Genomic DNA, 57,671 nt, shown 5'->3' on the forward strand with positions numbered 1-57,671 from the left:
CGGCGTACGACTCTGCGGCGCGTGTGGATCTGGGGTGTGGCCGTTCGGTGCGTGCGAGCCCGGGGCGTGGTGTGGCTGCTCCGGGGTGTGGGATTCCGGTTGATCCGTGTGACGGGGCGGCTCGGACCGCGAACTCGGCGTACCGGACTCCGGTGCGCGCCCCTCGGGGCGTGAGGTTGTTGGTGACGCCGGGTCGGGGGTGCGGGTTGGCGCGTCTGGTGGGTTGAGGCGGTCCGCGATGGACGGGGATGCGTTGGGTACGTCGGGTGCGCCCGAGACGGGACGTACGTCGCGCTGGAAGCGCAGCTGGGACGCCGGCGGGGTGTTCGGCGAGCGCGGGATGCCGTCCCAGCGTCCGCCTGGTTCACGGGTGGCGAACATGATGGAGTCGATGTCCACCGGCCTGCCGTTGGCGTCGTGGTACGGGTTCACCGGGTGCGGGGAGGTGTGGCCGGGCGGGAACGAGTCCACCAGCTTGCCGCCCGGAGGCTGCGCGTCCAGGAACTTGACCCTGCCGCCCTCGTCGACGAAGGCGTTGAAGACGTGCCCGCCGGTACCGCCCTTCCAGGTCACGAAGATGTTCGCGTGCGTGCCCGGCGGCTTGCCGGTCAGCGCGTCGTACACCCGGCGGTACGCCGCATTCGTGAAGTCCGCCGGGTTGTGCGGGCCCTGCGGCGCCGCCATCTTGTGCTCCGGCCGGAAGTCGTCCAGATCCATCCACTCGAGGGTCCCCTCGGGATCCTCGCCGCTCTTGAACGCGTTCCCGGACGCCAGCCGCGGCTCACCGCCGTTCAGGATGTCGGCGACGTTCCGCGAGATGTCCGGGCAGTTCATCCGGTAGTGCGGGCTCAGGTCGTGGTCCGGATTGACCCGGCCCACCCAGTCCGGCACGTTGCTCACCGGCGGGTCGCCGACCGAATCGGTCAGCTCGCCCCAGCGCGGGTCCTCCCGCCGCGCCGGGATGTGCTGGTGCGGGTCGACCATCGAGCGCGGCTTCCCCGGCTCCGGACGCAGATAGTCCGGCTTCAACCGGTCGATCTCGACCTGCCGGCGCAGCGGGTCGTCCCACTTCGGATCATTCGCCGCGTCATGCGGCCGATTCGGCGCACCCGGCGCGTTGGAGTGCGGCGCGTTCGGTGTGCCCGGGGCGTTGCTGTGCGGGGCGTTCGGTGTCCCCGGGGCGTTGGAGTGCGGGGCGTTCGGCGTGCCGTGCGATCCGCCCACGTGCCCTGGTACGCCGGGGTGCACCGGCATGACCGGCTGGACCACGGGGTCGGCGTTCCTCGCCGCCGGCGCCACGTCCGGCGCCCGCCCCGGCTCAGGCGTGCGCGTGCCCGGCGTCTCCGGCGTATGCGTGCCGGGCGTCTCCGGGGTGTGCGTGCCCGGGGTCTCCGGCGTGCGCGTACCGGGCGTCTCCGGCGTGCGGGTGCCCGGGGTCTCCGGGGTGTGCGTGCCCGGCGTTGTCGACTCAGGTGTGCGACCCGGGGTGGTCGAGTCCGGCGTATGCGGCGTCCCGCTCTCCGGCGTGCGCGGAGTGTGCGTGCCGGGGGTCTCCGGGGTGTGCGTGCCCGGCGTTGTCGACTCAGGTGTGCGACCCGGGGTGGTCGAGTCCGGCGTATGCGGCGTCCCGCTCTCCGGCGTGCGCGGAGTGTGCGTGCCGGGGGTCTCCGGGGTGTGCGTGCTGGGTGAGTCCGGTGTGTGGCTGGTCCCAGGGGTGTGGGTGCTCGGCGTAGACGGCTCGGGCGTACGGCCCGGCGTGGTCGACTCCGGCGTGCGGGTCGGGCCTGGCCTCCCTGACTCCGGGGTGTGCGTTCCGGGTGAGTCCGGCGTGTGGCTGGTCCCAGGCGTGTGCGAGCTCGGCGTGGACGGCTCGGGCGTGCGTGTCGTTCCCGGGGCCGTGGTGGAGTCCGGCGTACGCGTGGTGCTCGGCGACGTGGAATCCGGCGTCCGCGTGCCGCTGGGCGTGGTCGAATCGGGTGCGCGGGTCGAACCAGGTGCCGAGGACTCCGGCCCGCGGGACGTGCCTGGCGTCGTCTGCCCGTCGGGAGTGCGCGTCGTGCCTGGCGTCGTCGACTCAGGCGCACGCGAAGTGCCCGGCGTGGTCGACTCAGGCGCGCGCGACGTGCCAGGTGTGGTCGACTCAGGCGTACGGGACGTGGACGGTGCGCTCGACTCCGGCGCACGCGACGTGCCCGGCGTGGTCGACTCCGGCGCACGCGACGTGGACGGAGTGCTCGACTCCGGCGCACGGGACGTGCTCGGCGTACCGGACTCTGGTGCGCGGGAGGTGCCTGGTGTGGGCTGGGTGTCGGGGGCGTGAGTGGTTGGCGCCGACAGTTGGGTTGTCGGGGCCGGGGTGTTGCCGCCGGGTGCGGTGGTTCCGGGGCCGGTGTGCGCGGCGGGCGACGTCGTACTCGGGTCGGCGTGCGACAGCGGAGCCGACGGGGCATCGCTGACCGGGCTCTGCGGCGTACCGCCTGTGTCGTGAACCGCAGGCGTGTCCACCGATGGACTGTCGACCGTCGGCGCATTCGCGTGGGCCGCCGGCGTGCTGACGTCCGGGGTGTCCGACGGCGTGCTGATGTCCGGGGTGTCCGACGGCGTGCTGATGTCTGGGGTGTCCGACGAACTGACGTCCGGAGTGTGCGTCGACGGTACGTCGATCTTCGGGACGCCCTGCAGCTTGAAGGTGTCGCCGACGATCGGGATCTTCGACAGGCCGCCGACCACGTCGCCGACCTTCGGGATCTTCGTCACCGCGCCGAGGATGCCGTCGTGCATGGCGATCCTGGTCCCCTGCGCGAACTCGGCCACCTTGGCGACCTTCGCCACCGCCATGCTCGCCGCGCCGAACTTGCCGGCCATCGCCGCGGTCTTGATCGCACCGGCACTACCACCGCTGGCCACGGTCGCGACCACGTTGGTGAGCGCCATGCCGAACGCCTTGCCCGGGTTCTTCGCCCACTCGTCCCAAGCGACGAAGCCCTTCACCATGCCCAGGCCCATCTGGGCGCCCTGCTCGCTGTACGACTTGACCGCGTCAGGCCGGGTGTCCAGGCCGGTGAGCTGATCGAAACCCCACCAGGCGAGCTCGATGGGCGCGGTCGCCAGATGGGCGACCATCAGGCCCAGGCCCTTCCAGGCGTTGCCCGCGTCCTCCCAGGTGGGCATGTCCCACCCGAGCTTGTCCTTCGCCCAGTCCCGGACGCCGGGGATGCTGGCGATCGCGGGCAGCACCGGGATCAGGGTCAGCAGACCCTCGAGCGTCTCACCGACCACCGTGGCGACGCCGACGACGAAGTTCACCGGGAACTCGAGGCAGTCCTGCCACAGCGGCTTGTCCCGCTCCTCCGACGTTCCCCACGCCTCCGGCGGCGGATCGCCGTCCTGCTCCTTCTGCTCCGGCGGCTTCTCGCCCTCGCGCACACCGGTCTTCGGGTCCCAGGGCTTACCGCCGTGCAGCTTGACGATCTCGTTGGCCGCGGAGAAGCAGAGGTTCGGAATCTCCTCCCGGACGATCCGGCGGACGTCCTCGACCATCCGGTTGTTGTCGTCGATCATGTCCTGATCGTTTTTCCACTCCGGGTTGCGGTTCTTCCGCCGGTGCCACTCGTAGGCCTCCTCCCGGATGTCCTTCAGCGTGCCGAGCTTGCCCCGGACGTCGCCGGTCAGGTTGGTCAGATGCCGTGACATGGCCGGCAGACTCGGACCGAACTCGGTCAGGTTCGTCTGGATCTTCTTCGTCGAGTTGACCAGGACCTCACGCTCAGGCGCGTGGTACACCCCGTTCAGGCGCTGGAACGTGTTGTGGACGTTGTTGCCCAGGTCGGTGAACTGCTGCCCGAGGCCGCTCAGTCCTGGCACGTTCTGCTCGAGCGCCGTGACCACGGTCGAGATCTTCTCGATCGGGATGCCGTTCGGTTCGATCATGTCGGTTCAATTCCTCGGTCGCGCTGGGTCAACAGGATGCTGGTTCCGCCGGGGGCCTACCGGGTACGGCGACGTACGCTCAGGCCTGTGGCCGAGCCGCGGCCATCGCCTCTTCGAGCGACTGCTCGCTCGGGGCGAACGAGCTGACACCGTGCTCGGCCACCAGGAACACCTGGTTGGCGTAGCCCGGCGGCACGAAGACCAGGAACTCCTCGGCGGGTCGCGCCTGCCAGTCGGCCAGATCCTCCGGTGTCGCGCCCAGATCCGGCGACGGCGCCTGCGCGGTCAGCCACTCGGCCAGCCGGACCCGGCCCGCCTCGATCACCTCGGCCGGCACCTCGGCCGGTTGCTGCTCACTCATTCCGCCCTGTTCCCTCCGGTCGGCCGGGTCGAGCCGGGCGGCTTCGGGATCTCGCCCCGCCCCGCGGCCTGCTGCGCGTTCAGGACCATGTCGTGCTGGCCGTTCATGTAGGCCTTGACCGCGTTCGACGCGCCGGTCAGTGAGGAGCCGACCTGCTTGGCTGCGGCCTCGATCGTCGGCTGCCAGTGCTGGGCGTACTCCCCGATCGCCACCGCGACGACGGCGAAGGCGTCGTACTTCAACGGGGTGATCAGGTTGTTCAGCTTGTCGCCGTAGTCCTTCGACAGCTTGTTGAACGGCTCGGCCGCCGTCTGTGTGTCCGTAAGGACCTTGCTGGTGCCGGCGACATCGATGTCCCAGTCCACTCTTGCTCCTCCGAGGGGTCGGGGGCCAACTTGGGCTCACAAACCGGCCCGGACGCAGCCAGTCGCTGGCCTGCGTCCGGGACCGTGCGGATCCGACGGTGCGTCAGCCGATACCGTCGACCGCGGCGGACGCCTTCTTCAGCGTCGCGGCGGCGGTGGCGTCGTTCGCCGACATGGTGTCCTGCAGCGACTTGATGATCGCCAGCGTCGACGCGGCCGCCTTGTCGAAGCGCGCCTCGACACCGCGGTACTTCTCGGTCACGTCGGTGGCCGAGGCGTCCCCGAGCGCGGCGGCGACGTTCTTCTTGTGCGCCGCGATCAGACCCTCGATCTGACCGGAGAGGTTCTTGATGGTCGTCTGCACCTCGCCCGAGGCGGCAGTGTCGTAGCTGTTGCGGTTCGCCATCGTCAGTTCCTCTCTCAGCGCTTGCCGAACTTGGCGGCGTTGAAGTCCGCGCCGCCCTGGTTCTTCTTCGCGGTGTCGGCCATCTCCGTGTCACCGCCGCGGAAGGCGGCGTCCATCCCGGACTGGCCCTGGTTGATCGCCGCGAGGCCGGCGTTCAGGTCGCCCGCAATGCTGTCGACGTTGGCCTTGAAGGCCATGAACGCCTGCTTGCCGGAGCCGTTCATCTTGCCTTCCAGCGGTTGCGCCGCGGCGACCAGTTGCTTCACCAAGCCGCCCAGGTCCTGCGTTCCGGTCGTGGTCTTCTTGGCCAGTTGGCCCAGGGTGTCCTGGCCCATGTCCCAGCGTCCGCTCACAGTCTCTCCTTCGCAGTGTCGTTGCGCCGCACCGTCAGGCTAGTGGTCGGACCGGGTCACTCGGCGAACCTCGTCGGCAGACCCGTCACTTTCGGCTCAGGTCGAGCAGAGCGATCGCGCAACGCCCGGAACTCGTTGCCTTAGCCAACTTGTTTCCGGGTACGCCGACGCCCCCCAGCCCGGTAGGAGCTGGGGGGTCAGCCGGCCGCAGGGACTAGCTCGCGACGCGCTTCCTCGCCGCGGTCTTCTTCACAGCCGTCGTCTTCTTCGCCGCGCTGGACTTCGCCGCCGCCGTCTTCTTGGCTGCTGTCTTCTTCGCGGCGACTGCCTTCTTGGCCGGCACCTTCTTCACGGCGGCCGCCTGCTTCGCACTCGGCTTGGCCGCGCGACCGGCCAGGATCTCCCGCAGGAACTCCCCCGTGTACGACGCCGGGTTCTCCGAGACTTCCTCCGGCGTACCTTCCGCGACCAGTGTCCCGCCGCGACGGCCGCCGTCGGGCCCGAGGTCGATGATCCAGTCGGCGGTCTTGATCACGTCGAGGTTGTGCTCGATGACCAGGACCGAGTTGCCCTTGTCCACCAGGCCGCCGAGGACGCCCAGCAGCTTGCGGATGTCCTCGAAGTGCAGACCTGTCGTCGGCTCGTCCAGCACGTACACGGTCCGGCCGGTGGAACGCCGCTGCAGCTCGGACGCCAGCTTGACCCGCTGCGCCTCACCACCGGACAGCGTCGGCGCCGGCTGCCCGAGCCGGACGTACCCGAGGCCGACCTCGACCAGAGTCTTCAGGTGCCGCGAGATCGCCGGGATCGCGGCGAAGAACTCCGACGCCTCCTCGATCGGCATGTCCAGTACGTCGGCGACCGTCTTGCTCTTGTAGTGCACCTCGAGCGTCTCGCGGTTGTACCGCGCGCCGTGGCACACCTCGCACGGCACGTAGACGTCCGGGAGGAAGTTCATCTCGATCTTCAGCGTCCCGTCACCCGAGCATGCCTCGCACCGGCCGCCCTTGACGTTGAACGAGAACCGGCCCTGCTGGTACCCGCGGACCTTCGCCTCCGGGGTGTCCGCGAACAGCTTGCGGATGTGGTCCCACACCCCGGTGTACGTCGCCGGGTTGGATCGCGGCGTACGGCCGATCGGCGACTGGTCCACGTGGATGACCTTGTCGACCAGCTCCATGCCGGAGATCTTCGTATGCCGGCCCGGCACCGCGCGGGCGCCGTAGATGTGCCGCGCCAGCGACGTGTAGAGGATGTCGTTGACCAGCGTCGACTTGCCCGAGCCGGACACCCCGGTGACCGCGACGAAGACCCCGAGCGGGATCGTGACGTCGATGTCCTTGAGGTTGTTCTGCCGGGCGCCGTACACGGTCAGCTCGCGGCCCTCGGTCAGCGGCCGGCGGACCGCGGGCATCGGGATCTCCCGGCGGCCGGAGATGTACGCGCCGGTGATCGAGTCCGGGTGGTTGCGCAGGTCGTCGACCGTGCCGGAGACGACGACCTGGCCGCCGTGCTCGCCGGCGCCGGGGCCGATGTCGACCACCCAGTCGGCGTGGTCGATGGTGTCCTCGTCGTGCTCGACGACGATCAACGTGTTGCCCAGGTCCTTCAGGCGCACAAGAGTGTCGATCAGTCGCCGGTTGTCCCGCTGGTGCAGACCGATCGACGGCTCGTCCAGCACGTACAGCACGCCGACCAGGCCGGAGCCGATCTGCGTCGCGAGCCGGATCCGCTGCGCCTCGCCGCCGGACAGCGAGCCGGCCGGGCGGTTCAGCGCCAGATAGTCCAGACCGACGTCGAGCAGGAACCGCAGCCGCTCGCCGATCTCCTTGACCACCCGCTCCGCGATCTGCTTCTCCCGCGGGCTCAGCTCCATGTCCACGAGGAACGCGTGCACCTCGTCGATCGACATCGCGCTGACCTCGGCGATGTTCTTGCCGCCCATCGTCACGGCGAGCGAGATCGGCTTCAGCCGTGCGCCGTTGCAGGCCAGGCACGGCACCTCGCGCATGTACTCCTCGAAGCGCTCCCGACCGGTGTCGCTGGACGCCTCGGCGTGCCGGCGCTCGACGTACGGGATCACGCCCTCGAAGGTCGTGTAGTACGACCGCTCGCGACCGTACCGGTTCTTGTAGGAGACGTGGACCTGCTTGTCGTGCCCGGTCAGCAGCGACTTCTTCGCCTTCGCCGGCAGCTCGCCGAACGGCGTGGTGGTCTTGATCTTGAGGTCCTTGGCCAGCGCCGCGAGCAGTCGCTCGAAGTACTGCGAGACGTTCGCGCCGGACCACGGCTGGATCGCGCCCTCGTCGAGTGACTTCGACGGGTCCGGGACCAGCAGCTCCGGGTCGACCTCCATCCGGGTGCCCAGACCGGTGCACACCGGGCAGGCGCCGTACGGCGAGTTGAACGAGAACGACCGCGGCTCGAGCTCGTCGATCGCCAGGGGGTGATCGTTCGGACAGGCGAGCTTCTCGGAGAAGCGGCGCTCGCGATGCGGGTCGTCCTCCGGCAGGTCGACGAAGTCCAGCACCAGCAGACCGCTGGCCAGGCCGAGCGCGGTCTCGACCGAGTCGGTCAGCCGCTGCTTCGCCGAGCTCTTCACCGCGAGCCGGTCGACGACCACGTCGATGTCGTGCTTCTTCTGCTTGTCGAGCTTCGGCGGGTCGGTGAGCTGGATCGTCTCGCCGTCCACCCGGGCCCGGGACAACCCCTGACCGCTCAGCTGGCGGAACAGGTCGAGGTACTCCCCCTTGCGGCCGCGGACGACCGGCGCGAGCACCTGGAACCGGGTGCCCTCCTCGAGCTCCAGCACGCGGTCGACGATCTGCTGCGGCGTCTGCCGCGCGATCGGCTCGCCACACTCCGGACAGTGCGGCCGGCCGGCGCGGGCGAACAGCAGACGGAGGTAGTCGTAGACCTCGGTGATCGTGCCGACGGTCGAACGCGGGTTGCGCGACGTGGACTTCTGGTCGATCGAGACGGCCGGCGACAGCCCCTCGATGAAGTCGACGTCGGGCTTGTCCATCTGGCCGAGGAACTGCCGCGCGTACGCCGACAGCGACTCGACGTACCGCCGCTGGCCCTCGGCGAAGATCGTGTCGAAGGCGAGACTGGACTTACCGGACCCCGAGAGTCCGGTGAAGACGATCATGGAGTCCCGAGGCAGGTCGACCGAGACGTCCTTCAGGTTGTGCTCGCGTGCTCCGCGCACGATCAGACGGTCAGACACAAGCTCACTCTCAGCCGTTCTCGAGGGTTACCGGGGACATGCCCCGTCATGCTAACGAGGCCCACCGACAAAAACTTCCGGCGCTGTGGCGGAGGCGCCGCACCGGCCGGGATACCGGTGCTCTCCCCCGGCCGCTTCGAAAGTATATTCGATCGCGACGGGTGGTTCGCGCAACCCGGGCCGGACATGACCGGAACGGCTCCGGGGTGCGAGGATCGGCGGTATCACCGACATCCAGGGAGAGGGCGCATGCCGGAGTACCACGGAAACGTCAAGGTCGGCGGACCAGCGCAGACGCACGAGCTGGCCCAGTTGATGATCACCAAGGTCGCGGTCGGGCCGATGGACAACAACGCCTACCTGCTGCGTTGCCGGCAGACCGACGAACAGGTGCTGATCGACGCCGCCAACGAGGCCGGCACGCTGCTGAAGCTGATCGGCGACGGCGGCCTGGCCCGCATCGTCACGACCCACCGCCACCAGGACCACTGGCAGGCCCTCGCCGAGGTCGTCGCCCGGACCAGCGCCACCACGGTCGCCGGCCGGTACGACGCCGAGGGCATCGAGGTCCCCACCGACCAGCTCGTCGACGAGGGCGACCACATCTCCGTCGGCAACTGCAGCCTGCGCGTCATCCACCTGGTCGGCCACACGCCGGGCTCGATCGCCCTCGTGTACGACGACCCGGACGGCCCACCCCACCTGTTCACCGGCGACTGCTTGTTCCCCGGCGGCGTCGGCAACACGCAGGGCGACGCGGAGCGCTTCACTTCGCTCATCAACGACGTCGAGACCAAACTCTTCGGCACCCTGCCCGACGAGACGTGGTTCTACCCGGGGCACGGCAACGACTCGACCCTGGGCGCGGAGCGGCCTTCGCTCCCCGACTGGCGGGCGCGTGGTTGGTAGTCCGCAGGCACCGCCTTCGCTGAGTCGTAGGGCAGCTCGGGAACGCGGTTGGCAGGAATAGGACTTCTGCAGGTAGTGGACCGGTTACGGCCGGTAGGCTGACGCATCCCGTCGGACAGGGATGATGTGACGCCGCACTGGGGAGAGCATGCCAACACCTGTGTTCGAGAACTGCGACGCGTTCTACCAACTCCTGACTCGACTGGTCAGCCGCCCCGCCCACGGCGAGCTGCCCGAGGACATCAAGGGCCGGGACGGGATTCCCGTCGTCCGCCTGGTGGGCGATGACCAGGTGGACCTGGCCGAGGGCATCCGGACGTCCTTGTCGGAGGCCGCGCCGATCAGCGTCCCCCACGAGTTCATCGACGTGCCCCGATTGTCGGCGAAGGTCCGCAGCGACCGGCCGGACCTGAGCCAGGACGGAGAGGGCTGGCTGCGAGCAGAGCTCTACCGACGGATCCTGGTCGAGCTGGCAGAAGAGTTCTCCTCGGCCAGCAACGCCCGCGACTCGCGTGTCCGGTTCCGTCGGTTCGGTCTGGTCAACTGGCTGCTCGAGTCGACCCACACCAAACAGGGACTGGACGATCCCCACGACCGGCGGCTCCTGCAAAGGTTGCGGGCGCGCGAGTTGCGGCGGGGACGATTGTGGGCCGCGCTCCGCAGTCCTGGCGGAGAGGTGGCGCTCCACGAGCGAGTGCCGTGGTGGGGCTGGATCCTGGCGCTGTACGTCGTACCCGCCGTATGGTTCCGGGCCTGGCGAGTGCTGGGCACGGAGTACCGCTGGCTGCTGCGTCAGCCCTATATGGCGCCGGGTGATCCGGGAACGTTCGTCGGGTTCGCCCTGCGTCTCGCGCAGCCCCGCCGGGAGCGGGAGAACCCGGACCAGATCGGCAAACTCATGATCAATGCCTTTCTGGAGGATCTCAGGGTCGCCTACCGACGCCGGATCTGGAGACGGCGGGCCTGGCGACGTACGGCGTACTGCGTGGCCTTCCTGAAGGGCGCCGACGACGACAACTGCGGCAACGCGTTCATCAGCTCGCTGATCGACGTCCGCAACGAAACCGGGCTCTTCGACCCGCTGCTGGTCATTGCCGGGACGCCACGCGCTTCCGAGTCCGGCCGTCGTCTCCGGTTCGACCCGCTTCAGGCGTACAAGTCCTGGGCGTTCAAGTTCGGCACGGCCAAGCGCAGCCGCCAGGCCAAGGACTGGTACCTCACCCTGCATGTTCCCGCTCCGCTGACGCCGACCGACGAGCGCTACGACGACCTCCTCGAGCGAGTGGGACCGGCCCAGGTGGTGAAGCTGCCCCGGACGCCAGGGTGGGGTCGCCGCCGCGTCACTGTCACCGCCGGCGCCATGGCCGCGGTCCTGGTGCTCGCGGGCTGTGTTTACGCGCTCAACGACCTGAAGGACTGGCAGCGGGAGCACTGCGACCTCAGCAGTTCGAACCCCGACGCCGGCACCCTCCGGCGGCAGGCGACTGGCGAGTGTGTCGGCATCGCCCCCAACGGGTACGCGTTCGGCGTACCGGACGAGGATGTGCGGGAGACGCTGGCCACCATCGCCCGGCAGAACGACGAAGCCGACCGTCTCCACGACGCGTCACCGAGTCGTCGGGTCGTGACACTGGTCCACATCTCGGCGCTGCTCGGCGGTGCCGGCCGGCAGTACGCGCGGGAGGCCCTTCAGGGGGCGGCGAGCGCGCAGCGGAGGCAACTCGACAAGCAGGGCGAGACGGATCCGGTACTGCGCATCTTGCCGGCCAGCGCAGGATCCAACATGCAGTTCGGGCCCACCATCGTCGGACTGCTGAAGGACATGATGCGCGACGACCCGACGATCGTCGGCGTCACCGGGCTCGACCAGAGTCGTCAGGCGACCATCACCACGATCCACGAACTGACCAAGATCGGGCTGCCGATGGTCGCGACCACCTTGTCGGCGGACGTGCTCGACCAGCAGTCGCCGCTGTACTACCAGGTCGGTCCGCAGAATCGGCGCGAGGCGGCGATCGCAGCGGCATACGCGAACCACCTCGCCTCGCAGGGCAAGGTACGGCGTACTGTCCGCGTGGTCTACTCGTCCGACCCGACAGACGAGTACAGCAAGAACCTGCGCGACGACGCGGATCGATCGTTCGCGGCAGCGGGGTTCACGGTCCAGGACCTGTCGTTCGTCCCGTCACCTGCGCCGGCCGGGCTGTCCGGGGACGGCGCGCGCAGTGTCGGGGAGGGCGCGTGCGGCTATCGAGGTCTGGTCTTCTTCGCCGGCCGGTCGGAGGACTTCGCCAAGGTGCTGGAAGGCGCCAACGACGTGTGTGGCTCGACTCCGCCGACGTTCCTGGGCGGAGACGACGTGGCGCGGTTCGCGGCCGACCCGCAGCAGCGCGCGACGTACCCGAGAGTGCCTTTCGACTTTCTCGACTTCACTCCTGGTACCGCGACTTGCGAGAGCGCGAGCGATCTCTACAGCACCATGAAGGACCTGTTCCCCCGCGAGTGCGAGAAGGTGCAGAACTCCTCGCTGGACGGACATGCCTCGCTGGCCTTTGATGCGGTCAACCTGTTCCTCAAGGCCGTCGGGCGACTGCAGGACACGGCGCCCGGCCTGCCGCTGACCCCAGCGGCCGTGTGGCACGGTCTCAGCAGCATCCACGGGAAGGCCGCACTGGACGGAGAGAGTGGGCAGATCGACTTCGGCGGACTCGTCGACCAGCACATCCCCGTCGACAAGCTGGTCTCGGTCCAGCACGTCGACGGCAGGAAGGCACCCCGCCAGATCGGCTTCTGCGGGAAGCGCGGCGGGCTGCGGCCGAGCGCATGGTGCCCGCCCGCGCGGGCAACCGACTAGCACCCGTCATCTTGTCAGGCCGCTAATGGAAGCGATCCAGGCGGCAACCTGACAGGGCCGACTCGACGGTTCCGTCGACGAGCTCCCGCGCGACCAGACGGCCCACGGCCGCGGCGTAGGTGACCGCCGAGTGCATCACTGCCAAGTAGAGGCCGGGGACCTCGGCGACCGGGCCGACGATCGGGTCACCGTCGGCCGGCATCGGGCGCAGTCCGACTCGGGTGCTGAGCAGCTCTACGCTGTCGGCGCCACGGAATGTGGACCGGACTGCGGCGAGGGTCCGTTCGGGCGAGTCCGCGGCGGCAATCAGCCGGTCCGCACCGACCTGCCGAAGATCGAAGTCCTCAGTGTTGACCACGCCGCGGACCAGACCGGCCGGTGCGCTGAGCCGGAACAGCGTCGCCGGCGACGGGTCGACCGGGACCTGCACACCGAGCGGCGCGGCCAGCGCGGCCGTGGCCACCCCGGCCGCCAGCACCACCGTCGTACCAGAGAGGGGGCCTGCCGCCGTCTCAACCCCGGCGATCTGGCCGGCTGCATCCCGGCGGACCGCGGTAACCGGCGTGTCCAGCTGTACTCGAGCTCCATGTGCGCGAGCGCCCGCGACCAGCCGCGCCGTCACGCCCACCGAGTCGACAGCGCCGTCGCTCGGCGCCCAGAGCGCCCATTCCGGAGGCTGCCGAACGGCCGGCTCGAGCGTCGCCACGGTGGTCGCGTCGACGATCGCCTGCCCAGGTCCGGCGTCCGGTGCACTGCCCTCGCTGGTCCAGGTCAGCGAGCCTGACCAGGACACCGGGAGTCCCGGCAACTCGGCCTCGAGTCGGTGGTACTCCGCCGTTGCGGTGGCTCGCAGACCGGCGGCTGGACCTTCCTGCACGCCAGTGGTTCCGCTCGGCCCGGCGAGAGTCAGCCAGGCGAACGAGTTCGCCGTCACGCCGGCGCCCGGCCGCCCGCCGTCGACCAACGTCACGGCAGCGCCCGCCCGGGCGGCGTGATAGGCCACTGACGCGCCGACAATGCCCGCGCCGACGACGACCAAGTCCCTACCCACCGGTGCGCTCAACATCTTCGCGACCATAGCGACCCCGGCGTCCACCCCGCACGGCCTTTTAGGTCGCTCGTCCATCGGCAACTTCTAGGCTGGCGCAATGAGTGGGTTCGCGGACTACGAGCCGGAGACTGACCGCCGGGCGCTGGGTGCCGAGGTGCGGACGCGGCCGGCGGAGGAGGCCGATCTCGATGCGTGCGCGCGGCTGATCGTGGCCCGCACGGGCGGATCGGTCGACGGTCGCCGACGACGGTTACTCGGCGATCTGCAGGATCCACGTCGGTACTCCGTGGTCGCGTGCGTCGGTGACGACGTGGTCGGCTACGGCGGTGTGATCTGGCATGAGGCCACCGCCGCCGATCCACCGACGACGGCACCGACCGGGTACTACCTGGTCGGCCTGATCGTGTCACCGGCCTGGCGTCGGCACGGTATCGGCGAGCTCCTGACCATCGAGCGCATGCGCTGGACGGCGGAGCGCGCCGACACCATCCACTACTTCGCCAACCTCGCAAACGGCCCCACCCTCGACCTCCACGACCGCCTCGGCTTCACGGAACTCACCCGGGACTTCACCTTCCCCGGCAACCCCCTCAAACCCGGCACCGGCGTACTACTCCGAGCCCCGCTCAACAAGGACCACTGAGCCGTCACTCAGTCGTGAACAATCGTCCCAGCCGAGCCGTTTCCCGAACGCGGATCCACGACTCGGCGCTGGAGACGGCCCTATCTGTCGGTTAGTTCGGTGGGGTGGGCTACGACGTCTACCAGGGCGTTGTTGCGGATGGCTGTGATCTCGGTACGTCGTCCGATGGCGTCGGCGAAGAGTTGGCGTTGGAGGGATTGGGCGTCGCGGAGGGGTGCGCCGTCGACGGCCAGGACGAGGTCGCCTTGGCGGAGGCCGGCCTGTGCGGCGGGGCTGCCGGTGATGACCTCGACGACGCGCAGCGCACTGCGTTGGTCGAAGCGTTCGGCCAACTGGGGCCACAGGGGTGCGGGCGTCGTCACCAGCCCCAGGTACGCACGGCGTACTCGCCCGTCATGCAACAGCGAGTAGATGATCCGGCGAGTCGTCGGGTTGACGGGGACCGCGAGACCGAGACCGATGCCGGCGACGGCGGTGTTGATGCCGATGACCCGTCCGTTGCCGTCGGCAAGGGCTCCGCCGGAGTTGCCGGGGTTCAGCGCGGCGTCGGTCTGGATGACGTCCTCGATGATCCGTTGAGCGGACCCGCTGCGTACCGGCAGTGATCGGCCGAGTGCGCTGACCACGCCGGCGGTGACGCTGCCGGCCAGGCCCAGTGGGTTGCCGACGGCAACTACCAGGTTGCCGACCTTCAGGCCGTCCGCGTCGCCGTACTCCGGCGGGTCCGGGATGTCGCGGTCGGCGCGCAGTACGGCGAGGTCCGACAACCGGTCCACGCCGATCACCCCGGCTTCGGCCGAGGTCCCGTCCGCGAACTCCGCGGTCGCGTGCTCGCCCTCCCCGACCACGTGGGCGTTCGTGAGCAGGTGCCCGTCCTCGGTCAGTACGACTGCCGATCCGGACGAGTCGCCCCGCCGGCTCCGGATCCGCAGGCTCGCGACCCGCGGGATCAAGTGTTCCGCCACTCCCGAGACCACTCGGGAGTAGGCGTCCAGTACGTCGTCCTCCGCCATCTCCGCCTCCTGATTACAGCATTACACCGCAATCAACCCCGTGCACCAGACGTGAGCCGCAGCACAGATCTGACCGATCGGTTGAAAACTGGCCGATCGGTCAGGAGGATGACTTTCATGGCAGCCACCCCGGTCCGGGAGCGCACCCGGCACGAGATCGTCCGGCAGGCGATGCGCCTGTTCCAGGACAGGGGCTACAACGCCACATCCCTGCAGGACATCGCCTCCGCCGCCGGCTGTTCCAAGGCGACGGTGCTGTACCACTTCAACGGCAAGCCCGCCGTCCTGGCCGCCGTGCTCGAGCCGGCCGCCGCGGACCTGGCCGGGCTGATGGACTCCGCCGCCGGGCTGTCGCAGGCCGAGGCCCAGGAGTTCGCGATCCAGCAGTTCACCGACCTCGCGGTCCGGTACCGCGGCGTGATCGACGTACTGCAGGACATCCTGCCGGTGATCGACGAGGTGCCCGAGATCGCCCAGCTGGTTGCTGACGGCATCAGACTGACCGACCTGCTGGCCGGCAGCGACGATCCCCTCGAGCGGGATCTGGCCAAGTTCGCCATCAACGGCCTGCTCGGCGAATGCCGCCATCCCGGTGAACGCTCCGACGACGAACTTCGCAAGCTCTGCGACATCGCCCTCCGCAGAATCCTGAGATCCGCCTGACTTCGACTCCGATCGCCCCGGCCTCCGCCCGAACGCCGCGCTCCTCTGCCCGCCCGTACGACCCGAACGGACGCCTACCCGATGGCCAATCTGCTGTACCGGCTCGGCCGGTTCTCCTACCAGCGCCGGCGGCTCGTCGCCGCCGTCTGGGCGGTCTTCCTCGTTGCGCTGGGGGTCGCCGCGCTGACCCTCGGCGGCAAGACCGCGAACACATTCTCGATCCCCGGCACCGAGTCGCAGCGCGCACTCGACGCTCTCAAGCAGGAGTTGCCCGCGGCGAGCGGCGCGTCGTCCACGGTCGTGGTGAAGGCACCGGACGGCAAGACGCTCGCCGACCCGACCGTGAAGGCCGCCGTCGGCGCGACCGTCGCCAGGGTCGCGAAGGTGCCCGAGGTGATCGGCGCGATCGACCCGTTCACCAGCAAGGCGATCAGCCCGGACGGCTCCACCGGCCTGATCAGCGTCCAGTTCAGCAAGCCCGCCGACGAGCTCTCCAAGCAGAGCACCGAGGCGTACGACGGCCTGAGCGGACTCAGCTCCGGAGACCTCAAGGTCGTCCCGGGCGGCCAGGTCGTCGGCGGCGTACCCGAGATCGGGGCGACCGAGGTGATCGGCGTGGTCGTCGCCGGAATCGTCCTGGTCGTCACGTTCGGTTCGCTGGTCGCGGCCGGGATGACCCTGCTGACGGCGCTGCTCGGGGTGCTGGCCGGGATGGCCGGCCTGTTCATCGTCACCGCGTTCACCGATGTGTCGTCGACGGCACCGATCCTGGCGCTGATGCTCGGGCTCGCTGTCGGTATCGACTACGCGTTGTTCATCAGCTCACGGCACCGCAGCCAACTCGCCGAGGGGATGGATCCCGAGGAGTCCGTGGCCCGGGCGACGGCGACCGCCGGATCCGCGGTGCTGTTCGCGGGTGCGACCGTCGTGATCGCGCTGGCCGGTCTGTCCGTGGTCGGCGTTCCGTTCCTCACGGCGATGGGATTCGCGGCTGCCGCGACGGTGCTGACCGCCGTACTGGTCGCACTCACCTTGCTACCCGCGATGCTCGGGTTTGTCGGAAACCGGATCCTCCCCCGCAAGATCCGCAAGGCGCCGGCGACCGCGCCGGCCGAGGGCTTCGGCTTCCGCTGGGGGCGGCTGGTCACCCGGTTCCGCGTCCCGATCGTTGTCATCGGCATCATCGGACTGGGGCTGCTGGCGATTCCGGCCAAGGACATGCGGCTCGCGCTGCCCGACGGTGCGTCGGCCGCGGCCGGGTCGAACCAGCGGGTCGCGTACGACCTGACCGCTGAGGCCTTCGGAGCAGGCGCCAATGGTCCGCTCGTCGTCGTTGTGAAGAGCAATGACCCGGCACAGTCCGGCGCGCTGGTGCAGCAGGTGCTCGCGAAGACGCAGGGCATGCACGACGTGGTCGCGGCGCAGCCCGGCCCGGCGAGCCAGGACGGATCCACCCGGCTGCTACAGATCATCCCGCAGAGCGGACCGGCCACCGAGGCGACCGCGGACCTGGTGAAGGACCTGCGGTCCGCGGTCAAGCCGCTCGCCACCGGCGACGCGACGATCTCGGTGACCGGCAACACGGCGGTCGGGGTCGATGTGTCGAACAAGCTGTCCGACGCATTGCCGACGTACCTGTTCGTGGTCATCGGGCTCTCGTTCCTGCTGTTGCTGCTGGCGTTCCGGTCGCTGCTGGTGCCGCTGAAGGCGACGCTCGGATTCGTGCTGACGATCGGGGCGACGTTCGGCATCACGGTCGCCGTGTTCCAGCAGGGCTGGGCGGCCGGCCTGGTCGGGGTGGACTCCCCCGGACCGCTGGTCAGCTTCCTGCCGATCATCATGATGGGCGTGCTGTTCGGGCTGGCGATGGACTACGAGGTCTTCATCGTGTCCCGGGTGCGGGAGGAGTTCGTGCACGGGCGGCACGCGACCGACGCGACGATCGAGGGCATTGGGCACGGCGCCCGGGTGGTGACCGCGGCTGCGCTCATCATGGCGTCGGTGTTCGCCGGGTTCATCCTGGTGCACGACCCGATCATCAAAGCGATCGGCTTCGGCCTGACCATCGGCGTACTGATCGACGCCTTCGTGGTCCGGATGACGCTGGTCCCGGCCGTACTCAGCCTGCTCGGCGACCGCGCCTGGTGGTTCCCGAAGTGGCTCGACCGCATCACCCCGAAGGTCGACATCGAAGGCGAGTCCCTCCGCGTCAACGAAACCCCCGACCCCAAGCAACTCGCCGGCATCCACTGAACACAGTGAGGGGCACCGGCGACCCACCGGTGCCCCTCACCGCAACAAACTCGAGGCATCTCCCACTCGGTAGTGGACGTACGTCTCCGCATAGATCCGCACTCGCCCGGCCAGGACGGAGCTGGGGATCACGAAGATGTCGCCTTCGCCGAGCACGATGAAGAACATGTCGATCGAATCCGGGTCGTACGGCATCTTCCCGGCGGACTTGTCGAGCACGTACGGACGTCGGCCGATCCCCACGCTCCAGTGGCCCTTGCCGTCGCGGGCTGCGCACGTCTTCACCTGCACTCGTTGGATGCCCTTGGTTGTCGTCACCAGCAGGTCGTACGCCTGGGGCTCGACCGGCAGCGCGACTTCACAACCACGCAAAGCGAACCAAGCCATAGCCAGGCCAGGCGCCGCAGTTCGCAGCATCTCCGGCCGCACAGGTTGATCGAACACCTCGCCTGTGAATGACGGCGGTTGCGACGGCTTCAGGGGTGTGCAATCCAGCCCCAGCCGGACAGCATGTCCCTTGATGCGGACCCGAGTCTCGGGGCTGTCGCCGATTCCGAGGCCGGCGAACACGTCCGCCCAGCAGGTCGACTCGCGCATCGCCGCACGCAGCTGCCGATCGACCGCGCGCCACGACGCGCTGTTCTGCACAGCTTCACAGAGATCCATATCGGTCCACGTCCGCCGCTGCCCTGTAGCGTTCATGGAGCACAACGTAAGGAGGGGCACCGACAGAATCGGTGCCCCTCCTGAGGGTCGGGCTGACAGGATTTGAACCTGCGGTCTTCTGGCCCCCAGCCAGACGCGTTACCAAACTACGCCACAGCCCGGCGCTCGCTCCTAGGAGCGAGCCGGGGTAAACCTTACCCCATTCGCGGGGGTGGTTCTTACCGGGTTGATTCAGCGTTTCTTGTTCTTCTGGCGGGCTCGGATCTGGACGTGGACGGGGCTGCCGACGAAGCCGAAGTCCTCGCGGAGGCGGCGCTCGATGAAGCGCTGGTACGACGGCTCGATCTGGCCGGAGGTGAAGATCGCGAACGTCGGCGGCATCGTCGTGGCCTGGGTGCCGAACAGGATCTTCGGCTGCTTGCCGGAGCGGACCGGGTGCGGGTGCGCCGCCACCAGCCGGCCGAGGAAGGCGTTCAGCTGGCCGGTCGGGACGCGGGTCTGCCAGCCCTCCAGCGCCGCCTCGATGGCCGGGACGAGCTTCTCCATGTGGCGGCCGGTCAGCGCGCTGATGTTCACCCGCGGTGCCCAGCGGAACTGCACCAGGTCGCGGTCGATCTCGCGCTCCAGGTAGTAGCGCCGGTCCTCGTCGACCAGGTCCCACTTGTTGTACGCGATCACGAGGGCCTTGCCGGCCTCCTCGACCGCGTTCATGATCCGGATGTCCTGCTCCGACATCGTCTCCGACGCGTCCACCACGACCACGACGACCTCGGCCCGCTCGATCGCCGCGTTGGTCCGCAGCGAGGCGTAGTACTCGTGGCCCTGGACGTTCTTCACCTTGCGCCGGATGCCGGCGGTGTCGATGAACCGCCACTCCTTGCCCGCCAGCGTGATCAGCTCGTCCACCGGGTCGACCGTCGTACCGGCGACGTCGCTGACGACGACCCGGTCCTCCTTGGCCACCTTGTTCAGCAGCGAGGACTTGCCCACGTTCGGCTTGCCGACGATCGCGATCCGGCGCGGTCCGCCGGCCTCGCCGTCCCGCTCCGGCGGCGCCTCGGGCAGCGCCGCGAGGACGGCGTCGAGCATGTCGCCGGTGCCGCGGCCGTGCATACCCGAGACCGGGAACGGCTCGCCGATGCCGAGGCTCCACAGGTTCATCGCCTCGGACTCGATCCGCTGGTCGTCGACCTTGTTCGCGGCCAGGACGACCGGCTTGCCGGACTTGCGCAGTACCCGGACGACCGCCTCGTCGGCGTCGGTGATTCCGACCGTCGCGTCCACCACGAACAGGACCGCGTCGGCAGCGTTGATGGCCACCTCGGCCTGGGCGGCGACCAGCGCGGCCATCCCGACCGCGTCCGGGTCCCAGCCGCCGGTGTCGACGACGGTGAAGCCGCGGCCGGCCCAGTTCGCGTCGTACGAGACGCGGTCGCGGGTGACACCCGGGGTGTCCTCGACGACGGCCTCACGGCGGCCGATGATGCGGTTCACCAGCGTGGACTTGCCCACGTTCGGCCGGCCGACGATCGCGAGCACCGGCAGCGGGCCGGTGTCCTCGCGCTCGTGCGTGGGCTCGGCGAAGTCGTAGCCGGTGGGCAGGTCACTCATCAGGGTCCTTCTTGTCTGGCCCGCCCGGGAGAGGGTGGCCGGTGGCTTCGACGGCCGCCTTCATATGGGCTCGCAGCACGTCGCCGATCTGGTCGGCAACCGCTCGTACGTCGGAGTGCCTCCGGGGAAATGGTACGCGGTCAACCGCGAACACCTCGCCATAGACGACATCGATGCGGCTCCCGGCCGGTGGGAAACCCTCCACGTCGCCGTGCGGCAGCCGGGTCCCGAGCAGCGCCACCGGCAGGATCGGCGCGCCCGTCACCATGGCCAGATACGCCACTCCGCCCCGGATCCGGCCGAAGTCGCCCGCGCCACGGGTCCCCTCGGGATAGATGTTCAGCACCCGGCCGTCCCGCAGTACCTGGATCGACTTCCGCACCGCGAGCGGGTCGTACGACGACCTGTCGACGGGGATCTGCCCGATCCGGCGCAGGAACCAGCCCTGAAGGCCACCGAACACCTCGATCTTGCCGAGCTGGTGCAGCATCCGGGGCGTGATCGCCCCGAGCAGCGGCGCGTCCAGCAGGCTGAGGTGGTTCGGGGTCATCAGCACCGGCCCGGTCAACGGGAACCGGTCCTCGTGGTGGACGGTCAACTTGTACTTGCGCTGGAAGTACGGTTTGGCGACCTTCCGCAGCGGCGACGCGAGCCGGTACGGCAACGGACGCAGGTCTGCGGTGCTGGGCAGCTCCAGGTGCCCGGTGACTTCGGCTGTCATGACTCCCGGTCGCGGCGCGCGGCCTCGGCCTCCTTCGCAAGCCGGCTGATCACGTCGATGACCTCCTCCAGGGACAGGTGCGTCGAGTCGATGGTGACCGCGCCGTCGGAGGCGACCTGGAACTCCGACACGGTCGCGTCGTCGGCGTCCCGGCGGACGATCTGGTCCCGGAGCTGCTCTGCTGTCACCGAACCGGCCGCCAGCTCGGCGCCCCGGCGCGCCATCCGGGCGTCCTGATCGGCGGTGAGCAGCACCTTCAGCTCGGCGTCGGTCGCGACCACGGTGGCGATGTCCCGGCCCTCGACCACGATCCCGCCGCTCGGCTGGGCGGCGTCGATGACGGCGCGCTGCCGCCGGATCAGCTCCTTGCGGACGTCGAGGTTGGTGGCGATCTTGGAGACCGTCTCGCTGATCCGCGGCTCGCGGATCGCGGCGGTCACGTCGGTGCCGTCGGCGATGACGAACTGCCGCGTGGGGTCGGTGCTGATCTCCAGCCGCAGCTCCCGCGCCCGCTCGGCGACCGCCGCGGTGTCGTCGAGATCCAGACCGTGCTCCATTGCCGACCACGTCACCGCGCGGTACGTCGCACCGGTGTCGAGAAAGCGCAACCCCAGCCGGCTGGCGACGCCGCGGGCGGTACTCGACTTGCCGGAGCCGCTCGGGCCGTCCACAGCGATGATCATGGGCCAGAGATTACCTGTGGCCGGGGACAACCTGGGCACCTACCGGTGCACGACCCAGCCCCGCTCGGTCAGTACGTCGACCAACTGGTCGACCGATCCCGGTTTGACCGCCAACTCGACCTCACCGACCGGGCGGCCGGGGCTGTGGTCGATCCGCAGGTCCTCGACGTTCGCACCGGACTCGGCGGCGTCGGCGAACAGCCGGGCCAGCTGTCCCGGCCGGTCCGGGATCGTGACCAGAACGGTGACGAGATCGATGTGCGGCGTACCGTGCTTGCCGGGTACGCGGACCGCGCCGGACACGCCCTGGCCGAGGATCGAGGTCAGCTCCTCGGCGGCCTCTTCCTTGCCCAGAGCAACGAGCACGCGGTCGAGTTCGCCGCGGATCTGCTCGAGCAGACCGGTCAGCGCGGTCGAGTTCGCGGACACGATCTGGGTCCACAGCTTCGGGTCGCCGGCCGCGATCCGGGTGACGTCACGGACACCTTGGCCCGACAGTTGCAGGTGTGAGCTCGGGGCGTCGGCCAGCGTCCCGGCAGCGAGCGCCGACATCAGATGCGGCAGGTGCGACACCCGGGCGACGGCGAGGTCGTGGTCCTCGACCGACAGCTCGACGGTCCGCGCGCCCGACGCCTCGGCCAGCCGCCGAACGAGCTCGACCGCCTCCGGAGCGCTGGTCTCGTGCGGAGTGATCGCCCAGGTCGCGCCGTCGAACAAGTCGGCGCGTCCGGCCAACGGGCCGTTCCGCTCCGACCCTGCCATCGGGTGGCTCCCGACGTACCGGCTGAGGTCCGTCGTGAGCTTGCGCGCGTCGGCCAGCGGCTTGGACTTCACGCTGGCCGCATCGGTAACGATCGCGTCGGTCTGCTCGAGCTGCTCCGCGATCACCGCACCGACATGATCCGGCGGTACGGCGACGACGACGAGCTGTGGCTCGATCTGGACCAGTCGCGAGCCGGCCCCGATCCGCTCGGCCATCAGCGCGCTGTCCGGGTTGGCGTCGACCAGCTCCACGACCACACCAAGCCGGGCCAACGCCAGGCCGATCGACGTACCGATCAGTCCGGTCCCTACGATCCGGACCGGACCCCGAAGCTCACTCATCGGTCACTGGGCGCCCGTCAGATCCGGGCGGAGCGCGACGGCGCCGTGCAGGTAGACATGCTGGATCTTCTCCCGCGACCGCGAGGTCTCGGTGTGCACCATCATCCGGACCACCCGCGGCAGCGCGTGCGGTACCGCGATCTCCTGCATGCACATCAGCGGTACGTCGGTCAGGCCGATCTGCCGGCCCGCCACCGCCGGGAACTCCGAGTGCAGGTCCGGCGTGACGGTGAACAGGATGCTGATCAGATCCTCGTTCTCCAGATCGTTCGCCTCCAGGACCGCCCGCACCAGCTCGGCGGACCGCTCGAGCAGATGCTCGCGCTCGTCCACGTCGAGCTGGGTGGCACCCCGGATCGCCCGTACCGCCACGTGTCCGCCTCCTCGCTCAGGTGTTTCCTGTCTGTCTCAACACTAGGCCAGAGCCGCCACAGAGTGGACAGCCGTCTCGGATTCCGCGCTCCGGCAGGCCCTGCGCGTCAGCCGCTCCGGGCCGCCTCCAGCAGCCGCCGAGCCACCGGAAGCAGCCCGGCCGCGCGAACCGGCGCGAGCGGATCGGACAGCTGCCGTCGACGCCGGAACGTGCCCGGCGGTTCGCCGTACGCGAGGGAGAAGCGGCGGGAGAAGTGGTACGGATTGCTGTAGCCGCCGTCGGACGCGATCTCCGCGATCGTCGCGTTGGTGCGCAGCAGAGCGGTCGCCGCGCGGGCCAGCCGGATCAGATCCAGCGCGTACGCCGGTCCGCAGTCGTACCGCTCCCGGAAGAGCCGGTGCAGGTGCCCGGCCGACAGGTTCGCCGCGGCGGCCAACTCGGCGACGGAAATGATCCGCGGCCCGCGCGTGGCCCACACGGTCGCGACGTGGTCGACCATGCGCCGAACGCCATCCGGCAGCTCGTCATGCGACGGGCCGACCGGAGCACTGACGAAGACCTCGAGCATCGTCGCGACGAGCCGGTCGCTGTGTCCCGGAACCGACTCCGGCACGCCGGTCAGGTCCAGCAGATAGGTGCACAGTTCGTCGAGCAGCCCCGGATCGGACCTCGATCGCACCGAGGGCCAACTCGACGGAGCGCCGAGTCCGCCGAAGTCCTCGATCTGGAAGTGCACGTAGGCGTGCCGCGACCAGTGATCACAGTCCCAGATATAGGAGTCCCGGTTGCCGCGCCGGGCCAACGCCACCGTTCCGGGGCGCAACTCCTCCTCCACCGTCGCTTGGTGGACCCCGGCGTCGTCGTACAGCTCGGTCCGCCAGAGCGCCGAACCGTGCAGAAGCCAGAGCAGTTCGAAGTTCGGCAACCAGCGCGGACCGTACGTCGCCCCGGGCGCATAGTCCGCGACCTGGACCACGGAGTTCACGCTGATCACCGGTGGTCGCGATGTCACGAACAGATAGTAGAGCGCGCGCCGGCGACATTGGCCGGCCCACCGTGCTCTGAGACTGTGAAGCCGGTCATCGCCAACCCCAGGCCGGATGGAGCGCCAGATGCAGCCTGTCACCGCCGTACGCCGGTTCACCGAGGTCACCGACGAGTTGATCGGGTCGTTCCAGCGCGACGGCTTCGTCGTCCTCGACCAGGCCCTTCCACCCGACCAGGTCGCCGCGCTCCACACAGCGGCCGAGCGCCTGTGCCGCGGTGACCTCGGGGCCGTCGAAGGCAGCCCGAGCACGGAGCCGGGTGACGATGTCGTGCGCAAGTACCTGTGCATTCACCAGCCCCACAAGGTGTCCGACGTGGCCCTGGCCGCGTTGCACGCACCGCGCGTGGTGACGGCACTGACCGCGCTGATCGGGCCGAACGTGAAGGCGATGCAGTCGATGCTGTTCATCAAGTCCGAAGGCAAGCCGGGCCAGGCCTGGCACCAGGACGAATTCTTCATCCCGACCAGGGACCGCTCGCTGACCGCGGTGTGGATCGCGCTCGACGACGCCACCGTGGAGAACGGCTGCCTGTGGGTGCTGCCGGGCTCGCACCGCCGCGGCGTCATCTATCCCGATCGCGAGCAGGACGATCTCCGCTTCGACTGCACGGTGGAGTTGTTCGACTTCCCCTACACCGACGACGACGCCGTACCGGTCGAGGTGCCGGCGGGTTCGGCGGTGATCTTCAACGGCTACCTGCTGCACCGATCACTACCGAACACCACCCGGCGCGGACTCCGCCGGGCCCTCGCCAACCACTACATGAGCGCGGAGTCGCTGCTCCCCTGGCAGTCCGTGCCGTCGGGAGTCCATGTCGGCAAGCACGACTACCGCGACATCGTGATGGTGGCCGGGACCGACCCGTACGCCTACAAGGGCATCGACGACATCGCCCGCCCGCACTCGCGCGCCGACAAGGACGGCGGCTGCGACCGCTAGGAGGTCTGCGCCTCGGCGGCGTCGACGGCCTGCTCCAGAAGAAGGGCGATCGTCATCGGACCGACCCCGCCCGGGACCGGTGTGATCAGGCTCGCCACCTCGGCCGCGGCGGCGAAGTCGACGTCCCCGACGTTGCCCTCGTTGTAGCCCGCGTCGACGACGACCGCGCCGGGCTTGAGCCAGTCGCCCTGGACGAAGTTCGGCCGGCCGACCGCGGCCACCACGATGTCCGCGGTCCGGACGATCGCGGGCAGGTCGGTGGTCCGGGAGTGCGTGTAGGTCACGGTCGCGTTCGATGCCAGCAGCAACATCCCGGCCGGCTTGCCGAGAATCGGGCTGCGGCCGATCACCACCGCGTGCGCTCCAGCGATCGGTACGTCGTACGCCTCCAGCAGGCGCATGATCCCGCCGGGCGTCGCGGACCGGAAGCCGGGCTCACCGAACGCCATCGCACCGAACGACCGCGTGGTCACACCGTCGACGTCCTTGGCCGGGTCGATCGCCTCGAACGCGGCCCGCTCGTCGATCTGCGCGGGCACCGGGTGCTGCAGCAGGATCCCGTGCACCGCCGGGTCCTGGGACAGCTTCGTCAGCTCCGCGACCAGTTCCTCGGTCGTCGTCTCCGCGGGCAGTACGACGCTCCGCGACCCGATGCCGGCCTTCTTCGACCGGTTCTGCTTCATCCGCACGTACGTCGCGGACGCGGGATCGTCACCGACCAGCACGGTGGCCAGACACGGCTGGACCCCGGTCCGCTCCTGCAGTGCACGGGCCCGGTCGGCCGCCTTCGCCACCATCTCGGCGGCGAGGTCGGTACCGGTCATCAGAGTGGCAGTCATGGCGCGCGCTCCCTTGGGCGTCGACATCAGGTCAAGTGCCCAGGCGCGCGGCTCGGCCGGATCCTCCGGCGGACCGTTCCCCGGTGGTCGTCCACCTCAGCGCCAGTCGCGGTCCACCGCTCAGGATACCCGGCCACCCTCCGTCGCCTCGGTCAGGAAGGTCTCGATGACAGGGTCACCGAGTTGGGGATGGGTCTTGGAGTGTGGGAGGCGGGTGTCGCGGATCGTCTTGGCCTGGGTGACCAGGTGGTCGATCTGGTCCCGGGTCGTGGCGGCGTCCGAGCTGTTGCCTTCGGCCACTGCTTCGAGGTGCCGGAGGGACTCGCGCAACGCTTGCGCCCAGAGGAAGGTCGCATCGAGCCAGGCGCCGGCCTCGTCGGCGAACGACGGGTCGGACACACCGGCGCGGATCCGGGCCGGAGCGTTCTCGATCGCCTCGAGATACGGCTCGAGCTGCGCGATGGCCCCGGCCAGGTCGCCTGCCTTCCAGGTCTTCCAGAACGCGGCCGTCTGCGCGGCCAGGACCGGCGCGTTCACCAGATGCAGCCGGCCGTCGTAGGTGGTGAGGTCGGTGAAGACCTCCAGCGCCGCGATCGTCTCGGCGTCTCCCCCGGCCCGCTCGGCGAGCGCGCGGTGCCACGAGGCCTGCTCGTCGTACGTCGCCGGGTTCCAGCCGAACTCGGCGAACGAGTAGAGCGCGATCTTGCTGGCCCCGGCCTGGTTCATCGGGTTCGAGATCACGCCGACGACCTGGTCGGCGAGGCCGGGCTCGCGCCCGCTGTAGGCCGCGAGCAGGATCCGGGCGGCCGCGTAGTCGTTGACCGGGTAGTTGTCCCAGATCAGGATGTCGTGCCCGAACACGGCCTTCGCCTCGGCCGCTTGTGCGCTCGTGATCGTCTCCGGTACGACGCCGATCCCGGTCCAGTGGACGATCACGGCGCTGTCGAGCTGCTCCCGCAGCGCCTGCTTGTACGGCGTCTCGTCGACGTTGTAGTACTCGGTCGGGACCATCTGCAGCGGGGCGAGGTCCGGCTTGGTCGCGACCCACTCGCGCTGGATCCGGTTCAGCAACTCGCTCTGCGCACGCCCGGCCCCGCCACCGCCGGCGCCGTACTTCTCCTCGTCCTCGGCGCTGTGCCACTTCTCGTACTCGATGTCGTCCAGGGCCACGTTGAACGCGCGCGCACCCAGTGCGTACAGGGCCTCGAACTTGGCGATCAGCGCCTGGAAGTCGCTGTCGTCGGTGTAGCGGATCGACAGGCCGGGTGACAGCGCGAAGGTGAAGTCGACCTTGTTCCGCACCGCGCGCTGGACCAGCTCGCCGAGCTCGGCCAGCTTGCCGGCCGGGTACGGGTCGCGCCACTGCTCGCGGTGGTACGGGTCGTCCTTCGGCGCGTACTCGTAGGTGTTCATCCGGTGCGTGCCGAGGTAGTCCAGATGGTCGAGCCGGTCCGCGTGCGACCACGGCGTACCGTAGAAGCCTTCGATCGAGCCGCGGTACCGCATCGTCGGCCAGTCGCGGATCTCGACGCCCTCCACATGGTTGCCCTCGACAAGCTGTGCGAAGGTCTGCGCGGCGTAGAACGTGCCGCGCTGATCGACACCGGCCAGGACGACCTGGTTGTCGCCGACGGCAACAACGTACCCCTCGGGCGGCAACCCCTCGGCAGCCGCGTTCGTGCCTCCGAGTCGCACAGTGACAGCAGAATCGCCGTCGGTGATCGTCTGTACGCCGGCCCGTGCCAGCGTCTCGCGGACCACACGCTCGGCATCCGCGTCCGTCGTCGGGCCGGGCACCAGCCCGACGGTGTCGCCGAGGTCGAAGCCGTCGTCGCGGAAGGTGGTCTGCTGAGGCTCAGGCGTCATTGCCCTACTACAGCAGTCCGGCGTGATCCAGCGCTAGATAGGCCGCGTCGACTCCGGTCATCGCACCTGGCGTGCGCAGCTCGGCACGGAACGCGTCGACAGAGAGCTCGACCGGAACACAGTCCTCGGTCTCGTCCAGCGACTGTTTGCCGTCCGGGCGGCAGCCGCGCGCGATCGCGATGTACTTCCGGTACGTCGACGACGCCGAGGACCACTGCCAGCCGACCAGGTCGAGCGTCTCGCAGGTGTACCCGGTCTCCTCCTCGAGCTCCCGCGCACCGGCCAGCGCCGGGTCCTCCCCCGGCTCGACCAGCCCACCGGGCAGGTTCGTCACGATCCGGTCGGGACCGGCCCGGAACATCCGGATCGTCACGATCCGTCCCTCCGGCGTCAACGGCAGCACCGTGACTCCGGCGCTGATCCCGGCGTCGGACTTCGGGCCGAACACGTCCCACTCGACCTCACGCCCGTCCGGCAGCCGGTACCGCCGCAACTTCACCGTCAGGAACCGGTGGAAGCCCAGCTCCTCACCCACCAACTCCCAGGCCGTCGGGTCACCGGGCCGAGACAGTTCAGCCGCCGCGGAGTCCGCAGCGGCTGAACGCCATTCCGGCTCGCTCACAGCGGCCGGTCGTCGTCCGGCTCCTCCGGTGGAGCGATCGGTACGTCGTCCGCCGGCGGGGCGACCGGGGCGTCGTCGGACGAGGAGGATGCCGTGCTGTCCTCCGCGGCCGGGGTGTCCTCGCTCGGCGTGCCGTCGGCCGCCGGCTTCGCGTCCTCGGCCGGGCGTGACTCGGACAGGATGCGCTCCAGCGTCTCCACGGAGATCCGCTTGAACTTGCGCATCTGGGTCCGGGTCCGGTCCAGGACCGCGACCTCGATCTGGTCCGACGTCAACTGCCGGACCTCGGTGCCGTCGTGGCCCAGCGCGTCCACTGCCAGCCGGAGCGCACCCGCCAGCGAGATGCCCTCCTGGTAGTGCTCACCGACGTAGTCCGCGACCTGCTCGGCCGGACCGCCCATCACGGCGTAACCGCGGACGTCCGCGATCGAGCCGTCGTAGGTGAGCCGGTAGATCTGGTCCTCGGCCGCGCTGCCGCCGATCTCGGCGACCAGGATCTCCACCTCGAGCGGCTTCTCACCGCCGGAGGAGAAGATCGCGCCGAGGGTCTGCGCGTAGGCGTTGGCCAGCGCCCGGCCGGTGACGTCACGCCGGTCGTAGGAGTACCCGCGCATGTCGGCCAGCCGGACGCCGGCGATCCGCAGGTTCTCGAACTCGTTGTACCGGCCGACGGCGGCGAACGCCATCTTGTCGTAGATCTCGGCCACCTTGTGCAGCGCGGGCGAGCGGTTCTCCGCGACGAACAGGATGCCGTCGGCGTACTGCAGTGCGATCGCGCTGCGGCCCTTGGCGATGCCCTTGCGGGCGAAGTCGGCCCGGTCCCGCATCAACTGCTCGGGCGAGACGTAGAACGGAACGCTCATCGAAGGTGTCGTCCTCTATCGGTCGATGGGTATCAGGTCAGGTCAGGGAGGCCGAGGCCGGGCCGTCGGGGCGCTGGTGCCGCTCGGCCCAGACGCGGTCGACGATCGCGGCCACCTCGTCCTCGGGCAGCCGTTTGTAGCCGTCCGCCGTGACCACGCCGACCACCGGGAAGATCCGCCGCAGCATGTCCGGGCCACCGGTCGCCGAGTCGTCGTCAGCGGCGTCGATCAGGGACTGGATCACCACCGTCACGCAGTCGGTCGCGGACAGGTCCTCGCGGTACAGCTTCTTCAGCGCGCCGCGGGCGAACAGCGAGCCCGAGCCGACACTGTGGAAGTGGGTCTCCTCGTAGCGCCCGCCGGTCGGGTCGTAGGAGAAGATCCGGCCGCCCTCGATGTCCTCGTCGTAGCCCGCGAACAGCGGCACCACGGCCAGGCCCTGCATCGCCATCGCCAGGTTGCCCCGGATCAGCGCGCTCAGCCGGTTGGACTTGCCGTCCAGGCTGAGGGTGGCGCCCTCGAGCTTCTCGTAGTGCTCCAGCTCGACCTGGAACAGCCGGACCATCTCGATCCCGAAGCCGGCCGAGCCCGCGAACGCGACCGCGGAGTACTCGTCGGCGGGGAACACCTTCTCGATGTCACGCTGGGCGATGATGTTGCCCATCGTGGCCCGCCGGTCGCCGGCCATCACGACGCCACCGGGGAAGGTGGCCGCGACGATCGTCGTACCGTGCGGGACGTCGTGGGAGAAGTCGGCCGACCCCAGGCTGCGCCGTCCAGGCAACAGGTCGGGCGCGTGCCCGGCCAGGAAGTCCATGAACGACGAGCCACCTGGGATCAGGAAGGCTTCCGGCAACCGGCCGGAGGCATCAAAAGTCATCGAGCGGTTCACTCCCCACCCTTTTGCACGAATCCGCGGACGAACTCCTCGGCGTTCTCCTCGAGCACCTCGTCGATCTCGTCCAGGATCGAATCGACGTCCTCGTCGAGCCGTTCCTTGCGCTCCTGGACGTCCTCGGACGCCTCGACCTGCTCGACCTCTTCCTCGGTCGACGAACGCTTCGGCTGCTTGTGCTGCTGACCGCCGTCCTTCGCCATGACACACCTCCTAGAACCGCTGGGAGGGTCGCCCAACCGACCCTCAATAGCGACCCTACCCGGCGGCGCCCCCAGTAATGGTGCGAACCAGGTCACTCGCGGTGTCGCATTGGTCAAGAAGTGCCCCGACATGCGCCTTCGTGCCGCGCAGCGGGTCCAGTGTCGGGATCCGCTGCAGCGACTCCTTGCCGGGCAGATCGAAGATCACCGAGTCCCAGGAGGCGGCCGCGACCTGCGGCGCGTACTGCTGCATGCACCGGCCGCGGAAGTACGCCCGCGTGTCGGTCGGCGGGTGCGAGACCGCCATCCGGATCTCCTCGTCGGTGACGAGCCGCTGCATCCGGCCGGCCTTCACCAATTTGTAGTAAAGCCCCTTGTCCGGGCGCAGGTCGGCGTACTGCAGGTCGACCAGGTGCAGCTTCGGGTCGTCCCACTCCAGGCCGTCGCGGTCGCGGTAGGACTGGAGCAGCTTGTACTTCGCCACCCAGTCGAGCTGGTCGGCCAGCTTCATCGGGTCGATGGCCAGCTGGTCCAGGATCTGCTCCCAGCGGTGCAGCACGTCCTTGGTCTGCCGGTCCGCGTCGTCGCCGTACTTGTCCTCGACGTACTTGCGGGCCTGCTCCAGGTACTCCGTCTGCAGCTGGACGGCGGTCAGCTTGCGGCCGTCCTTCAGCGTCATCAGGTGCGTACAGGTGGGGTCGTGGCTGACCTCGTGCAGCGCGGTGACCGGACGGTCCACGCTCAGGTCGTCGGTCAGCCAGCCGTCCTCGATCATCGCCAGGACCAGCGAGGCGGTGCCGACCTTCAGGTACGTCGAGATCTCGGACAGGTTCGCGTCGCCGATGATCACGTGCAACCGGCGGTACCGGTCCGGATTCGCGTGCGGCTCGTCGCGGGTGTTGATGATCGGGCGCTTCAGCGTCGTCTCCAGGCCGACCTCGACCTCGAAGTAGTCGGCCCGCTGGCTGATCTGGAAACCGTTCGCGGCGCCGTCCTGGCCGATCCCGACGCGGCCGGCGCCGGTGACCACCTGACGGCTCACGAAGAACGGCGTCAGATGCCGCACGATCGACGCGAACGGCGTGGACCGGCGCATCAGGTAGTTCTCGTGCGAGCCGTACGACGCGCCCTTGTTGTCGACGTTGTTCTTGTACAGGTTCAGCGGCGGGGCGCCGGGGATCTGCCGGGCCTGCCGCGCGCCCTCCATGATCACCAGTTCGCCGGCCTTGTCCCAGACCACCACGTCGCGCGGATTGGTCGTCTCGGGCGCCGAGTACTCCGGGTGGGCGTGGTCGACGTACAGCCTCGCGCCGTTGGTGAGGATCACGTTCGCCAGCCCGGTCTCCTCGTCGGTGAGCTGGCTGGAATCGGCCACCTCCCGGCTCAGGTCGAAGCCGCGCGCGTCCCGCAGCGGGTGCTCCTCGTCGAAGTCCCATCGGGTCTTGCGTGCGAGCGGCTGGGTTTGCGCGTAGCCGTTCACCACCTGGCTCGAGGTCAGCATCGGGTTCGCCCCGGGCTGGCCTGGTACCGAGATCCCGAACTCTGTCTCGGTTCCCATGATCCGCCGAACACTCATGCGAACGAGCCTACGCGGTGTCCGCGACGAAATCCGTTGCTGTGTCCACAGGGTTACGTGTGAGACTTCGCGGGTGGACGAAATGGTGGCCATTCTGGACGACGACAACGTGGTCATCGACGCACGGCCGCGGTCGGAGATGCGACGGCACAACCTGCGACACTCCGCGACCGGCGTACTCGTCCGGAATCCGGCCGGTGAGATCTACGTGCATCGCCGTACGCCGACCAAGGATCTCTACCCGAGCCGGTACGACTTCTCGGCCGGTGGCGTCGTCGCGGCCGGCGAGGATCCGTACGACGCCGTGGTCCGGGAGTTGGCCGAGGAGTTGGGGATCACCGGCGCCGAACTGACCCGGCTGCCGGAGGACGACTTCGCCGACGACCACACGAGGTACCACGCGTACCTGTACACATGCGTCTGGGACGGCCCGGTGAAGCACCAGCCAGAGGAGGTCGAGTGGGGAGCGTGGATGTCCCCGGCCGACCTCGTCGCTCGGCTGGACGACCCGGAGTGGTCGTTCATGCCCGACACGGAAGCGCTGCTCGGTCCCCTCGTCCGCGGCCTGCCTGGTGTGACCGTCAGCGAAGGCTGGGACAGCGACGCCTGGATCGACGGTCCGTGGATCCACCGCTCACCACGCCGCCCGGCGGTCGAACCCCGTCTCCTGGCCGAGGTCACACTCATGCCTTGGCTGGCCCCACAGCTCCCATTACCCGTCCCAGTGCCCGAGCGGACACCGGACGGCGTACGCCACCTCCTGGTCCCTGGCACGCCCTTTGAGGACGGCGGCATGGCCATGGGCCGCAAGCTCGGCGAGTTCCTGACGGCGCTGCACTCTGTGGACCCCGACGAAGCAGTCGAACACGGTGTCCTCGACGCGGCGACCGCCGCTGCCGAGAAGGCGATCGCCCTCGACGAATTCCGGGACCAGATCGTGCCACTACTGCCCGCGGAGCTGCGGCCGAAGGCTCTGGACCTGGTCGACCGCGTCGCCCGGCACCGGAGCAGTCTGATCCACTGCGACTTCGGTCCGGACCACATCCTGGTCGCCGACGGCCGGGTCACCGGTGTCATCGACTGGACCGACGCGGTCATCGGTGATCCCGCCCTCGACCTGGCGTGGATTCTCGACGGCGCTCCGAGCGCGGTGGCAGCCGGCGCGGCCGAGACGTACGACATCACCCCCGAGCTTCGCGAGCGCGCCAGGGACTGGGCTCGCCTCTCGCCCTGGTACGGCGTCCACCGCGGCCTGCTGCTGGGATCTGCCTGACGACGTCGAGAACGGGCTCAGAGACATCGTCTCCGGGCTCTGAGGGCCGGTCAGCGGGAGTTGCGGCGGCCGATGGTGCGGGCGAAGTTGATGGCGACCAGGCCGGCCCACGAGACGATGAGGCCACGCAGACCGAGCATGTCGGCCGAGATGGCGGTGATCGGGATGGCCACGCTGACCGACACGATCGCCAGCGCCAAACCGCCGGGGTCCGTCTCGCGGGGCTTCAGGCCGGCGATCTCCAGGCCCTGATCCTGCTGGTGGCGCGCGGCGTCCCTGGCGTCGAGCCTCTCAAGGAAGCTGTCGATGATCTCGGCTTCGTACTCCGGCCCCAGCTCCTGCCGGGCCGCCACCGCCGCGCGCAGGTCCTTGCGCATCTCGTCCGCCGTCATACCTCCCAAGTTAGGCCCGCCCGAGCCCCGGCCGAATCAGGGGAAACCCCGGCCTCACCCTTCAGCCTGTGCCCGGACATCCGGTGGGCGATCGCGGCGGCCTCGATCCGGTTGGCCGCGCCGAGTTTCTGCAGGATGTGCGACACGTGGACGCCGACCGTCCGGACGCTGATCACCAGCGTCGCCGCGATCTCGCGGTCGGTGCTGCCGCGGGACAGCAGGCTCAACACCTCGGCCTCGCGTGCTGTCAGGCCGAGAACCTCGTCAAGACCTCCGGTGGGTTCGGCCTCGGTCGGTGGGGTCGCGATCCGCAGGCGGGCCAGTTCGCCGAGCAGCTCGAGCTCTCGCTGCAACGGCTGCGCACCGATCCGGACCGCAACCTCGTACGCCGAGCGGGCCGGAATGCTCGCCTCGGCCCGCGACCCTCCGGCCGTGACCAAGGCCTCCGCTTGGCGCCACTGGCAGTAGGCGGTGAGCGGTGCACGCTCCAGGCGTGCCCAGCGGTCCGCGGCGTCGGCCCACGTTTCAGGACTGGCGACGCCCCGGGTGCGCTCGTACTCGGCCTCCGCCAACCCCAGCCAGGCGCCACTGATCGGCGTCACTGGCGCGGCGTCCTCGGCAGCACGACGGGCGACCGCGATCAGTTGATCAGCGTGGTCGAGCACCCTCCGCTCCGCGTCGGCATCGCGTCGGGTCCTGGCCACCGCGGCGAGGTCAGCCTGTGCCCGCAACCCCTTCGCACAGAACCACACCCGAAGCTGTGCGGCCCCGACAGACCCCAACGATTCCAAGGCCGCGTTCGTGTGATCCGCGGCGTCGGCCCACCGCCGCTCCCACAGCGCGAGTTCAGCCAGATAGACGTCGTAAATACCCAGCCCACGGTCCGGGCGCAGCGTCTCGAGCGCGGCGTCGAGGTGCTCCCGAGCCGCGGCGAAGTCCCCGCGGCCGACCTCGAGATCGGCTCGGAGCATCAGCAGCATGTACGGGAAGCTCGCCATCGTCGACCGCAGCGCGGCAGTGCTCAGCGCATCGGCCTCGTCCCACTCGCCCAGCGCGAGCAGCGCCTCGATCAGATTCGAGACCAGTACGGCGCTGTTGATGCCGTACCGGTGGATCGCCTCCAGACCCTCGCGGCCGACCTGGACGGACTCTCGTAGCCGACCGAGCATCGTCAGGGCATCGGTCATATTGACGTAGACCCGATCCTGCCCGATCCGATCGCCGATCTCCTCGGCCAGCCGCAGCGCCTCGCCGAGGTCCGACAGGCCCTCCTCCGTCCTGCCCAGATAGACGAGGTCGGCGCCACGCACGGTCAGCGCCCGAACCAGAGCCGCGCCGGCACCGGCGTCACGCGCGAGCGCCAACGCCTCCTCGGCCAGCCGTGCGGATGCCGCGTGGCGCCAGGCGACCATCAGGCCGCCGGCGAGTGAGGCGACCACGTATGCCCGATCCTGCAACGGCTCGGCCGGTGCGAGCTCGACCGCCCGCTCGAGCGCCGCGAGTCCGGACAGGTCGCTGCCGATCTGGTGGAGGTACTCACCCAGGCGTACCTGCAGCAGCGCCGCCCGTCGCCGATCGCGGACTCCGGCCAGGTCGATCGCTTGCCGGGCAAGCTCGACCGCCCGGGGCGCCTCGCCGGTCTCGCCGGCGAGCACGGCGGCCCAGGAACAGATACCGCCCAGATCGGACCCAGCGAGCTCGGCCGCGTTCGCCACCGCCGGCCAGAGCGAGATCGCTCTTTCCAGATGGGCACGCGCCTCCGCGAGACCGGCGACGGACACGGCCTCGTGGGCGGCGGCGACCGACGCGGCCAGCGCCTCGGCCGCGCGCCCTGCGGCTGCCCAGTGCGGTGCCAGCTCGGCCGGCCCGGCGGCGCCAGAGCGCGCGAGTTCCTCGGCGAGGCGTTCGTGAATCTCCTCGCGCTCCCCCGGCAGCAGGGTCGCGTACACCGCCTCGGCCAGCAACGCATGCCGAAACCGAAAGCTGCTCGTCGCCGGCTCGGCGACCAGCACACCGTGCTCGACCGCCTGCCGCAGCGCCGCGCGAACGTCCTGCTCGGGCATCACGGCCACCGCTCGCAGCAGCGAGTATCCGACCTCCCGGCCTGCGGCCGAAGCCGTCCGGACGACCGCCCGGGCCCGCTGGTCGAGCCGGTCGACCCGCTGCAGCAAGAGCTCACGCAGGCCACGCGGCAGACCACCGTCGCCGGCCGCGGCGATCAGTTCCTGCGCGAAGAACGGGTTGCCCTCGGACCGGACCACGATCGCCTCAGCGATGGCAGCGGCCCGTGGCGGGACGGCGAACGCCGCGACAAGTGCGGCCAGGTCGTCGCGGTCGAGCGGACCGAGGTCCACGAGCAGAGCCGATCCCGAACGCCGTACTCCGTTGGCGAGCCGGAGCATGCGCTCGGCCGACGAACGCTCGTCCGCGCGGTAGGTCCCGACCAGCAGCACCGGCCGGTCGTCGACGTACTGCGCGAGGTACACCACGAGATCGAGCGTGGAGGTGTCCGCCCAGTGCAGGTCCTCGAGGACGAGCAGCACCGGCGCGGACTCCGCCCGCTCCGTCAGCACACCCAGGATGTGCTCGAAGACACGGAACTGCTGGCCGTCTGCCCGAGGGAGGTCACCGACCGGACGCAGCGCCTGCGCGAACGGCTGGTACGGCAACTCGGTCCCGACCAGGTCGATCGAGCGTCCGAGCAGGACCTCGAAGCCGGCGTCCCGGGCGCGTGCGGCCAGCTCGGACGTCAGCCGGGTCTTACCGATGCCGGCCTCGCCCGCGATCAGGACGGTCCCTCCGCGGAAGGCCCGGGCAGCGTCCAGCGCGCCCTCGAGAGCCTCGAGTTCGCGGGCGCGCCCGACGAACACATCGTCGCTCGGGCCGGCCTTCATCTCGTCAGTATCACGCCGCCGTCGTCGCCACGGAACGCGTTCCCAGGCATCAGTGCCGGCCGGATACGTAGGCGGCGGGCCAGGGATACGTACCTCGTTCCCGATGCCGTCCTCGCACCCGCCCGGTGACGATCGAGTCGACCGAACGAACCAAGGAGGGGACATGACTGCAGTCATCGAGCAGCCGACGATCCACACTGTGCGCGGCGGTGGCGGTCTGCGCCTGCACGTCCGCGAATGGGGCCGGCTGGACGGGCCGGCGATCGTGTTCATCCACGGCCTGTCGCAGAGCCATCTGTGCTGGCAGAAGCAGTACGAGAGCGCGCTGGCCGGACAGTTCCGGCTCGTCGCGTACGACCTGCGCGGTCACGGCATGTCAGAGGCGCCACTGGAGCAGGAGCACTACACCGACGCACGCCTGTGGGCCGACGATCTCGCCGCGGTCATCGAGCAGTTGCGCCTCGACCGGCCGGTCGTGGTCGGTTGGTCGTACGGCGCGTTCGTCATCTGCGACTACGTGCGAGCCTACGGCGAGGACCGGATCGGCGGGATCGACTTCGTCGGCGGCACGGTCCGGCTCGGTCCGGCGGCGTTCGGCACACTGATCGGCCCCGGCTTCCTGGACAACTTCCCCGACCTGATCGCCGACGACCTGCCGACCAACATCCGTGGGGCGCGCGGTCTGATCAGGGCCTTCCCGGCCACCCCGTTCACGGCCGACGACACGGAACTGCTGCTCGCGGCGAGTATGACCGTCCCGGCCCGGATCCGCGCCAACCTGGGTACCCGCGAGATCGACGAGGACGACGTACTGCGGACCCTCACGGTGCCGCTGGTGGTCACCCACGGCCGGGCCGACACTGTGGTGCTCCCGGCGATGGCAGAACACGTGCTGGCGACCTGCCCGACCGCCGAGGCCGCCTGGTACGACGGAGTCGGCCACACCGTGCATCTGGAGCAGCCCGACCACTTCAACCGTGAGCTCGCCGACCTGACCCGCCGCGTCGCGTTGTCCTGAGCCTCGTTCCTGCCACGAACGGACGACCGCCCCTGGACGGCGTGTCCAGGGGCGGTCGTCGTACGACGTTGTCCTACAGGTACTGACCGGTGTTGGTGGCCGTGTCGATGGAGCGGCCGGGCTCGGTGCCCTGCTTGCCGGAGATGAGCGTCCGGATGTAGACGATCCGCTCGCCCTTCTTGCCGGAGATGCGGGCCCAGTCGTCCGGGTTGGTCGTGTTCGGAAGGTCCTCGTTCTCTTTGAACTCGTCCACGCACGCCTGCAGCAGGTGCTGCACCCGCAGACCCTTCTGGTTCTCGTCCAGGAAGGCCTTGATCGCCATCTTCTTGGCCCGGTCGACGATGTTCTGGATCATCGCGCCCGAGTTGAAGTCCTTGAAGTACAGGACCTCCTTGTCACCGTTGGCGTAGGTGACCTCGAGGAACCGGTTCTCGTCGGCCTCGGTGTACATCCGCTCGACGGTGCGCTGGATCATCCCGTTCACGCACTCCGCCTTGTCGCCGCCGAACTCGGTCAGGTCGTCGGTGTGCAGCGGCAGGGTGGTGGTCAGGTACTTCGAGAAGATGTCCCGGGCCGCCTCGGCGTCCGGGCGCTCGATCTTGATCTTCACGTCCAGCCGGCCGGGTCGCAGGATGGCCGGGTCGATCATGTCCTCACGGTTCGAGGCACCGATGACCAGGACGTTCTCCAGGCCCTCGACACCGTCGATCTCGCTCAGCAACTGCGGGACGATGGTGTTCTCGACATCGGAGGAGACACCACTTCCGCGGGTGCGGAACAGCGAGTCCATCTCGTCGAAGAACACGATCACCGGCATGCCCTCGGAGGCCTTCTCACGGGCCCGCTGGAAGACCAGCCGGATGTGCCGCTCGGTCTCGCCGACGTACTTGTTCAGCAGCTCCGGGCCCTTGATGTTGAGAAAGAAGGACTTCTGCCCGTCCACCCCGGTCCGCTCGGCCACCTTCTTCGCCAGCGAGTTGGCCACCGCCTTCGCGATCAGGGTCTTGCCACAGCCCGGCGGGCCGTACAGCAGGACGCCCTTCGGCGGCTTCAGCTCGTGCTCGAGGAACAGGTCCTTGTGCAGGTACGGCAGCTCGACCGCGTCCCGGATCTGCTCGATCTGACCGGACAGGCCACCGATCTGCGTGTAGTCGATGTCCGGCACCTCTTCGAGGATCAGCTCCTCGACCTCGGACTTCGGGATCTTCTCGTAGACGTAGCCGGAGCGTGGCTCCAGCAGCAGCGAGTCACCGGCCCGCAGGGCGATGTCGAGCAGCGGCGAGGCGAGCCGGACGACCCGTTCCTCGTCGGCCTGCGCGATCACCAGCGCCCGCTCGCCGTCGGCGAGCAGTTCCTTGAGCATCACCACGTCGCCGACGACCTCGAAATCGCAGGCCTCGACCACGTTCAGCGCCTCGTTCAGCATCAGCTCCTGGCCGAGCTTCAGCCCGTCCAGGTCGACCGAGGGGCTGGCCGCGACCCGGAGCTTGCGGCCTCCGGTGAACACGTCCAGCGTGTCGTCGTCATTGCGGCCGAGGAAGGTGCCGAAACCGGACGGCGGTTGGGCCAGCCGGTCGACCTCCTCCTTCAGGGCGATGATCTTCTCTCGCGCCTCCCGCAGCGTCTCTGCCAGCCGCTCGTTCTGAGCGGTGACACTCGCCAAGGAGGCCTGGGTTTCGGACAGCCTGCTCTCGAGCGACCGGCTGTCAGCCGGGTGCTCCAGCAACCGACGCCGCAACGCTGCGACCTCGGCTTCCAGGTAACGGACCTGGTTACGCAGCTCTGCCGCGGTAGGACTCTCGTCTCCAGCCACGATCATCACCTCACCATGTGGGGCTCGACCTTATGGACCTTACCCAGAAAACGTCGCTGGGCAAGCTGAATCCCATCACGTGTCGGTTGCGGATGAACCAGTTGCTTTCGGCACGTCTTCCGATCTCTCGGCGCGACGCGGTCCGGCGTAGTCGTCGCCGTACGCACCCGGCGCCGGCCGGCGCTTCTTGCGCGGCGCCTGAACTCCGTGTGCCATCCGTCGCGCGGTGACCAGGAAAGCGGTGTGCCCCTGCATCCGATGACCCGGCCGAACGGCCAGACCCTCGACATGCCAATCCCGCACCAGCGACTCCCAGGCGCGCGGCTCCGTGAACTCACCATGTGCCCTCAGCGTCTCCACAACACGGCTCAGCTGCGTCGTAGTGGCTACATAGGCACAGAACACCCCACCGGGCGACAGGGCCTCAGCGGCGGCGTCAACGCACTCCCACGGCGCCAGCATGTCGAGGATGACCCGGTCCACATCCCGCTCGTTCAGCTTCTCGACCAGGTCGCCGACCTCGAGCCTCCAGGCCGGGTGCTCAGCACCGAAGAAGCCGGTGACGTTCTTGCGCGCGACCTCGGCAAAATCCTCGCGACGCTCGAACGAGATGACCTGGCCGTGGATGCCGACCGCGCGCAGCAGCGCCGTGGTCAGCGCGCCGGAGCCGGCGCCGGCCTCGACCACTTTCGCACCTGGGAAGATGTCGGCCATCGTGACGATCTGCGCGGTGTCCTTCGGGTAGATCACGGCCGCGCCGCGCGGCATCGACACCGAGTAGTCAGCCATCAAGGGGCGCAGCGCGAGGTACTCCACGCCGCCCTTGGACTTGATCACCACGGCGTCCGGACCGTCGATCAGGTCGTCGTGAGCGATCCCGCCCTTGGTGGTGTGGAAGATCTTGCCGCGCTCCAGGAACACCGAGTGCCGGCGGCCCTTGGAGTCCTGCAGGGTGATCCACTCCCCCGCCTGCAACGGGCCGTGATGGACCCCGGAGTACGCCTGGTCGGGAAAGTCGCGCAAGTCAGCCATAAGGCGCTCACCTTAACTTTCCGTCACGCCGATCCCCGAATCCTCCTCGCACCAGTTGCCGGGGCGGGAGGGGTGGGTCAGCGGCCGCGGAAGGCTCGTTCGATGTCGCTCGTCGCCAGTACGCCGTACACGGAGCCGGCCGCGTCGAGGACGAGGTACTCCGACGCCGGGTGCTCGCGCAGCGTCTTGAGGATCTCCTCACCGGTGTCGTTGATCCCGATGATGTGGCCCGCGCCGATGCGGGTCGAAACCTCGCTGACGGTGGTCCACGGGCGCTGGTTCGGCGCGACCGCGCTCACCGCGGTCTCCGACACGAGCGCGTGCGGCTTGCCCTCGCCGTCGATCACCACGACCGCCCCGGCCTGCGCGTCCGCGGCCAGCCGGACCGCCTCGGAGATCGGCGTACCGGAGTGGACGGCGATCGCGCGGCGGGCCAGCGTGCGGACCTGGAGCGCGGGCAGTTTGCGGCGGAGCCGCGCCTGCATCAGTGACGCGGTCGACCCCATCCAGAGGAAGAACCCGACCGCGAGCGCGATCAGGAAGTCGATCATGGTCGGTTGGCGGTTCCAGACCTCTTCGATGATCACCGGGGCCGCCAGCACCAGCATCGCGAGGATCCGGCCGGCCCAGGCAGCCACGATCGTGCCGGTGTGCATGTTGCCGGTGAACTTCCAGACCACCGCGCGCAGCACCCAGCCGCCGTCCAGCGGAAGGCCGGGCAGCAGGTTGGTCACACCGACGATGAGGTTCGCGATGCCGAGTTCCCACAGAGCGACGTACCCGACGCCCTCGTCGAACGCGCGCGAGCCGAGGTACGCGAGCCCGCCGACGATCAGCGACGCGACCGGGCCGACCACCGAGACGGCGAATTCCTCGAGCGGTGACTTCCGCTCCCCCTCGATGTGCGTGCCGGCCGCGAAGAAGCCGAGGTTGATCTCCGAGACCCCGATGCCGAACCGCATCGCCATCAGGGCGTGCGCCAACTCGTGGACCAGGATCGACAGCGTGAACGCGACGACGAACGCGAGCGCGGCCAGATAGCGCCAGCCGCCCAGGTCGGGGAACTGCTGCCCGATGATCGCGGCGAACCCGACCGCGAGCAGCATCGCCACCGGCAGCCAGGTGAATCGCATGGTGAGCCGGATGCCGCGGATACGACCAAGCACCCAGGTACCGGGCGGCGGCGGCCCGGCCGGCTGGGCGGGATTCTGAGGATCACGCGGTTCTGGCATCGACCCAACGCTACTTGCCCGCTGGTAACTCCGTGCTACCTACCCATGGTGTGCCGCGTCAGACGCCGACATTGAGCGTGGCGACGTACCCGCCGGTGGTGTTTCCGGTGACCGTGGCGAGCTGATGTACGCCGTCGTCGTCGCCGAACACGTTGTCGTTCGCAAGCGACGTTTGGGCCAAGTTCTGCGCACTTCCGTCGTACCCGTCGGTGGCGTAGACGGTCTTGCACACATCCTCGGGGAGGGCCAACTGGGAGGTCGCACTGATCTTTCCGGCGGCGGTGGCCTCGGACAGGCTGGAGTAGACCTCGAAGTGGATGTGCGGCCAGCGGCCCATGTACGCGGCGGGGAAGATCGTTGTGAACGTGACCTTGCCCGACGAGTCCGCGGCCTGGACGCCGCGCAGGTAGTTCTCGTTGGTGGCTCCGTCGGAGTAGAGGGAGTAGCGGCCCTCTGCGTCGCAGTGCCACACGTAGACGGCCGCACCTTCCAGTGGGGTGTCCTTGTCCGCGTCGAGGATGGTCAGTGTCACCGTCAGGGGTACGCCGGTTGCCACTCCTGACGCGGAGCCGAAGGACTTGGTGATGTCCTTGCGGACGATGCCGGACTCGGTGAGGACGTTCGGGCCGTTGGTGCCGTCGCCCGGGTACGGTCCGGCGGTCTCCTGCGGGATCTCGTCGACATCTGTGCCGCTGGTCGTCGTACTGGCCGACGGGGTGCTGGATGACGGGGTGGTGGATGTTGTGGTCGTCGTTGAGCCGGACGTGGCCGAGTCGGTGGCGTCGTCCGGAGTACAGCCGGCCACCGCGGCCAGGCCGGCACCGGCGAAGAGGCCGAGGAACCGCCGGCGGTGCAGGGTGCCGAGGTCGTACTCCAGGCCCAGATCGTGTTCACGGGGTGGTCTCGGTGGTGGCGTCATGAGTCGAGCGTGACAAAGAAGGCCGATGGTTTCCCGAAAGCCGGCTGGGAGTTCGCTGCGAACGGTTTTCCACAGGTCCGGGTGTGCGCCGACGAAGTGTCGGTGGACTCGCCTAGGGTGCAGGCATGAGTGTTGCAGCCGAAGTCGACGTGCACGGGCATCCCCGCGGAGCCCTGTCGCCCTCCCGGGCCGCGGACTTCATGAGCTGCCCGCTGAAGTACCGCTTCCGCGTCATCGACCGGCTGCCGGAGAAGCCGTCCTCGGCCGCGGTCCGGGGCACGGTGGTGCACGGCGTGCTGGAGCGTTTGTTCGACCTGCCTCGCGGGCAGCGCACGCTGGAGCAGGCGGTGGAGCTGCTCGAGCCGCAGTGGCAGCACGTGCTCGAGGAGGAGCCGGAGGTCGCGGAGCTGTTCGCCGAGGACGCGAGCGGCGAGGAGCTGGCCAACTGGCTGGCCGAGGCGCACCAGCTGCTCGGGAAGTACTTCACGCTCGAGGACCCGAACGCGTTGGAGCCCGCCGAGCGCGAGCTGTACGTCGAGACCGAGCTCGAGTCCGGCCTGGTACTGCGGGGCTACGTGGACCGGCTCGATGTCGCGCCGACCGGTGAGATCCGGGTGGTCGACTACAAGACCGGCCGGTCGCCCTCGGAGTTCTTCGAGGCCAAGGCTCTGTTCCAGATGAAGTTTTACGCGCTGGTCCTGTGGCGGCTGCGCGGCGTCGTGCCGGCGATGCTGCAGCTCGTCTATCTCGGCAACGGGGAGATCGTCCGGTACGTCCCGGACGAGGCGGATCTGCGCGCTTGTGAGCGGAAGGTCTCGGCGTTGTGGACGGCGATCAGCCGGGCGCTCGAGTCCGGCGACTGGCGGCCAAGCCCTGGTCCGCTCTGCGAGTGGTGCGACCACAAGGCGATCTGCCCGGCCTGGGGAGGCACCCCGCCGCCGCTCCCGACCCGTTCGGTTGAAGAGGTCGCCGCCGAGTCGGCGGGCGTGGACCTCGTCGACGTCGACGGCTGAACGCCGGGCGCCTCGACGGCTGAACACGATCGTTGCCTCGCGGCCCGCAAGGACGACTTGGCCTACAGCCACACGCCGAATTCCTAGATAGCCTGCCAATGTGCCGGGCACTGTGCAGTCCATCGAGCGGGCTGCCGCTGTGCTGCGATTGCTCGCGGCCGCACCGGACGGACTAGGGGTCGCCGACCTCGGCAACGCGCTCGGCCTGGCGAAGCCCACTGTCCACGGGATACTCCGGACACTGCAGCAGGTCGGGTTCGTCGAGCAGGATCACACCGGCGCGCACTACCACCTGAGCGACATCTTCGGTCGGCTCGGCGAGAGCTACCTGGACCCGAACGAGTTGCGCAGTCGCGCGATCAACTGGGCCGACTCGCTCGCCTCCCGCAGCGGTGAGGTCGTCCGGGTCGGCAGACTCGTTGACGGCAAGGTCGAGGTCGTCCACCACGTCTTCCGCCCCGACGACAGCGACCAGGACCTCGACGTCGGTACGACGCTCCCGCCGCACGCCACCGCCCTCGGGAAGGCCGTACTGGCGTTCGACACCAGCGGAGCCGCCCGACCGCGCCGGCTGGAGGCGTACACCACCCGGACGATCACCGATCCGAACCGCCTGGCCGAGGAGCTCGCCACCGTTCGTGCGCGCGGGTGGGCCAGTGAGCTCGAGGAACACACCGTCGAACTCGCCAGCATCGCGGCCCCGATCCGCGGGCTGGGCGGCCTGGTCGTCGGTGCGGTCGGCCTCGCGGGCCGGCTCGAACGCATCTGTGACAGCAAGCTCCGCCACCGCCCCGACCTGATCAGTATGGTCCGGACCACTGCCGAAGCCATCGCGCGTGACCTCCGGGAGGACACTTGACCTGGAGGCGGCCGGTACGACCTGAGCGAACCGGCCGGCGAGAGATCGGGGGGTGGCTCGATGGCTGAGCAATACGTGGCCGCGGTGGACCAGGGAACCAACTCGACGCGATGCATCCTGTTCGACCGTCGCGGGCGGCTGGTGTCGGTCGCACAGCGCGAGCACCGGCAACTCTTCCCGAGACCGGGCTGGGTGGAACACGATGCGGCCGAGATCTGGCGGAACGTGACCCGGGTGGTCCCGACCGCGGTCCGCCAGATCGGCGCCGAGCCGTCGCAGATCGTTGCCATCGGCATCGCCAATCAACGCGAGACGAGCCTGCTGTGGGACCGCTTGACCGGCTGGCCGATCGGCAATGCGGTGGTGTGGCAGGACACCCGCACCTCTCGGCTGGTGAGCGACCTGGCCGGCACCGAGGGCCCGGACCGGTTCGCCGACCTGTGTGGTCTGCCGCTGACGACGTACTTCTCGGCGCCGCGGCTGAAGTGGATGCTCGACCACACCCCGGGGCTGCGGCAGCGCGCCGAGCGCGGCGAGGTGTACTTCGGCACGATGGAGTCCTGGCTGATCTGGAACTTCACCGGCGGCGCGAACGGCGGGCTGCACGTCACCGACGTGACGAACGCGAGCCGCACGATGCTGATGAACATCGAGACCCTCGAGTGGGACGACAAGTTGCTCGAGGCGTTCGACGTACCGCGGGCTGTGCTGCCGGACATCCGGCCGTCGTCCGGGGTGTTCGCGACCGCGACCGACGTACTGCCCGGGGTGCGGATCGGGGCGGCGCTCGGGGACCAGCAGGCCGCGCTGTTCGGGCAGACCTGCTTCAGCCCCGGCGAGGCGAAGTGCACGTACGGCACGGGCTCGTTCCTGCTGCTGCACACCGGCCACGAGATCGTCCGGTCCACGCACGGGATGCTGACCACGGTCGCGTACCAGATCGGCGACGAGAAGGCGTCGTACGCGCTCGAAGGGTCGATGGCTGTCACCGGATCGCTCGTGCAGTGGTTCCGCGATGGGCTCGGGCTGATCCACACCGCCGCCGAGATCGAGACGCTGGCCCGGACGGTCGAGGACAACGGCGGCGCGTACATCGTGCCGGCGTTCTCCGGACTCTTCGCACCGCACTGGCGCAGCGAGGCGCGCGGCGTGATCGCGGGCCTGACCGGCTACATCACCAAGGGACACCTGGCCCGCGCGGTGCTGGAGGCGACCGGTTTCCAGACCCTCGAGGTGGTCGACGCGATGAACGCCGACTCCGGCATCGCGCTGACCGCGTTGAAGGTCGACGGCGGCATGACCGCGAACAACCTGCTGATGCAGTTCCTCGCCGACCTGCTCGACGTCCCCGTGGTCCGCCCGATGGTGACCGAGACCGTCTCCCTCGGCGCCGCGTACGCCGCCGGGCTCGCCGTCGGCTACTGGCCCGATCTGGAAGGACTACGGAGCAACTGGCACCGCGCCGGTCAGTGGCTGCCGCACATGGATCCGGACCGCCGCGCCACCGAGTACGCCAACTGGAAGGCCGCAGTCCAACGCACCTTCGGCTGGATCCGCCCCGAACAGGTCGCCGAGTAATCCGCCTCAGGCCGGGGACACGATGTCCGGGGCCTCCAGGCGGACCTTGTCGGCGGACTCGTCGTCGGGCTGGTCCTGGGAGGCGCGTTCGGACTGGACCCGGCGGATGTAGAACGAGACCTCACGCTCGATCGTCGCCTCGTCCCAGCCGAGGATCGGGGCCACCAGCCGGGCGGCCGCCTCGGCTGCCCCGACCCCACGGTCCCAGGCCTCGATCGAGATCCGGGTCCGGCGAGCCAGGATGTCGTCCAGGTGCCGTGCCCCTTCGGCCTTCGCGCCGTACACGATCTCGGCCTTCAGGTAGTCCTGCGTACCCGGCAGTTGCTCTCCCAGCGAGGGGTCCTCCTCGACGAGTTGCAGTACTTCGTCGACCAGGGCGCCGTACCGGTTGAGCAGGTGCTCGATCCGGGCCACGTGCAGGCCGGAGCGTTGCGCGATCAGGTGCCGCTGGTTCCACAGCGCGTGGTAGCCGTCGGCACCGACCAGCGGCGTGGTCTTGGTGACCGACTTCGGCACCCGGCCGTCCAGCGCCGCGGCGGCCGCGTCGATCGCGTCCTTGGCCATCACCCGGTACGTCGTGTATTTGCCACCGGCAACCACCACGAGACCCGGCGCCGCGTGCGCGACGACGTGTTCACGGGACAGCTTCGACGTGCTTTCGGACTCCCCCGCGAGCAGCGGCCGGAGTCCGGCGTACACGCCCTCCACGTCCTCGCGGGTCAGCGGGGTGGTGAGTACGGCGTTGACGTGATCGAGCAGGTACTCGATGTCCTTGCTGGTCGCGGCGGGGTGGGCCTTGTCCAGGTTCCAGTCGGTGTCGGTGGTGCCGATCAGCCAGTGCCGGCCCCACGGGATGATGAACAGCACCGACTTCTCGGTGCGCAGGATCATGCCGGTGCTGGACTGGATCCGGTCCTTCGGGACGACCAGGTGGATCCCCTTCGAGGCCCGCACGTGGTACTGGCCGCGCTCCCCCACCATCGCCTGCGTGTCGTCGGTCCAGACCCCGGTCGCGTTCACGACCTGCTTCGCCCGGACCTCGAACTCGCGGCCGCTCTCCAGGTCCTTCGCCTGCACCCCGGTGACCCGCTCACCCTGGCGCAGGAACCCGGTCACCTTGACCCGGTTCGCGACATGAGCGCCGTACGACGCCGCCGTCCGGGCCAGCTCCATCGTATGGCGGGCATCGTCGACCTGGGCGTCGTAGTACTGCAAGGCGCCGACGAGGGCCGACTTCTTCAGGCTCGGCACCAGCCGCATCGCGCCACGCCGGGTCAGGTGCCGGTGGATCGGGAGCCCGGCACCGTGCCCGGAGCTGACGGCCATGCCGTCGTACAGGGCGACACCGGCTCCGGCGTAGAACCGCTCCCACCAGCGGTGCTGGAGCGGGTAGAGGAACGGCACCGGCTTCACCAAGTGCGGTGCCAGGCGTTGCAGGAGCAGGCCGCGCTCCTGCAACGCCTCGTGCACCAATCGGAAGTCGAGCATCTCCAGGTAGCGCAGGCCACCGTGCATCAACTTGCTGGACCGGCTGGAGGTGCCGCTCGCGTAGTCGCGCGCCTCCAGCAGTCCGGTGGTCAGGCCCCGGGTGGCGGCATCGAGCGCCGACCCCGTGCCGACCACCCCGCCACCGATCACCAGGACGTCCAGTTCCCGCCCGTCGGCCATCGCGTCGATCGCGTCGGCCCTCGCTTGCGGTGACAGAGCGACTACGCCCACTGTGCTGTTCCTTCCGATTCCGTTGCGTTGCCTACCGAGCGGGCAGGGTCAGTCGACGTCGACCCAGTCCAGCGTCCGCTGGACCGCCTTCTGCCAGCCGGCGTACCCCTTGGTCCGCTGCTCGTCCGTCCACTGCGGCTCCCACCGCTTGTCCTCGTTCCAGTTCTGGACCAGCTCGTCGGTGTTCTTCCAGAAGCCGACCGCCAGGCCGGCCGCATACGCCGCACCGAGCGCGGTGGTCTCCGCGACGACCGGTTTGCTCACCGGGACGCCGAGGATGTCGGCCTGCATCTGCATGGCCAGCTCGTTCGCCGTCACGCCGCCGTCGACCTTGAGCACGTCGAGCTTCACGCCCGAGTCCTTCTCCATCGCGTCGGCGACGTCCTTGCTCTGGTAGCAGATCGCTTCCAGTGTTGCTCGGGCCAGGTGCGCGTTGGTGTTGAACCGGGACAGACCGACGATGGCGCCGCGGGCGTCGGACCGCCAGTACGGCGCGAACAGTCCGGAGAACGCCGGCACGAAGTACACGCCGCCGTTGTCCTCGACCTGCCGGGCCAGCGTCTCGGTCTCACTCGCACCGGAGATGATGCCGAGCTGGTCGCGCAGCCACTGGACCGCGGACCCGGTCACCGCGATCGATCCCTCGAGCGCGTAGACCGGCGCCGCGTCGCCGAACTTGTAGCACATCGTGCTGAGCAGACCGGCCTTCGACCGGACCAGCTCGGTGCCGGTGTTCAGCAGCATGAAGTTGCCGGTGCCGTAGGTGTTCTTGGCCTCGCCCGGGTTGAAGCAGACCTGGCCGACGGTCGCCGCCTGCTGGTCGCCGAGGTCGCCGGTCAGTGCCACCACGCCGCCGACCGGACCGTTCGCGAGGGTCTCGCCGTACTTGTTCGGATCCGACGACGGCCGGATCTCCGGCAGCATCTGCCGCGGGATGTTGAAGAACGAGATCAGCTCGTCGTCCCAGTCGAGCGTCTCGAGGTTCATCAGCATGGTCCGGCTGGCGTTGGTGACGTCGGTGATGTGTACGCCGCCGTCGGTCCCGCCGGTCAGGTTCCACAGCAGCCAGGTGTCGGTGTTGCCGAAGACGGCGTCACCGGCCTCGGCCGCCTCGCGCACCCCGTCGACGTTCTCCAGGATCCACTGCACCTTGCCGGCCGAGAAGTACGTCGCCGGCGGCAGGCCGGCCTTCTGCCGGATCACGTCGCCCTTGCCCTCGCGCTCCAGCGCGGAGGCGATCCGGTCGGTCCGGGTATCCTGCCAGACGATCGCGTTGTAGTAGGGCCGCCCGGTCTTGCGGTTCCAGACCACCGCCGTCTCGCGCTGGTTGGTAATGCCGAGCGCGGCGAGGTCGCTTGCCTGCAACCCCTTCGCGTTCATCGCGGTCCGGATGACCGAGTTGGTCCGCTCCCAGATCTCGACCGGGTTGTGCTCGACCCAGCCGGCCTGCGGCAGGATCTGCTCGTGCTCCAGCTGGTGGATGCCCACCTCGTTGCCGGAGTGGTCGAAGATCATGAAGCGGGTGCTCGTGGTGCCCTGGTCGACGGCACCGACGAAGTCAGCCATGGAAAGTCCTCTCCTCACACTGCTCAGTGGTACGGCGCGTCACGCCGTGGTCTCCTCGTCGGGCACCCGGCCCGGCTCCTCGTCCGCGTCACTCACCGGCAGGTGCCGGCCGACCAGCAGGTCGTAGAGGAACGCGCCGATGAGCGCGCCGATGATCGGTCCCACGATCGGGACCCAGAAATAGGGATCCCCGAACTGGTCCTTGAACGCTCCCCCGTACCCGGTCAGGTACGACGCCAACCGCGGACCGAAGTCACGGGCCGGGTTGATCGCGTAGCCCGCCAGCGTGCCCCAGGCCATGCCGATGCCGACGACCAGAAGACCGATGATGAACGGGCCGAGGTTCGCCATCGGCGCGGTGTTGCGGAGGTCGACGATGGCCAGGATGACCAGCATCAGGATCGCCGTACCGATGATCTGGTCCAGGAATCCACCCCACATGCCGACACCGAGCTCCGTGCTGCCGTTGCCAGGCAGGGTCGAGAACACGCCCTGACTCTTGATGGTCAGGCCGGGGTCGAACTTCTCCAGGACCTTGTCGTAGTTCCAGCGGACCACCAGCGCCGCCGCGAACGCACCGAGGAACTGTGCGCCGATGTACGGCAGCACTTTCCGCCACGCGAACCCGCGGAACGCCGCGAGAGCGATCGTGACCGCGGGGTTGATGTGGGCACCGCTGATCCGGGCTGACACGTACACGCCCATGGTCACGCCGATACCCCACGCCCACGAGATCGAGTCGTGATCCCCGATACCACCGGCGACCACTTGGGCCACCACCCCCACGCCGAACAGGATCAGGATGAATGTCCCCGCGAACTCCGCCGAGCATTCAGCCAGAAGGGTTCTTGCCTTGACTGTTTCCGTCGTAGCCATGCCGAACCTCCCCTCCACACCGTGACGACCACGGCTGGCTGGAATGTAGAAGCGTTCGCGGGGCGGCACAACGCCGGTCGTTCGACATTGTCGAACGCCGCAGGCCCACCATCCGGCTGCGACACTCAGTGATCGTCCGTACTCGCAGACCGGTCGATCCGGGCCCAACACTTCGACGGCCGCGTCAAAGGGTTGAACGACCTGGGGCCGCCCGTTCCGCTGAGCCGTGGCCTGCCACAATCTGCTCGACGAAAGGGGCAGGGTGGAGGACACGTTCGCGGCGCGGCTCCGAGACGCACGCCGGGCCAGGGATCTGACCCAGGAGAGCCTGGCGGAGCTGGCGGGTCTCAGCGCGCAGGCCATCGGTCTGCTGGAACGCGGCGTCCGCCGGTTCCCGCACCCGACCACGATCGACAAGCTGGACCAGGCGCTCCAGCTCACCCCGGAGGAGCTCGCGGCGTTCAAGCGGCTGGCCTCACGCGGCGCTGCCAGCCCGACAGCCACCCAAGCCAAGCCCGCAGGTCCGGCCTGGGTGGTGGCTCGCCAGTTGCCGTCCGCGAACGCGGGGTTCGCCGGCCGCACGCAGGAGATCGACCAGCTGACCGATCTCCTCAGCGGGACTCCGGCGCAACCCGGCTCGCCCATCGTCGCCACGATCCGCGGCATGGCAGGCGTGGGGAAGACCGCGCTGGCGATCCACGCCGCCCACGCGAGTGCTGACCAGTACCCCGACGGCACGCTCCTGGTGAACCTGCGCGGCTTCGGCGCCGGTACGCCGGTCAGCCCGCTGCACGCGATCGGTCAGCTCCTGCGCGGAACCGGCGTACCGCCCGATGCCGTGCCGGGCAGTCTCGTCGAGGCAGTCGCGGCCCTTCGGAGCCGGTTGGCCGAACGCCGCGTGCTGCTGGTCCTCGACAACGCGCAGGACGTCGCCCAGGTCGCCGACCTCATCCCGGCCGCGAGCGGGTCCGCCGTACTCATCACCAGTCGCGCCACGCTGACGGCCCTGCCGGCGAGTCTGCACCTGCAGCTCGAACCGATGCCGGTGGATGAGTCACTCCGCCTGCTCGAGACCATCGCCGGAGCAGACCGGCTCGCCTCGGCCGCGGCTCGCGTCGCGGAGTTGTGTGGGCATCTCCCACTCGCGCTCTCGGTCGCCGGCGCGTGGCTGGTCCGGCATCCGTCCGCTTCCGGCACCGAGTTGGCGCAGCGGCTGGAGGACGAGTCCCGCCGGCTCGACCTCCTCGGCGTCGACGACCTCGACGTCCGGGCGAGCCTCTCGCTGTCGATCGAGCAGTTGACCCGCAGCTCCGACCCGCTCGACCACAGCGCCGCACAAGCCCTCACGTTGCTCAGCCTCAGCGACGCCGAAGACTTCACCGCGGAGACGGCAGCGGCCCTCATCGACACGCGACCGGCAGACGCCGATCGCTGGCTGGAACGCCTGACCGACCTGCACCTGCTCGAGTCCCGTGCGCCCGGTCGCTACCAGTTCCACGACCTCGTCCGCGCCTTCGGCCGCGAGCTCGCCGGACGGCTCCCCGAGGACGAGCAGGCCGCCGCGCTCGATCGCAGCCTCGCGTTCTACGTCGCCGTCGCCTGGCGCGCGACCAGCATGGGCGATCCGAACGCCGCCCGGATGGCCTGGCCCGGCCGTCCACCGGCGCCGGCCTCTCCGGTGTTCGATCGCTCGGAGCAGGCGCTGGCCTGGATCGACGACGAGCTGCGCAACTGCCTGGCCCTCATCGACCAGGTCCGCGACCTCGGTGGCCGCGACGAACTCGCGGCCGGCCTCATCGTCGGCCTCTACAACTACTTCGCCATGCGCGGCAGCATGTCCGACTGGCTGCCGGCGATCGACCGGGTCGCCGCCGGCCAGCTCGACCGCTGGACCCTGGCCCAGCTCCACGCCGACGCTGCCATCGCCTTGGCCGAGCTCGCACGCTACGACGAGTCGGCGGTGCGCTTCGGTCTCGCCCGCGACCTCTTCGAGTCGATCGGCAATCTCCGCGGGGTGTCACTCGCGACGAACAACAAGGCGCGGCTGCTGGTCCGGATGCATCGCTACCGCGAGGCCTTGCCACTCGTCGAGCACGCGCTGGCCGTCAACCAGCAGCTGGACAACCAACGGGGGCTGGCAGCAACCAACCTCACGTTGACCGAGGTCTACACCGAGCTCGGCGACTGGACCGCGGCCGAGGCGGCCAGCACCGCCGCGATGCAACAGTTCGCCGCGGTCGGCGACAAGGGAGGCGCCGCCAACGGCCGGATCGACCGGGCCTGGGCGCGGGCAAAGTCGGGCCGGCCCGAGTCCGCCGTACCCGAGATCGTCCAGGCGACGGCCGAGCTCGAAGCGCTCGGCCACCGCAAGAACGTCAGCGACGCGCACTACGTCCTCGGCCTGGTCCATGCCCAGCTCGGCGACTTCGAGTCGGCGATCGAGCAGACCGAACACGCCCTCGAGATCGCCCTGGACGTGGGTGACCTCCGGCGTGAGGCGCAGACCCGGCTGGAGCTCGGCCGGGTGCTGAACGACATCGGTGAGTACGACGACGCCGTACCGAACCTGGAGTTCGCGCTCGGCTTCTATCGCGAGCACGACAGCGCGCTGGCCGAGCAGACCGAGGACCTGCTCGCCGCGGCCAGGAAAGCACTCAGCGCCTGACGCCGACCGTCAGGCGCTGAGCAGTCAGCTCGCGTCAGTGACCGGAGACTCGACCTGCTTGGCGGGCTGGTTCTCCGGGAAGTGGCAGGCGGTCTGGTGACCGGGAGCCAGCTGCAGCAACGGCGGCTCCTCCGTCTTGCAGATCTCCTGGGCCTTCCAGCACCGGGTGTGGAAGCGGCACGCGGGCGGCGGGTTGATCGGGCTCGGTACGTCGCCCTGCAGCCGGATGCGCTCCTGCTTGGCCTTCCGCTTGGTGTCCGGCACCGGAACCGCCGAGAGCAACGCGACCGTATACGGGTGCATCGGCGTCTCGTACAGGTTGACCCGGTCGGCGATCTCGACGATCTTGCCCAGGTACATCACCGCGACCCGGTCCGAGACGTGCCGTACAACGGACAGGTCGTGGGCGATCATCACGTACGTCAGGTCGAACTCGTTCTGCAGGTCCTCCAGCAGGTTCACGACCTGGGCCTGGATCGACACGTCCAGCGCGGAGACCGGCTCGTCGGCGACGATCAGCTTCGGACGCAACGCCAAGGTCCGGGCGATGCCGATGCGCTGCCGCTGACCGCCGGAGAACTCGTGCGGGTAGCGGTTGTAGTGCTCCGGGCTCAGGCCGACCAGTTCGAGCAGCTCCTGCACCGCCTTCTTCACGCCGTGCTCGGTCTTGACGTTCTGCAGCCGGTACGGCGCGCCGACGATCTTGCCGACCGTGTGCCGCGGGTTCAGCGAGCCGTACGGGTCCTGGAAGATCATCTGTACGTCGCGCCGCAGCGGCCGCATCTGGCCCTCGCGGAGGTGGCTGATGTCGCGGCCCTCGAGCACGATCCGGCCGGACGTCGGCTCCAGCAGGCGAGTGAGCAGCCGGCCGGTGGTCGTCTTGCCGCAGCCGGACTCCCCCACCAGCGAGAACGTCTCGCCGCGAGTGACGCTGAACGTCAGCCCGTCGACCGCCTGCACGGCGCCGACCTGGCGCTGCAGCACGCCCTTGCGGATCGGGAAGTGCTTCACCAGGCCGTCGACCGAGAGGAGTTCCTCGCCCATCGCCGGTTCGATCACGCCCGGGACGGCGTCGGATTCGGTGTCAGCAGTCGTCACAGTCGTCGTCCCGTTCACAGCTTCGGTTTGATGTCGGTCTCCCACGCCTGCTGGCGGTTCTTCGGGGAGAGATGGCAGGCAACCATGTGGCCGTCACCGGTGTCGAGCAACTCGGGCCGGTCGGTCTCGCTGGCGCCGCCGTTGAGGTGGGCGTAGTTGCAGCGTGGGTTGAACGCGCACCCGGCCGGAACGTGGATCAGGCTGGGCGGCGTGCCCTGGATCGGGATCAGTCGCTCACTGCGCTCCCGGTCGATCCGCGGCATCGAGCCGAGCAGACCCCAGGTGTACGGGTGCTGCGGCCGGTCGAAGATGTCCTCCGCGGTGCTGTACTCGACCGCGCGGCCGGCGTACATCACCTGGATGTCGTCGGCCAGTTCGGCGACCACGCCGAGGTCGTGGGTGATGATGATGACCGCGGAGTTGAACTCGCGCTGCAGGTCCCGGATCAGGTCCAGGATCTGCGCCTGGACGGTGACGTCCAGGGCCGTGGTCGGCTCGTCCGCGATCAGCAGGTCCGGGTCGCACGACAGCGCCATCGCGATCATCGCGCGCTGCCGCATGCCGCCGGAGAACTGGTGCGGATAGGCGTCAACCCGCCGGTCCGGCTGCGGGATGCCGACCCGGTCGAGCATCTCGATCGCGTGCTTGCGCGCGACCGACTTGCTCACGTCGTTGTGCACCCGGTACGCCTCGATGATCTGCTGCCCGACGGTGTAGAACGGGTGCATCGCCGACAGCGGGTCCTGGAAGATCATCGCCATCCGCTTGCCGCGCAGCAGCCGGACCTCTTCGCGGCTCGACGAGACCAGGTCCTGGCCGTCGAGGAAGATCTCGCCGCTGATGTTGGCCACACCCGGCGGGTGCAGGCCCATGATCGACAGGCTGGTCACGCTCTTGCCGGAGCCGGACTCCCCCACGATGCCGAGTGTCTTGCCCCGCTCGAGCTTGAACGAGATCCCGTCCACCGACTTCACCAGACCGTCGTCGGTCGGGAAGTGCACCTTGAGGTCGCGGACGTCGAGGAACGCCTCGCCGCGGGGAATCCGCTGGACGGTGTCCTGCGGCGGAGTCTGGTCCTGGGGCCCGGTCACGTCCTGGGGCCCGGTCAGGTCTTGGGGCTCGGTCACGAGATCCGCACTCTCGGGTCGACGACGGCGTACAGGAGATCGACGATCAGGTTCGCCAGCACGATGAAGAAGGCGGCGACCAGAGTCACGCCGAGCACCTTGGGCAGGTCGTTCGCCCGCAGCGCGATCACGGCGTACTGGCCGATCCCGGGCAGCGAGAACGTCGTCTCGGTGAGGATCGCGCCGCCCATCAGCAGACCCAGGTCGAGACCGAAGATGGTGAGGATCGGGGTCAGCGCCGAGCGCAGGCCGTGCCTGATCACCACCGTGCGTTCGGTCAGGCCCTTGGCCCGGGCGGTGCGGACGTAGTCCTCGTTCATCGTCTCGAGCATGCCGGCCCGGGTCAGGCGTGCGTACGCCGCGGCGTAGAGGAAGGCCAGCGTGAACCAGGGAAGGATCAGGTCGTAGGCCCACCAGATCGGATTGGTCTCGTCGAGCGGATTGGTGCCGCCCTGGGCGGTCCAGCCGAGGCCGTAACTGAAGATCGACAACGCCAGCAGACCGGTGAAGAAGATCGGCAGCGAGACACCCGCCAGCGCCACCGACATGAGTGATCGGTCCAGGGCGGACCCGCGTCTGAGTGCCGAGACGACGCCTGTACCGACACCGGAGACCAGCCAGATGAACGCGGCACCGCCCGCCAGCGAGGCGGTCACCGGTATTCGCGCGACCAGGTCCGGCCAGACCGGTTGCGAGGTCAGGAACGAGTAGCCGAAGCACGGAGCGGGGCAGTGCTCGATCCCCGCGCCGTAGTCGTAGTCCGATCCGACGACCAGGCCCTTCACGAAGCGCCCGTACTGCACGTAGAGAGGATCGGTGAAGCCGAGTCGCACCGCCGTGTCGTGGATCTGTGCCTCACCCGCGCTCTTTCCGACGTAGCGCGACGCCAGGTCGTCGGCGGTCGCACCGCCGAGCTTGGGTACCAGGAAGAAGATCCCGAACGTGACGGCCGTGACGATGAAGAGCAGGACCACTGCTCCGATCACCCGGCGGACCAGATATGCGAACACCGTGCTCGGCGTGGTGGCCGGTGATCATCGCTGATCACCGGCCACCGTCAGCCTTCACCTACCTCTGCTGGCGAAATGATGGTTGGTCAGGGCAACCGACGACTACTTCAGACCGATCGCGGCGTAGTCGTACATGTTCTGACCGTCGTTGGAGAAGACGTTGGCCAGGGTGTCCGGGCGGTACAGCAGGCCCTTGGCCCAGATGCCCGGCAGCGCCGCCGCCTGCTCCATGACCTTCTTGTCCACGTCGACCCAGATCTGGTTGCGCGCCGCCTCGTCGGTGGTGGACAGCGCCTTGTCGATCAACTGGTCGACCTCGGGGATCTTGATGCCGAGGTTGGAGTTACCACCGGTCGGCTTGATCACGCGGCTGTCGACGATCTGGCTCAGGAAGCCGAAGCCGTCGCTCCAGTCCGCTCCCCAGCTGTAGACGATCAGGCCGAGCTTGTTGTTCTTCGCGAAGTCCGGCTTGCCCGCGTACAGCTTGGTGTAGTCACCCGTCGGATACGGCTTGGTGCTCAGGTTGATGCCGGCCCGCTTCAGCGACTGCTGCAGGGTCTCGGCGACCGCCTTCTCCTTGGGCCGGTCGGACCGGTAGGTGATGTTGGTGGCGAAGCCGTTCGGCTGACCGCACTGCTTCAGCTCGTCCTTGGCCTTGTCGACGTTGCCGTTCTTGTCGGTCTCGAAGCCGTAGTCGTCGAACTTCTGCGCACCGGTCACGAGCGGCGGCATCAGGTTCGTCGCGATGTCGCCACCCACCGGGCCACCGTAGGCACGCTGGTAGCCCTCGTGGTCAGCGGCGTACAGGACCGCCTTGCGGCAGTGCACGTTGTCCAGCGGCGGGACGTCGGGGTTCAGCACGGTGAAGTTGAGTCGCGGCGCCGGCACGTTGTCGGTGTGCGCCTTCAGCTTCGGGTCGGCCAGCACCTTCGCCTGGGTCTCCGCCTGAACGCCGGTACCGGCGATGTCGACGTCGAGGTCACCGGCGATCAGCCGGTTGTCGATGTCGGTGCCGTTCACGTTGAACGCGACCGTGATCTTGTCCGGCAGCGCCTTGCGGCCGGAGTCCGGGTCGGTCGAGGCGTCGTACTGATCGTTGCGGATCAGCGCCATGCCCTTGTTGGCGTCGTAGCTCTCGAACTTGTACGGGCCGGTCGAGATCGGGTGTTCCTTGTACTTCGCGCCGGTGTCCTTGGCCTGTGGCACCGGAGCCGTCGACGGGAGCTGGGCGAAGTAGTCGAAGCTGGCGAACGGCTTCTTCAGGTGGAAGACGATGGTCTGGTCGTCCGGCGTCTCGATCGCCTTGGCCACACCGGCCAGCGACTTGTCCTTGTAGACGCTGTACCCGGCCGGGACGTCCAGCAGGAAGTCGTTGAAGTACGTCGGACCGCTCGGCAGCGTCGCCTTGTCCAGCGAACGCGCGACCCCGTACTTGACGTCCTTCGAGGTGACCTCGGTGCCGTCCTCGAACTTCACGCCCTTGCGGATCTTGTAGGTCCAGGTCTTGGCGCCGTCGCTCGGCACACCGGGACCCTCGGCGAGGTCCG

At 69.1% G+C, this 57,671-nt stretch carries 47 protein-coding genes, 1 tRNA gene and 1 riboswitch (1 of these 49 running past the window's edge); of the genes, 12 read left to right on the forward strand and 36 right to left on the reverse strand.

Annotated features, from left to right (window positions below; all coding sequences use genetic code 11):
* From ACGFH6_RS28810 to uvrA, 6 genes are all read right to left on the reverse strand, one after another.
* Positions 1-3,930: toxin glutamine deamidase domain-containing protein (locus ACGFH6_RS28810; RefSeq protein WP_393390162.1), on the reverse strand; the 3,930-nt coding region annotated here is incomplete at its 3' end.
* A gap of 79 nt (positions 3,931-4,009) precedes the next feature.
* Entirely contained in the window at positions 4,010-4,291 is a 282-nt protein-coding gene (locus tag ACGFH6_RS28815; RefSeq protein WP_393390165.1) for a hypothetical protein, read from the reverse strand.
* Positions 4,288-4,656 carry a DUF6507 family protein gene (locus ACGFH6_RS28820; protein WP_393390167.1) on the reverse strand — a complete coding sequence of 123 codons (369 nt, stop codon included), beginning with the start codon at positions 4,654-4,656 and terminating at the stop codon, positions 4,288-4,290. Before ACGFH6_RS28820 ends, ACGFH6_RS28815 begins: the two co-directional genes overlap by 4 nt.
* Before the next feature lie 103 nt (positions 4,657-4,759).
* Positions 4,760-5,062: a hypothetical protein gene (locus ACGFH6_RS28825; RefSeq protein WP_131356880.1), complete on the reverse strand. Its 303-nt coding sequence runs from the start codon at positions 5,060-5,062 to the stop codon at positions 4,760-4,762.
* Positions 5,063-5,076: 14 nt separating this feature from the next.
* Positions 5,077-5,415: a hypothetical protein gene (locus ACGFH6_RS28830; protein WP_238163241.1), complete on the reverse strand. Its 339-nt coding sequence runs from the start codon at positions 5,413-5,415 to the stop codon at positions 5,077-5,079.
* A gap of 214 nt (positions 5,416-5,629) precedes the next feature.
* Positions 5,630-8,644, reverse strand: coding sequence for an excinuclease ABC subunit UvrA (uvrA, locus tag ACGFH6_RS28835; protein ID WP_393390172.1), 3,015 nt, complete (start codon positions 8,642-8,644; stop codon positions 5,630-5,632).
* Between the two features lie 249 nt (positions 8,645-8,893).
* On the opposite strand from uvrA, the gene ACGFH6_RS28840 reads away from it, so the two are divergent.
* Positions 8,894-9,553: an MBL fold metallo-hydrolase gene (locus ACGFH6_RS28840; protein ID WP_393390175.1), complete on the forward strand. Its 660-nt coding sequence runs from the start codon at positions 8,894-8,896 to the stop codon at positions 9,551-9,553.
* Between the two features lie 148 nt (positions 9,554-9,701).
* On the forward strand, positions 9,702-12,407 hold the full coding sequence (locus ACGFH6_RS28845; protein WP_393390178.1) for a hypothetical protein: 2,706 nt from the start codon (positions 9,702-9,704) through the stop codon (positions 12,405-12,407).
* A gap of 22 nt (positions 12,408-12,429) precedes the next feature.
* Here ACGFH6_RS28845 and ACGFH6_RS28850 read toward each other — a convergent pair whose 3' ends face one another.
* Entirely contained in the window at positions 12,430-13,458 is a 1,029-nt protein-coding gene (locus ACGFH6_RS28850; protein WP_393390181.1) for an NAD(P)/FAD-dependent oxidoreductase, read from the reverse strand.
* A 97-nt stretch (positions 13,459-13,555) separates the two neighbouring features.
* On the opposite strand from ACGFH6_RS28850, the gene ACGFH6_RS28855 reads away from it, so the two are divergent.
* The gene (locus tag ACGFH6_RS28855; RefSeq protein WP_393390184.1) at positions 13,556-14,101 is read left to right on the forward strand and encodes a GNAT family N-acetyltransferase; all 546 of its coding nucleotides are present in this window, start codon (positions 13,556-13,558) and stop codon (positions 14,099-14,101) included.
* An 80-nt stretch (positions 14,102-14,181) separates the two neighbouring features.
* On the opposite strand, the gene ACGFH6_RS28860 is transcribed toward ACGFH6_RS28855, so the two are convergent.
* Complete coding sequence (locus tag ACGFH6_RS28860; protein WP_393390187.1) at positions 14,182-15,114, reverse strand: S1C family serine protease; 933 nt, start codon at positions 15,112-15,114, stop codon at positions 14,182-14,184.
* Positions 15,115-15,231: 117 nt separating this feature from the next.
* Here ACGFH6_RS28860 and ACGFH6_RS28865 point away from each other — a divergent pair, with 117 nt between their 5' ends.
* Both ACGFH6_RS28865 and ACGFH6_RS28870 read left to right on the forward strand, forming a co-directional pair.
* Positions 15,232-15,777, forward strand: coding sequence for a TetR/AcrR family transcriptional regulator (locus tag ACGFH6_RS28865; RefSeq protein ID WP_393390190.1), 546 nt, complete (start codon positions 15,232-15,234; stop codon positions 15,775-15,777).
* 81 nt (positions 15,778-15,858) lie between these two features.
* Positions 15,859-18,030 (forward strand): MMPL family transporter, encoded by a 2,172-nt coding sequence (locus ACGFH6_RS28870; RefSeq protein ID WP_393390193.1) that lies wholly within the window; start codon positions 15,859-15,861, stop codon positions 18,028-18,030.
* A gap of 36 nt (positions 18,031-18,066) precedes the next feature.
* Here ACGFH6_RS28870 and ACGFH6_RS28875 read toward each other — a convergent pair whose 3' ends face one another.
* The 8 genes from ACGFH6_RS28875 to ACGFH6_RS28910 all read right to left on the reverse strand — a co-directional run bounded on the left by ACGFH6_RS28875 (position 18,067) and on the right by ACGFH6_RS28910 (position 24,200).
* A complete protein-coding gene (locus tag ACGFH6_RS28875) occupies positions 18,067-18,732 on the reverse strand; it encodes a group I intron-associated PD-(D/E)XK endonuclease (RefSeq protein WP_393390196.1) in 666 nt (221 codons plus the stop codon).
* A 51-nt stretch (positions 18,733-18,783) separates the two neighbouring features.
* A tRNA-Pro gene (locus tag ACGFH6_RS28880) sits at positions 18,784-18,857 on the reverse strand.
* 70 nt (positions 18,858-18,927) lie between these two features.
* A complete protein-coding gene (der, locus tag ACGFH6_RS28885; RefSeq protein WP_393390199.1) occupies positions 18,928-20,307 on the reverse strand; it encodes a ribosome biogenesis GTPase Der in 1,380 nt (459 codons plus the stop codon).
* Positions 20,300-21,028, reverse strand: coding sequence for a lysophospholipid acyltransferase family protein (locus tag ACGFH6_RS28890; RefSeq protein WP_393390202.1), 729 nt, complete (start codon positions 21,026-21,028; stop codon positions 20,300-20,302). Before ACGFH6_RS28890 ends, der begins: the two co-directional genes overlap by 8 nt.
* The gene (cmk, locus tag ACGFH6_RS28895; RefSeq protein WP_393390205.1) at positions 21,025-21,711 is read right to left on the reverse strand and encodes a (d)CMP kinase; all 687 of its coding nucleotides are present in this window, start codon (positions 21,709-21,711) and stop codon (positions 21,025-21,027) included. Before cmk ends, ACGFH6_RS28890 begins: the two co-directional genes overlap by 4 nt.
* Before the next feature lie 39 nt (positions 21,712-21,750).
* Positions 21,751-22,815 carry a prephenate dehydrogenase gene (locus ACGFH6_RS28900; RefSeq protein ID WP_393390208.1) on the reverse strand — a complete coding sequence of 355 codons (1,065 nt, stop codon included), beginning with the start codon at positions 22,813-22,815 and terminating at the stop codon, positions 21,751-21,753.
* Positions 22,816-22,818: 3 nt separating this feature from the next.
* On the reverse strand, positions 22,819-23,187 hold the full coding sequence (gene aroH, locus ACGFH6_RS28905; protein ID WP_393390211.1) for a chorismate mutase: 369 nt from the start codon (positions 23,185-23,187) through the stop codon (positions 22,819-22,821).
* Between the two features lie 107 nt (positions 23,188-23,294).
* Positions 23,295-24,200, reverse strand: a complete 906-nt coding sequence (locus tag ACGFH6_RS28910) for a helix-turn-helix domain-containing protein (protein ID WP_393390214.1) — start codon at positions 24,198-24,200, stop codon at positions 23,295-23,297.
* A 100-nt stretch (positions 24,201-24,300) separates the two neighbouring features.
* Between ACGFH6_RS28910 and ACGFH6_RS28915 the strand changes: the two genes are divergently transcribed.
* Positions 24,301-25,176, forward strand: coding sequence for a phytanoyl-CoA dioxygenase family protein (locus ACGFH6_RS28915; RefSeq protein WP_393390217.1), 876 nt, complete (start codon positions 24,301-24,303; stop codon positions 25,174-25,176).
* Here ACGFH6_RS28915 and ACGFH6_RS28920 read toward each other — a convergent pair.
* From ACGFH6_RS28920 to dop, 7 genes are all read right to left on the reverse strand, one after another.
* Complete coding sequence (locus tag ACGFH6_RS28920) at positions 25,173-26,015, reverse strand: bifunctional 5,10-methylenetetrahydrofolate dehydrogenase/5,10-methenyltetrahydrofolate cyclohydrolase (RefSeq protein ID WP_393390220.1); 843 nt, start codon at positions 26,013-26,015, stop codon at positions 25,173-25,175. The two genes, ACGFH6_RS28915 and ACGFH6_RS28920, sit on opposite strands and share 4 nt — an antisense overlap.
* 30 nt (positions 26,016-26,045) lie before the next feature.
* A riboswitch (ZMP/ZTP riboswitch) is annotated at positions 26,046-26,135 on the reverse strand.
* The gene (locus ACGFH6_RS28925; protein ID WP_393390223.1) at positions 26,136-27,881 is read right to left on the reverse strand and encodes a beta-N-acetylglucosaminidase domain-containing protein; all 1,746 of its coding nucleotides are present in this window, start codon (positions 27,879-27,881) and stop codon (positions 26,136-26,138) included.
* 7 nt (positions 27,882-27,888) lie between these two features.
* Positions 27,889-28,416: an NUDIX hydrolase gene (locus ACGFH6_RS28930; protein WP_393390225.1), complete on the reverse strand. Its 528-nt coding sequence runs from the start codon at positions 28,414-28,416 to the stop codon at positions 27,889-27,891.
* A gap of 83 nt (positions 28,417-28,499) precedes the next feature.
* Complete coding sequence (gene prcA / locus ACGFH6_RS28935) at positions 28,500-29,366, reverse strand: proteasome subunit alpha (protein WP_393390228.1); 867 nt, start codon at positions 29,364-29,366, stop codon at positions 28,500-28,502.
* Positions 29,367-29,403: 37 nt separating this feature from the next.
* Positions 29,404-30,246, reverse strand: coding sequence for a proteasome subunit beta (gene prcB / locus ACGFH6_RS28940; RefSeq protein WP_393390231.1), 843 nt, complete (start codon positions 30,244-30,246; stop codon positions 29,404-29,406).
* An 8-nt stretch (positions 30,247-30,254) separates the two neighbouring features.
* Positions 30,255-30,464: a ubiquitin-like protein Pup gene (locus ACGFH6_RS28945; RefSeq protein ID WP_130448384.1), complete on the reverse strand. Its 210-nt coding sequence runs from the start codon at positions 30,462-30,464 to the stop codon at positions 30,255-30,257.
* 55 nt (positions 30,465-30,519) lie between these two features.
* Positions 30,520-32,040: a depupylase/deamidase Dop gene (gene dop, locus ACGFH6_RS28950; protein ID WP_393390235.1), complete on the reverse strand. Its 1,521-nt coding sequence runs from the start codon at positions 32,038-32,040 to the stop codon at positions 30,520-30,522.
* Positions 32,041-32,122: 82 nt separating this feature from the next.
* Between dop and ACGFH6_RS28955 the strand changes: the two genes are divergently transcribed.
* Complete coding sequence (locus tag ACGFH6_RS28955; RefSeq protein WP_393390564.1) at positions 32,123-33,313, forward strand: phosphotransferase; 1,191 nt, start codon at positions 32,123-32,125, stop codon at positions 33,311-33,313.
* 50 nt (positions 33,314-33,363) lie between these two features.
* Here the strand turns inward: ACGFH6_RS28955 and ACGFH6_RS28960 are convergent, their stop codons facing one another.
* Both ACGFH6_RS28960 and ACGFH6_RS28965 read right to left on the reverse strand, forming a co-directional pair.
* Entirely contained in the window at positions 33,364-33,705 is a 342-nt protein-coding gene (locus ACGFH6_RS28960) for a hypothetical protein (protein WP_393390238.1), read from the reverse strand.
* The gene (locus ACGFH6_RS28965) at positions 33,702-36,599 is read right to left on the reverse strand and encodes a helix-turn-helix transcriptional regulator (protein WP_393390241.1); all 2,898 of its coding nucleotides are present in this window, start codon (positions 36,597-36,599) and stop codon (positions 33,702-33,704) included. The genes ACGFH6_RS28960 and ACGFH6_RS28965 overlap by 4 nt, the downstream gene beginning before the upstream one ends.
* A 163-nt stretch (positions 36,600-36,762) precedes the next feature.
* Here ACGFH6_RS28965 and ACGFH6_RS28970 point away from each other — a divergent pair, with 163 nt between their 5' ends.
* Positions 36,763-37,617: an alpha/beta fold hydrolase gene (locus ACGFH6_RS28970; protein ID WP_393390244.1), complete on the forward strand. Its 855-nt coding sequence runs from the start codon at positions 36,763-36,765 to the stop codon at positions 37,615-37,617.
* 73 nt (positions 37,618-37,690) lie between these two features.
* On the opposite strand, the gene arc is transcribed toward ACGFH6_RS28970, so the two are convergent.
* From arc to ACGFH6_RS28990, 4 genes are all read right to left on the reverse strand, one after another.
* Positions 37,691-39,436 carry a proteasome ATPase gene (arc, locus tag ACGFH6_RS28975; protein WP_393390247.1) on the reverse strand — a complete coding sequence of 582 codons (1,746 nt, stop codon included), beginning with the start codon at positions 39,434-39,436 and terminating at the stop codon, positions 37,691-37,693.
* Positions 39,437-39,505: 69 nt separating this feature from the next.
* On the reverse strand, positions 39,506-40,462 hold the full coding sequence (locus ACGFH6_RS28980; RefSeq protein WP_393390249.1) for a tRNA (adenine-N1)-methyltransferase: 957 nt from the start codon (positions 40,460-40,462) through the stop codon (positions 39,506-39,508).
* 77 nt (positions 40,463-40,539) lie between these two features.
* The gene (locus tag ACGFH6_RS28985) at positions 40,540-41,694 is read right to left on the reverse strand and encodes a site-2 protease family protein (RefSeq protein ID WP_393390252.1); all 1,155 of its coding nucleotides are present in this window, start codon (positions 41,692-41,694) and stop codon (positions 40,540-40,542) included.
* A 58-nt stretch (positions 41,695-41,752) separates the two neighbouring features.
* Positions 41,753-42,613, reverse strand: coding sequence for an intradiol ring-cleavage dioxygenase (locus ACGFH6_RS28990; RefSeq protein WP_393390255.1), 861 nt, complete (start codon positions 42,611-42,613; stop codon positions 41,753-41,755).
* Positions 42,614-42,738: 125 nt separating this feature from the next.
* On the opposite strand from ACGFH6_RS28990, the gene ACGFH6_RS28995 reads away from it, so the two are divergent.
* The 3 genes from ACGFH6_RS28995 (at position 42,739) to glpK (ACGFH6_RS29005) (ending at position 46,063) form a co-directional block, all read left to right on the forward strand.
* Entirely contained in the window at positions 42,739-43,626 is an 888-nt protein-coding gene (locus ACGFH6_RS28995) for a RecB family exonuclease (protein WP_393390258.1), read from the forward strand.
* Between the two features lie 100 nt (positions 43,627-43,726).
* Positions 43,727-44,485: an IclR family transcriptional regulator gene (locus ACGFH6_RS29000; protein WP_393390261.1), complete on the forward strand. Its 759-nt coding sequence runs from the start codon at positions 43,727-43,729 to the stop codon at positions 44,483-44,485.
* Between the two features lie 60 nt (positions 44,486-44,545).
* Positions 44,546-46,063 (forward strand): glycerol kinase GlpK, encoded by a 1,518-nt coding sequence (glpK, locus tag ACGFH6_RS29005; RefSeq protein ID WP_360446869.1) that lies wholly within the window; start codon positions 44,546-44,548, stop codon positions 46,061-46,063.
* A gap of 6 nt (positions 46,064-46,069) precedes the next feature.
* Here glpK (ACGFH6_RS29005) and ACGFH6_RS29010 read toward each other — a convergent pair whose 3' ends face one another.
* From ACGFH6_RS29010 to ACGFH6_RS29020, 3 genes are read right to left on the reverse strand one after another with little or no spacing between them, the layout of a single operon-like run.
* Positions 46,070-47,782, reverse strand: coding sequence for a glycerol-3-phosphate dehydrogenase/oxidase (locus ACGFH6_RS29010; RefSeq protein WP_393390264.1), 1,713 nt, complete (start codon positions 47,780-47,782; stop codon positions 46,070-46,072).
* A gap of 48 nt (positions 47,783-47,830) precedes the next feature.
* Positions 47,831-49,348, reverse strand: coding sequence for a glycerol kinase GlpK (glpK, locus tag ACGFH6_RS29015; protein ID WP_393390267.1), 1,518 nt, complete (start codon positions 49,346-49,348; stop codon positions 47,831-47,833).
* Positions 49,349-49,387: 39 nt separating this feature from the next.
* Complete coding sequence (locus tag ACGFH6_RS29020; protein ID WP_393390270.1) at positions 49,388-50,224, reverse strand: MIP/aquaporin family protein; 837 nt, start codon at positions 50,222-50,224, stop codon at positions 49,388-49,390.
* A gap of 262 nt (positions 50,225-50,486) precedes the next feature.
* Here ACGFH6_RS29020 and ACGFH6_RS29025 point away from each other — a divergent pair, with 262 nt between their 5' ends.
* Positions 50,487-52,889, forward strand: a complete 2,403-nt coding sequence (locus ACGFH6_RS29025; protein ID WP_393390272.1) for a tetratricopeptide repeat protein — start codon at positions 50,487-50,489, stop codon at positions 52,887-52,889.
* Between the two features lie 24 nt (positions 52,890-52,913).
* Here the strand turns inward: ACGFH6_RS29025 and ACGFH6_RS29030 are convergent, their stop codons facing one another.
* From ACGFH6_RS29030 to ACGFH6_RS29045, 4 genes are all read right to left on the reverse strand, one after another.
* The gene (locus ACGFH6_RS29030) at positions 52,914-53,933 is read right to left on the reverse strand and encodes an ABC transporter ATP-binding protein (protein WP_393390565.1); all 1,020 of its coding nucleotides are present in this window, start codon (positions 53,931-53,933) and stop codon (positions 52,914-52,916) included.
* Positions 53,934-54,001: 68 nt separating this feature from the next.
* Positions 54,002-55,030: an ABC transporter ATP-binding protein gene (locus ACGFH6_RS29035; protein ID WP_393390567.1), complete on the reverse strand. Its 1,029-nt coding sequence runs from the start codon at positions 55,028-55,030 to the stop codon at positions 54,002-54,004.
* An 80-nt stretch (positions 55,031-55,110) separates the two neighbouring features.
* Complete coding sequence (locus tag ACGFH6_RS29040; RefSeq protein ID WP_393390275.1) at positions 55,111-56,124, reverse strand: ABC transporter permease; 1,014 nt, start codon at positions 56,122-56,124, stop codon at positions 55,111-55,113.
* Positions 56,125-56,226: 102 nt separating this feature from the next.
* Positions 56,227-57,671, reverse strand: the 3' portion of a protein-coding gene (locus ACGFH6_RS29045) for an ABC transporter substrate-binding protein (RefSeq protein ID WP_393390277.1). 328 nt of this gene lie beyond the right edge of the window; 1,445 of the gene's 1,773 nt are visible here — the last part of the coding sequence; the start codon falls outside the window, past its right edge; it ends in the stop codon at positions 56,227-56,229.

The sequence above is a fragment of the Kribbella sp. NPDC049227 genome, assembly GCF_043197265.1.
In the GTDB taxonomy this organism is placed as follows: Bacteria; Actinomycetota; Actinomycetes; order Propionibacteriales; family Kribbellaceae; genus Kribbella.

Bases quoted from the DNA above. Each gene is read 5' to 3' on its own strand.
- ACGFH6_RS28815 (WP_393390165.1), bottom strand. From the start codon at position 4,291: ATGAGTGAGCAGCAACCGGCCGAGGTGCCGGCCGAGGTGATCGAGGCG.
- ACGFH6_RS28825 (WP_131356880.1), bottom strand. From the start codon at position 5,062: ATGGCGAACCGCAACAGCTACGACACTGCCGCCTCGGGCGAGGTGCAG.
- ACGFH6_RS28840 (WP_393390175.1), top strand. From the start codon at position 8,894: ATGCCGGAGTACCACGGAAACGTCAAGGTCGGCGGACCAGCGCAGACG.
- ACGFH6_RS28845 (WP_393390178.1), top strand. From the start codon at position 9,702: ATGCCAACACCTGTGTTCGAGAACTGCGACGCGTTCTACCAACTCCTG.
- ACGFH6_RS28855 (WP_393390184.1), top strand. From the start codon at position 13,556: ATGAGTGGGTTCGCGGACTACGAGCCGGAGACTGACCGCCGGGCGCTG.
- ACGFH6_RS28860 (WP_393390187.1), bottom strand. From the start codon at position 15,114: ATGGCGGAGGACGACGTACTGGACGCCTACTCCCGAGTGGTCTCGGGA.
- ACGFH6_RS28865 (WP_393390190.1), top strand. From the start codon at position 15,232: ATGGCAGCCACCCCGGTCCGGGAGCGCACCCGGCACGAGATCGTCCGG.
- ACGFH6_RS28870 (WP_393390193.1), top strand. From the start codon at position 15,859: ATGGCCAATCTGCTGTACCGGCTCGGCCGGTTCTCCTACCAGCGCCGG.
- ACGFH6_RS28875 (WP_393390196.1), bottom strand. From the start codon at position 18,732: ATGAACGCTACAGGGCAGCGGCGGACGTGGACCGATATGGATCTCTGT.
- der (WP_393390199.1), bottom strand. From the start codon at position 20,307: ATGAGTGACCTGCCCACCGGCTACGACTTCGCCGAGCCCACGCACGAG.
- ACGFH6_RS28890 (WP_393390202.1), bottom strand. From the start codon at position 21,028: ATGACAGCCGAAGTCACCGGGCACCTGGAGCTGCCCAGCACCGCAGAC.
- cmk (WP_393390205.1), bottom strand. From the start codon at position 21,711: ATGATCATCGCTGTGGACGGCCCGAGCGGCTCCGGCAAGTCGAGTACC.
- ACGFH6_RS28900 (WP_393390208.1), bottom strand. From the start codon at position 22,815: ATGAGTGAGCTTCGGGGTCCGGTCCGGATCGTAGGGACCGGACTGATC.
- ACGFH6_RS28915 (WP_393390217.1), top strand. From the start codon at position 24,301: ATGCAGCCTGTCACCGCCGTACGCCGGTTCACCGAGGTCACCGACGAG.
- ACGFH6_RS28920 (WP_393390220.1), bottom strand. From the start codon at position 26,015: ATGACTGCCACTCTGATGACCGGTACCGACCTCGCCGCCGAGATGGTG.
- ACGFH6_RS28925 (WP_393390223.1), bottom strand. From the start codon at position 27,881: ATGACGCCTGAGCCTCAGCAGACCACCTTCCGCGACGACGGCTTCGAC.
- prcA (WP_393390228.1), bottom strand. From the start codon at position 29,366: ATGAGCGTTCCGTTCTACGTCTCGCCCGAGCAGTTGATGCGGGACCGG.
- prcB (WP_393390231.1), bottom strand. From the start codon at position 30,246: ATGACTTTTGATGCCTCCGGCCGGTTGCCGGAAGCCTTCCTGATCCCA.
- ACGFH6_RS28945 (WP_130448384.1), bottom strand. From the start codon at position 30,464: ATGGCGAAGGACGGCGGTCAGCAGCACAAGCAGCCGAAGCGTTCGTCG.
- dop (WP_393390235.1), bottom strand. From the start codon at position 32,040: ATGAGTGTTCGGCGGATCATGGGAACCGAGACAGAGTTCGGGATCTCG.
- ACGFH6_RS28955 (WP_393390564.1), top strand. From the start codon at position 32,123: ATGGTGGCCATTCTGGACGACGACAACGTGGTCATCGACGCACGGCCG.
- ACGFH6_RS28960 (WP_393390238.1), bottom strand. From the start codon at position 33,705: ATGACGGCGGACGAGATGCGCAAGGACCTGCGCGCGGCGGTGGCGGCC.
- ACGFH6_RS28965 (WP_393390241.1), bottom strand. From the start codon at position 36,599: ATGAAGGCCGGCCCGAGCGACGATGTGTTCGTCGGGCGCGCCCGCGAA.
- ACGFH6_RS28970 (WP_393390244.1), top strand. From the start codon at position 36,763: ATGACTGCAGTCATCGAGCAGCCGACGATCCACACTGTGCGCGGCGGT.
- arc (WP_393390247.1), bottom strand. From the start codon at position 39,436: ATGATCGTGGCTGGAGACGAGAGTCCTACCGCGGCAGAGCTGCGTAAC.
- ACGFH6_RS28980 (WP_393390249.1), bottom strand. From the start codon at position 40,462: ATGGCTGACTTGCGCGACTTTCCCGACCAGGCGTACTCCGGGGTCCAT.
- ACGFH6_RS28985 (WP_393390252.1), bottom strand. From the start codon at position 41,694: ATGCCAGAACCGCGTGATCCTCAGAATCCCGCCCAGCCGGCCGGGCCG.
- ACGFH6_RS28990 (WP_393390255.1), bottom strand. From the start codon at position 42,613: ATGACGCCACCACCGAGACCACCCCGTGAACACGATCTGGGCCTGGAG.
- ACGFH6_RS28995 (WP_393390258.1), top strand. From the start codon at position 42,739: ATGAGTGTTGCAGCCGAAGTCGACGTGCACGGGCATCCCCGCGGAGCC.
- glpK (WP_360446869.1), top strand. From the start codon at position 44,546: ATGGCTGAGCAATACGTGGCCGCGGTGGACCAGGGAACCAACTCGACG.
- glpK (WP_393390267.1), bottom strand. From the start codon at position 49,348: ATGGCTGACTTCGTCGGTGCCGTCGACCAGGGCACCACGAGCACCCGC.
- ACGFH6_RS29020 (WP_393390270.1), bottom strand. From the start codon at position 50,224: ATGGCTACGACGGAAACAGTCAAGGCAAGAACCCTTCTGGCTGAATGC.
- ACGFH6_RS29030 (WP_393390565.1), bottom strand. From the start codon at position 53,933: ATGGGCGAGGAACTCCTCTCGGTCGACGGCCTGGTGAAGCACTTCCCG.